Annotated in this window: 45 protein-coding genes, 7 tRNA genes and 1 other RNA gene; 36 read left to right on the top strand and 17 right to left on the bottom strand. The window is 36.1% G+C overall.

From position 1 onward, the window contains the following. Positions 1–120: 120 nt before the first annotated feature. The 10 genes from HHL23_RS00825 to HHL23_RS00780 all read left to right on the top strand — a co-directional run bounded on the left by HHL23_RS00825 (position 121) and on the right by HHL23_RS00780 (position 20,247). On the top strand, positions 121–1,890 hold the full coding sequence (locus HHL23_RS00825; RefSeq protein WP_169232944.1) for a ComEC/Rec2 family competence protein: 1,770 nt from the start codon (positions 121–123) through the stop codon (positions 1,888–1,890). A gap of 143 nt (positions 1,891–2,033) precedes the next feature. Beyond that, a complete protein-coding gene (locus HHL23_RS00820; RefSeq protein WP_034701962.1) occupies positions 2,034–2,696 on the top strand; it encodes a succinate dehydrogenase cytochrome b subunit in 663 nt (220 codons plus the stop codon). 15 nt (positions 2,697–2,711) lie between these two features. After that, entirely contained in the window at positions 2,712–4,724 is a 2,013-nt protein-coding gene (locus tag HHL23_RS00815) for a fumarate reductase/succinate dehydrogenase flavoprotein subunit (RefSeq protein ID WP_169232943.1), read from the top strand. A 24-nt stretch (positions 4,725–4,748) separates the two neighbouring features. Then, positions 4,749–5,516, top strand: a complete 768-nt coding sequence (locus HHL23_RS00810) for a succinate dehydrogenase/fumarate reductase iron-sulfur subunit (RefSeq protein ID WP_034746785.1) — start codon at positions 4,749–4,751, stop codon at positions 5,514–5,516. A gap of 316 nt (positions 5,517–5,832) precedes the next feature. Then, the gene (locus HHL23_RS00805) at positions 5,833–7,356 is read left to right on the top strand and encodes a TlpA family protein disulfide reductase (protein ID WP_169232942.1); all 1,524 of its coding nucleotides are present in this window, start codon (positions 5,833–5,835) and stop codon (positions 7,354–7,356) included. 169 nt (positions 7,357–7,525) lie between these two features. Then, positions 7,526–8,932, top strand: coding sequence for a 23S rRNA (uracil(1939)-C(5))-methyltransferase RlmD (rlmD, locus tag HHL23_RS00800; protein WP_169232941.1), 1,407 nt, complete (start codon positions 7,526–7,528; stop codon positions 8,930–8,932). A 78-nt stretch (positions 8,933–9,010) separates the two neighbouring features. After that, entirely contained in the window at positions 9,011–9,487 is a 477-nt protein-coding gene (locus HHL23_RS00795; RefSeq protein WP_169232940.1) for a DUF6452 family protein, read from the top strand. Continuing rightward, positions 9,453–10,121 carry a DUF6048 family protein gene (locus HHL23_RS00790; RefSeq protein ID WP_169232939.1) on the top strand — a complete coding sequence of 223 codons (669 nt, stop codon included), beginning with the start codon at positions 9,453–9,455 and terminating at the stop codon, positions 10,119–10,121. The genes HHL23_RS00795 and HHL23_RS00790 overlap by 35 nt, the downstream gene beginning before the upstream one ends. 571 nt (positions 10,122–10,692) lie before the next feature. Continuing rightward, positions 10,693–15,015, top strand: coding sequence for a GEVED domain-containing protein (locus HHL23_RS00785; protein WP_169232938.1), 4,323 nt, complete (start codon positions 10,693–10,695; stop codon positions 15,013–15,015). A 255-nt stretch (positions 15,016–15,270) separates the two neighbouring features. Then, positions 15,271–20,247, top strand: coding sequence for a GEVED domain-containing protein (locus tag HHL23_RS00780; protein WP_169232937.1), 4,977 nt, complete (start codon positions 15,271–15,273; stop codon positions 20,245–20,247). A gap of 271 nt (positions 20,248–20,518) precedes the next feature. Here the strand turns inward: HHL23_RS00780 and HHL23_RS00775 are convergent, their stop codons facing one another. From HHL23_RS00775 to HHL23_RS00750, 7 genes are all read right to left on the bottom strand, one after another. Further along, entirely contained in the window at positions 20,519–22,678 is a 2,160-nt protein-coding gene (locus tag HHL23_RS00775; protein WP_169232936.1) for a peptidase domain-containing ABC transporter, read from the bottom strand. Then, positions 22,678–23,760 (bottom strand): HlyD family secretion protein, encoded by a 1,083-nt coding sequence (locus HHL23_RS00770; RefSeq protein WP_169232935.1) that lies wholly within the window; start codon positions 23,758–23,760, stop codon positions 22,678–22,680. Before HHL23_RS00770 ends, HHL23_RS00775 begins: the two co-directional genes overlap by 1 nt. Before the next feature lie 10 nt (positions 23,761–23,770). Then, the gene (locus HHL23_RS00765; RefSeq protein WP_169232934.1) at positions 23,771–24,568 is read right to left on the bottom strand and encodes a CPBP family intramembrane glutamic endopeptidase; all 798 of its coding nucleotides are present in this window, start codon (positions 24,566–24,568) and stop codon (positions 23,771–23,773) included. Positions 24,569–24,621: 53 nt separating this feature from the next. Further along, a complete protein-coding gene (locus HHL23_RS00760; protein WP_169232933.1) occupies positions 24,622–24,789 on the bottom strand; it encodes a bacteriocin in 168 nt (55 codons plus the stop codon). Between the two features lie 21 nt (positions 24,790–24,810). Then, positions 24,811–24,990 (bottom strand): hypothetical protein, encoded by a 180-nt coding sequence (locus HHL23_RS00755; protein WP_169232932.1) that lies wholly within the window; start codon positions 24,988–24,990, stop codon positions 24,811–24,813. A gap of 19 nt (positions 24,991–25,009) precedes the next feature. Continuing rightward, on the bottom strand, positions 25,010–25,138 hold the full coding sequence (locus HHL23_RS22705) for a hypothetical protein (protein WP_262889198.1): 129 nt from the start codon (positions 25,136–25,138) through the stop codon (positions 25,010–25,012). Between the two features lie 241 nt (positions 25,139–25,379). Next, positions 25,380–27,167, bottom strand: coding sequence for a helix-turn-helix domain-containing protein (locus HHL23_RS00750; RefSeq protein WP_169232931.1), 1,788 nt, complete (start codon positions 27,165–27,167; stop codon positions 25,380–25,382). A gap of 162 nt (positions 27,168–27,329) precedes the next feature. Between HHL23_RS00750 and HHL23_RS00745 the strand changes: the two genes are divergently transcribed. From HHL23_RS00745 to HHL23_RS00725, 5 genes are read left to right on the top strand one after another with little or no spacing between them, the layout of a single operon-like run. Then, on the top strand, positions 27,330–27,506 hold the full coding sequence (locus HHL23_RS00745) for a hypothetical protein (RefSeq protein ID WP_169232930.1): 177 nt from the start codon (positions 27,330–27,332) through the stop codon (positions 27,504–27,506). 3 nt (positions 27,507–27,509) lie between these two features. Then, positions 27,510–29,684 (top strand): prolyl oligopeptidase family serine peptidase, encoded by a 2,175-nt coding sequence (locus tag HHL23_RS00740; RefSeq protein ID WP_169232929.1) that lies wholly within the window; start codon positions 27,510–27,512, stop codon positions 29,682–29,684. A gap of 19 nt (positions 29,685–29,703) precedes the next feature. Continuing rightward, a complete protein-coding gene (locus HHL23_RS00735; RefSeq protein ID WP_169232928.1) occupies positions 29,704–31,887 on the top strand; it encodes a prolyl oligopeptidase family serine peptidase in 2,184 nt (727 codons plus the stop codon). After that, on the top strand, positions 31,888–34,098 hold the full coding sequence (locus HHL23_RS00730) for a lantibiotic dehydratase family protein (protein WP_169232927.1): 2,211 nt from the start codon (positions 31,888–31,890) through the stop codon (positions 34,096–34,098). 3 nt (positions 34,099–34,101) lie between these two features. After that, a complete protein-coding gene (locus tag HHL23_RS00725) occupies positions 34,102–34,950 on the top strand; it encodes a thiopeptide-type bacteriocin biosynthesis protein (RefSeq protein ID WP_169232926.1) in 849 nt (282 codons plus the stop codon). A 43-nt stretch (positions 34,951–34,993) separates the two neighbouring features. Here HHL23_RS00725 and coaE read toward each other — a convergent pair whose 3' ends face one another. The 4 genes from coaE to ruvB are packed head-to-tail and all read right to left on the bottom strand — an operon-like array spanning position 34,994 to position 38,154. Then, positions 34,994–35,623 carry a dephospho-CoA kinase gene (gene coaE / locus HHL23_RS00720; protein ID WP_169232925.1) on the bottom strand — a complete coding sequence of 210 codons (630 nt, stop codon included), beginning with the start codon at positions 35,621–35,623 and terminating at the stop codon, positions 34,994–34,996. Between the two features lie 9 nt (positions 35,624–35,632). Further along, entirely contained in the window at positions 35,633–36,499 is an 867-nt protein-coding gene (locus tag HHL23_RS00715) for an MBL fold metallo-hydrolase (RefSeq protein WP_169232924.1), read from the bottom strand. A gap of 14 nt (positions 36,500–36,513) precedes the next feature. Further along, entirely contained in the window at positions 36,514–37,125 is a 612-nt protein-coding gene (locus HHL23_RS00710; RefSeq protein WP_169232923.1) for an FMN-binding negative transcriptional regulator, read from the bottom strand. A gap of 6 nt (positions 37,126–37,131) precedes the next feature. Beyond that, on the bottom strand, positions 37,132–38,154 hold the full coding sequence (gene ruvB, locus HHL23_RS00705) for a Holliday junction branch migration DNA helicase RuvB (RefSeq protein ID WP_073329578.1): 1,023 nt from the start codon (positions 38,152–38,154) through the stop codon (positions 37,132–37,134). A gap of 191 nt (positions 38,155–38,345) precedes the next feature. Here ruvB and HHL23_RS00700 point away from each other — a divergent pair, with 191 nt between their 5' ends. The 6 genes from HHL23_RS00700 (at position 38,346) to HHL23_RS00675 (ending at position 45,830) form a co-directional block, all read left to right on the top strand. Further along, on the top strand, positions 38,346–38,714 hold the full coding sequence (locus HHL23_RS00700) for a four helix bundle protein (RefSeq protein WP_169232922.1): 369 nt from the start codon (positions 38,346–38,348) through the stop codon (positions 38,712–38,714). Between the two features lie 47 nt (positions 38,715–38,761). After that, positions 38,762–39,988 (top strand): imidazolonepropionase, encoded by a 1,227-nt coding sequence (gene hutI, locus HHL23_RS00695; protein ID WP_169232921.1) that lies wholly within the window; start codon positions 38,762–38,764, stop codon positions 39,986–39,988. Between the two features lie 2 nt (positions 39,989–39,990). Next, positions 39,991–41,088 carry a DUF695 domain-containing protein gene (locus HHL23_RS00690; protein WP_169232920.1) on the top strand — a complete coding sequence of 366 codons (1,098 nt, stop codon included), beginning with the start codon at positions 39,991–39,993 and terminating at the stop codon, positions 41,086–41,088. Positions 41,089–41,321: 233 nt separating this feature from the next. Further along, entirely contained in the window at positions 41,322–43,337 is a 2,016-nt protein-coding gene (locus HHL23_RS00685; protein ID WP_169232919.1) for a BCCT family transporter, read from the top strand. A 138-nt stretch (positions 43,338–43,475) separates the two neighbouring features. After that, the gene (gene hutG / locus HHL23_RS00680; RefSeq protein WP_169232918.1) at positions 43,476–44,399 is read left to right on the top strand and encodes a formimidoylglutamase; all 924 of its coding nucleotides are present in this window, start codon (positions 43,476–43,478) and stop codon (positions 44,397–44,399) included. Positions 44,400–44,537: 138 nt separating this feature from the next. After that, positions 44,538–45,830 (top strand): aldehyde dehydrogenase family protein, encoded by a 1,293-nt coding sequence (locus tag HHL23_RS00675; RefSeq protein WP_169232917.1) that lies wholly within the window; start codon positions 44,538–44,540, stop codon positions 45,828–45,830. Between the two features lie 135 nt (positions 45,831–45,965). Here HHL23_RS00675 and pyk read toward each other — a convergent pair whose 3' ends face one another. Genes pyk through HHL23_RS00650 form a run of 5 tightly spaced genes read right to left on the bottom strand, consistent with a single transcriptional unit; the run spans position 45,966 to position 50,144 of the window. After that, positions 45,966–47,411: a pyruvate kinase gene (pyk, locus tag HHL23_RS00670; protein WP_169232916.1), complete on the bottom strand. Its 1,446-nt coding sequence runs from the start codon at positions 47,409–47,411 to the stop codon at positions 45,966–45,968. Then, positions 47,404–47,877: an IPExxxVDY family protein gene (locus tag HHL23_RS00665; protein ID WP_169232915.1), complete on the bottom strand. Its 474-nt coding sequence runs from the start codon at positions 47,875–47,877 to the stop codon at positions 47,404–47,406. Before HHL23_RS00665 ends, pyk begins: the two co-directional genes overlap by 8 nt. Further along, positions 47,855–48,616, bottom strand: coding sequence for a ribonuclease III (rnc, locus tag HHL23_RS00660; protein WP_169232914.1), 762 nt, complete (start codon positions 48,614–48,616; stop codon positions 47,855–47,857). The genes HHL23_RS00665 and rnc overlap by 23 nt, the downstream gene beginning before the upstream one ends. 9 nt (positions 48,617–48,625) lie before the next feature. Then, entirely contained in the window at positions 48,626–49,870 is a 1,245-nt protein-coding gene (gene fabF, locus HHL23_RS00655) for a beta-ketoacyl-ACP synthase II (protein WP_073329594.1), read from the bottom strand. A 34-nt stretch (positions 49,871–49,904) separates the two neighbouring features. After that, on the bottom strand, positions 49,905–50,144 hold the full coding sequence (locus tag HHL23_RS00650) for an acyl carrier protein (RefSeq protein WP_002976354.1): 240 nt from the start codon (positions 50,142–50,144) through the stop codon (positions 49,905–49,907). Between the two features lie 420 nt (positions 50,145–50,564). Between HHL23_RS00650 and HHL23_RS00645 the strand changes: the two genes are divergently transcribed. Then, on the top strand, positions 50,565–50,924 hold the full coding sequence (locus tag HHL23_RS00645; protein WP_194306265.1) for an aldehyde dehydrogenase family protein: 360 nt from the start codon (positions 50,565–50,567) through the stop codon (positions 50,922–50,924). A 96-nt stretch (positions 50,925–51,020) separates the two neighbouring features. Here HHL23_RS00645 and ssrA read toward each other — a convergent pair. Continuing rightward, positions 51,021–51,419, bottom strand: a transfer-messenger RNA (tmRNA) gene (gene ssrA, locus HHL23_RS00640). Between the two features lie 299 nt (positions 51,420–51,718). On the opposite strand from ssrA, the gene rpsU reads away from it, so the two are divergent. From rpsU to HHL23_RS00570, 14 genes are all read left to right on the top strand, one after another. Beyond that, positions 51,719–51,916, top strand: coding sequence for a 30S ribosomal protein S21 (rpsU, locus tag HHL23_RS00635; RefSeq protein ID WP_034723363.1), 198 nt, complete (start codon positions 51,719–51,721; stop codon positions 51,914–51,916). Positions 51,917–51,999: 83 nt separating this feature from the next. Further along, positions 52,000–52,887 carry a tyrosine-type recombinase/integrase gene (locus HHL23_RS00630; protein WP_169232913.1) on the top strand — a complete coding sequence of 296 codons (888 nt, stop codon included), beginning with the start codon at positions 52,000–52,002 and terminating at the stop codon, positions 52,885–52,887. Next, positions 52,884–53,174 carry an HPF/RaiA family ribosome-associated protein gene (locus tag HHL23_RS00625; protein WP_073329672.1) on the top strand — a complete coding sequence of 97 codons (291 nt, stop codon included), beginning with the start codon at positions 52,884–52,886 and terminating at the stop codon, positions 53,172–53,174. Before HHL23_RS00630 ends, HHL23_RS00625 begins: the two co-directional genes overlap by 4 nt. Positions 53,175–53,281: 107 nt before the next feature. Further along, positions 53,282–53,355, top strand: a tRNA-Thr gene (locus HHL23_RS00620). Between the two features lie 18 nt (positions 53,356–53,373). Next, positions 53,374–53,454: transfer RNA gene (locus HHL23_RS00615), tRNA-Tyr, on the top strand. A gap of 91 nt (positions 53,455–53,545) precedes the next feature. Next, a tRNA-Gly gene (locus HHL23_RS00610) sits at positions 53,546–53,618 on the top strand. 94 nt (positions 53,619–53,712) lie between these two features. Further along, a tRNA-Thr gene (locus HHL23_RS00605) sits at positions 53,713–53,786 on the top strand. A 20-nt stretch (positions 53,787–53,806) separates the two neighbouring features. Then, a tRNA-Tyr gene (locus tag HHL23_RS00600) sits at positions 53,807–53,887 on the top strand. 87 nt (positions 53,888–53,974) lie between these two features. Next, positions 53,975–54,047, top strand: a tRNA-Gly gene (locus HHL23_RS00595). A 42-nt stretch (positions 54,048–54,089) separates the two neighbouring features. Continuing rightward, positions 54,090–54,161, top strand: a tRNA-Thr gene (locus tag HHL23_RS00590). Positions 54,162–54,391: 230 nt separating this feature from the next. Continuing rightward, positions 54,392–54,598 (top strand): bacteriocin-like protein, encoded by a 207-nt coding sequence (locus tag HHL23_RS00585; RefSeq protein WP_169232912.1) that lies wholly within the window; start codon positions 54,392–54,394, stop codon positions 54,596–54,598. A 43-nt stretch (positions 54,599–54,641) separates the two neighbouring features. Further along, on the top strand, positions 54,642–55,454 hold the full coding sequence (locus HHL23_RS00580; RefSeq protein WP_169232911.1) for a GLPGLI family protein: 813 nt from the start codon (positions 54,642–54,644) through the stop codon (positions 55,452–55,454). A gap of 109 nt (positions 55,455–55,563) precedes the next feature. Continuing rightward, positions 55,564–56,244, top strand: coding sequence for a response regulator transcription factor (locus tag HHL23_RS00575; protein WP_169232910.1), 681 nt, complete (start codon positions 55,564–55,566; stop codon positions 56,242–56,244). Continuing rightward, on the top strand, positions 56,245–57,615 hold the full coding sequence (locus tag HHL23_RS00570) for an ATP-binding protein (protein WP_169232909.1): 1,371 nt from the start codon (positions 56,245–56,247) through the stop codon (positions 57,613–57,615). The last annotated feature ends 56 nt before the right edge of the window (positions 57,616–57,671 follow it).

Raw genomic sequence — 57,671 nt, 5'->3', positions numbered from 1 at the left:
GTAAATAATCACGCCTCATATTATTCATCAATAGGGGAGATAGATTTGAAATCCTGCAAAATCCGTGTTATTTAATAATCAAATAAATAAGTACTTTTTGATTGTAAATAATAGCATTCATTGGACAAGCAACCTATTCTTATTCTGGCCATCTGTTTTATCCTCGGGATTTTTTTTCAGGATCAGTTGAAGGTGGATAAAAACTCCGTTTATTTTGTATCCGGATGCTGTTTGCTGCTTTTCGTCTTCACATTCTTCCATTCTTATCTCCTGCATAAAATAAAAGCAGGAATGTTGGGGTTACTGTTTTTTGGAGCAGGGATAATCCTTCATTTTTTCCATACTTTTTCGTCACATACTCTTTCGGTTTCTGAAAAAGTAGCTGTAACCTTTAAGATCTCAAAGAAATTAAATTCTACAGAGAAAAATAAAAAATACGAAGTCTATGCCCGTGCCGGAGAAGAAAATTTCAATGCCCTACTTTATATGCCCAAAACGCATCAGGAGTTGGATTTTAAACATTATTACAAAGCAGAGGCATATCTGTCAAAACCAAAACCCCCAAAGCATAATTTTCAGTTTGATTACGCGGCCTATTTGCAGCGGAAAGAGATTGAATATCAATGTTATATATCAAGCGATATTTCTTCAGTGATTAGAACTGATTTAAGCCTGAGCGAGCGAATTCAACAGCAGAGATTTGAAGTCTTGAAAAAGATTGATACGGCTGCATTATCTGCAAAGACCCGGGAGTTTTTGAAGGGAATTATTCTGGCAGACAGAACAGAAATGGACGCTGATACGGTACAGGATTTTAACAGGTCCGGAATGGTTCATCTCCTGGCTATTTCCGGGACCCATATCGTGGTTATTTTTGGGATGTTTTACTTCCTGCTGACCCGTTTCAGTCCCTTGCGTTTCAGGAAATATGCGGTTATTTCAAGTATAGCTTTTATCTGGCTGTTTGCCGGATTTATAGGCTTTGGAAACTCTGTAATACGCTCCTGTATCATGCTTACAGTGTATTTCGTCTATGTAATTCTTCAGCGAAAACCGGATTTACTCCACTCACTGTCACTGTCGGCTATGATGATCCTGGTTGTTGATACACAGCAGCTTTTTGATGTAGGTTTTCAGTTGAGCTTTCTCGCTGTTTTAGGAATCTTTTGGCTGAATCAGCCTCTTTTAAAATATTTCCCCCGGCAGGATGGTTATTTTAAAAAATTAATAATCAGTACCGTTACTATCTCTCTGTCCGCGCAACTGGCGACGCTTCCGCTGGTTCTTTATTATTTTCACCAGTTTTCTTTGGTTTCTATTCCTGCCAATATTCTGATTGTCCCCTTTTCAGAACTGCTCATTGTATTTTCTTTTTTGATGACAATTTTTATAGCACTGCAGGTCGATTTTACATGGATCAATTTTGCATATGACATATCAATCCAAGTTTTATTAAAACTTATTCACTGGTTTTCAGAGTCGGATTTACTGTTTTTTTCTGAAATCCCTATGAATATAGCGGAAGTCTTGTTTTTATCGGTTATTGTCTATAAGTTGAAACCATTGCTTTTAAATGTCGATTTGAAAAATTCACTCAGGCTGCTGACCATGATTTTGGTATTTTTTATGATCAGAACAGGATCCGATATTTTTGAAAATAAAAAAGAAGAAATGCTGCTTCATGACTTTAATAAAACCAAAGTGTTATCTGTAAAGAAAGGTGATAGAGCCTGTTTTTGGATGGATGAAAACGCGGATAAAAAGAAAATGGTCAGATTGATAGCCAGTCCATATTGTGCTTCAAGGCGTATTCGGAGTGTGGAAATAAAGACTTTTCCTCACACGGCACAAAAAGTAATGTACAACGGTAAGATGTATGATTTGAAATAATAACTGGCATTTTTCATTTTTTCCTTATATAATGCGGTAGATTGTTATTTAGAAAGATTACAAACTGGCTAATTGTGAGATTTCTCACTTCCCGATATTGTTAACATTTCTTAATTTTGTGGGAAATTCAAATTTAAACTTATATGGCAGGTTTAACGAGTTCTACGATAGGTAGAAAATATGCGATGGCATTATCAGCTCTATTTTTGCTGATCTTTCTTATACTGCATTTGACGACCAATTTGTTATCAGTCCTGAATCGTGATGCATTCAATACAGCATCAGATTTTATGGGCTATAATCCTTTTGTGCAGTTCTTAATGCAGCCTGTTCTTGGTTTTGCAGTTCTTTTCCATTTCATTATGGGATTTGTACTGGAAATTAAGAACAATAAAGCGCGTCCGATAAAGTACGCTTCAAACAACCCTTCCGTGAACTCTTCATGGATGTCCAGAAATATGATTATTTCCGGAGCAGTTGTTTTGGCTTTCCTAGCGCTTCACTTATATGATTTCTGGCTACATGAAATCAATTACAAGTACGTAGAAGGATTAGCTCCTGATGCAGAACGTTTCTGGCCGGAGTTACATGAGAAGTTTGCAGACCTTTGGAGAGTCGCTTTATATGTGATCTCTTTTGTTTTGCTTGGACTACATTTGGCTCACGGTTTCCAATCTTCGTTCCAGTCGATTGGTGCCAGACATCCGAAATATACTCCGGTAATTAAAGCTTTTGGAAAATGGTATTCAATCCTTATTCCTGCAGGCTTTATTTTTATTGCAATTTTTCACTTCGTAACTCAATAATATCAATATACCAATATGAGTAAATTAGATTCAAAAATTCCAGCTGGTCCTCTAAAGGATAAATGGAAAAATCATAAAGACCATATGAACCTTGTTGCACCAAACAACAGAGATAAGATTGATATTATTGTTGTAGGTACAGGTTTGGCAGGAGGTTCTGCTGCAGCTACATTAGCTGAACAGGGATATAACGTAAAAGCATTCTGCTACCAGGATTCTCCAAGAAGAGCACACTCAATCGCTGCACAAGGGGGAATCAATGCTGCTAAAAACTATCAGGGTGATGGTGACTCTACCTACAGATTATTCTATGATACCATCAAAGGTGGTGACTACAGAGCAAGAGAGGCAAACGTTTACAGATTGGCTGAAGTTTCTGCTAATATCATCGACCAGTGTGTTTCACAAGGTGTTCCTTTTGGAAGAGATTACGGCGGACAGTTAGATAACCGTTCATTTGGTGGGGTTCAGGTTAAAAGAACTTTCTATGCTAAAGGACAAACAGGTCAGCAGTTATTATTAGGTGCTTATTCTTCTTTAAGCCGTCAAATCGGTAAGGGTAGAGTAAAAATGTATAACCGTCACGAAATGCTAGATTTAGTGATTGTAGACGGAAAAGCAAGAGGGATCATCGCAAGAAACCTTGTAACAGGTGAGGTTGAAAGACATTCTGCTCATGCTGTAGTTATTGCATCAGGAGGATACGGAAACGTATACTTCCTTTCTACCAATGCAATGGGTTCAAACGTTTCTGCAGCATGGAAAATTCATAAAAAAGGAGCCTATTTTGCAAACCCTTGTTATGTGCAGATCCACCCGACTTGTATTCCTGTTCACGGAACGCAGCAGTCTAAGCTGACTTTGATGTCTGAATCATTAAGAAACTCAGGAAGAATCTGGGTTCCTAAAAAGATTGAAGATTCAGTAGCCATCAGAGAAGGTAAATTAAGACCTGAAAATATTAAAGAAGAAGATAGAGATTACTATTTAGAAAGAAGATATCCTGCATTCGGAAACTTAGTTCCTCGTGACGTTGCGTCTAGAGCGGGTAAAGAAAGATGTGATGCCGGTTTCGGAATCGAAAATAATGACACTAAAGAAGGAGTTTACTTAGATTTCTCTACAGAAATCATCAAAAAAGGTAAAGAATCTGCTATTGAAAAGCATATTCATAATCCTAGTGACCAGCAAATTTACGACCTCGGAAAAGCTTGGATTGAAGAAAAATACGGTAACCTATTCGTAATGTATGAAAAGATTACTGCTGATGATCCTTACAAAACTCCAATGAAGATTTATCCTGCCGTTCACTATACCATGGGTGGTGTTTGGGTTGATTATAACCTTCAGTCTACCATCCCTGGATGTTTTGTAATTGGGGAAGCTAACTTCTCAGACCACGGAGCCAACAGATTGGGAGCTTCTGCATTGATGCAGGGACTTGCTGACGGATATTTCGTACTTCCTTATACGATTGCAGATTATCTTTCTTCAGATATCAGAACAGGAACTATTCCTACAGATTCAGCTGATTTCGTTGAAGCTGAAAAAGGAATTAAAGATAAAATAGATTTCTTCTTAAATAATAAAGGAACTCATTCTGTAGACCACTTCCATAAGCAATTAGGAAACATTATGTGGAATAAAGTAGGAATGGGAAGAACTCCTGAAGGATTAAGAGAAGCAATTAAAGAAATTGAAGAAGTGAAAAACGATTTCTGGAAAAACGTAAAAGTTCCGGGAGACGTTGAAGGTATGAACACTGAGCTTGAAAAAGCATTCAGAGTAGCAGATTTTATTGAACTTGGACAATTAATGGCTATCGATGCATTACACAGAAACGAATCTTGTGGTGGGCATTTCAGAGAAGATCATGCTACTCCGGAAGGGGAAGCAGAAAGAGATGACGTCAACTTTAAATATGTAGGAGCTTGGGAATATCAGGGTGATGATATCAAACAGGAAGTTCTGCACAAAGAAGATCTTATCTATGACAACATCGAAGTTAAAGCGAGAAGTTACAAATAATCTCCAACCTATAAATATAACATTATGAGTGCAAAAAAAGGCCTTCATCTTACACTGAAAATTTGGAGACAGAAAAATAGCAAAACTAAAGGTCAGTTTGAGACCTATAAAATATCAGATGTTTCTACAGATTCTTCATTCTTAGAAATGTTAGACATCCTTAATGAGAATATTATTAACGAGGGAAAAGAACCTATCGCTTTCGACCACGATTGTCGTGAAGGAATTTGCGGAATGTGTTCTCTATACATCAATGGTAGAGCTCACGGTCCGGATACGGGTATCACGACTTGTCAGTTGCACATGAGAATGTTCAAAGATGGTGAAACCATCGTTATCGAGCCATGGAGAAGTGCTGCTTTCCCGGTTATTAAAGACTTAATGGTAGACAGAAGTGCATTCGACAGAGTAATGGCTGCAGGAGGTTTCATTTCAGTGAATACGTCAGGTAATACTTTGGATGCTAATGCTATTCCGGTTCCTAAAGAAGATGCAGACAAAGCCATGGATGCTGCTGCTTGTATCGGATGTGGAGCTTGTGTGGCTACTTGTAAAAACGGATCTGCAATGTTATTCGTTGGAGCTAAAGTTTCTCAGTTTGCTTTATTACCACAAGGTAGAGTAGAAGCTAAGAGAAGAGTTCTGAACATGGTGAAAGCGATGGACGAAGAAGGATTCGGAAACTGTTCAAATACCGGTGCTTGTGAAATTGAATGTCCGAAAGGAATTTCTCTTGAAAACATTGCCAGAATGAACAGAGAATACATGGCTGCTATGGTAGATAACGGATAGAACCTATTCAAATACATAAAAAATCGTCTTCACTATGGAGACGATTTTTTTATGCTATGCCTTTAGCTGTTAAAATTTGTTAAGTTGTTGAGAGGATAAGATATTCTTTATTTAATAAGTCTATATTTGGTGAGCACTTTTTATGAAAAGAAGAAGAATTATCATTCACGGAGTTCTTTTTATCTATTAAAATTTATGCTGAGAAAAAGCTCTCAACGTCCCTTTTCATAGGTTTTCATAAAATTTTCAAAAAAAATAAATAGTCTTAATCAACAAGCCGTAAAAAACGGTATTTTTGTGTAATATTAAAATTGAAATGAAAAAATATCTTTTATTGTTTATCATCACAGCTTTTGTGATGTCTTGTTCAAAAAAAGTTGAAGTAAAAGGAAAAATTGCTGGAAGTTCACCGCTCGAAAGAATTGAATTTGTTGAAGCTTCCGGTGTAGCAACACTTCCACTTGTTAATATAGGTTTAGATAAAAATGGAAACTTTACAGGAAGCTTCGATGCTCCTAAAGATGGAATGTACGTGATCAACTATGCAGGAAGACAAAATCTTATTTATCTTGAAGGCGGGCAGAAACTGAATATTTCAGGAAACGCAATGACCTTCCCAAATGAATTCGTAGTAACAGGAGATGCCAAGAAAAATAACGATTTCCTTCAGGCCAGCCAAAAATTTTTAGGGGAGTACGGAAGTAAAATCAATATTCAGCAGTTAATGGCAGGAGACGAGAAAACGTTCTTAAAAGGAGCGCAGAAAATCGAAGCTGATATTAACAAAAATGTAGATGATCTTGCTCAAAAAAATAACCCGGGTAAAGGAATCCTTGAGTGGAAAAAGAATGATGTGAAAGTAACCATTCTGAACCTTCTTGCCAATTATGAAATGGCACAACGTCAGATGTCAGGAAATCCTTCATTTAAAGTTTCCAAGCCTTTCCAGGATTATGAAACCAAACTGGAAGAGAACAAAGAGGTAATGGTAAAAACAATTCCATTATACAGACAATATTTACTTGTGAAAATGAGCCCTGACTTTCAAAAGTTTGCAGAAGCTAAAACTAAAGGAAAAACAGATGTTACTACTTCTGAAGTGTTCGCACAGTTCCTGAAAGACAGAAAAGGAATTTCACAGACCGCTAAAGAATATCTTTTAGCATTTGTTGTGGCTCAGGATATTCATCCGGGCGCTCCTGCAAAGAATACAGAGAAAATCAAAAAAATTATTGATACAGATATTAAAGATGCTTCTATCAAAGCTGACCTTGTAAAAATGCAGGTAGCGATCAATGGACTTAAAGTAGGAGAAGCTGCTCCGGAAGCTTCATTGGTAAAAGCAGACGGTAAATCTTACCAGCTTTCTGAAAATAAAGGGAAACCTTATATGTTGTTCTTCTATGCATCTTGGAACCCTTACATCAGTGAAGCTACAGTTCCGGTATTAAAAGAAGTTGTGAATTTCTACAAATCAAAAATGAATTTTGTTTTTGTAAACGTTGATGATACAAAAGATCAGTTTGTAAAAACCAGCAGCGCCTTATTAAAAGGAATTCCTGGAACAAATGTTTACGGAGAAAAAGGTCTGGAATCTGATATCGCTAAAAAATATGGCGTTTACGGATTCAAACTGCCTTGCTTTGTAGTAGTAGATAAAGACGGGAAAATTGCCAGCAGATCTTTTGTAAACTTAGGTGAGCAGGAGGTTGTCACAATTCTTGATAAACTTACAGGTCTTTCTGCGCCAAGAGCAGAACCTAATATACAAATGCAGCCGGGAATGCAAATGGCTCCTGCAGCACAGCCTGCAAATCCACAGCCTGCCCCTACAAAATAATAAACTTTAATATAGATGGAAACCTTATCTTCGGATAAGGTTTTTTTTATTGTATTTTTGCGGAATCAAACCGGAAGTTTTTTCGGATGTATTAGAAAAAATAGAAATAGAGATTTAGGAATGAAGCCGGAGGGTTTCTTCCGACCATTAAAAGAAATTGAGTTTACGGATGAGAAAGAAGAAAGATATAATTCTTGAAAATATTAAGTTGTTCGGTGCAGGGGCAAAAGGTGTTGCGATAGGAAGAACAGAAGAAGGAAAAACAGTACTGATCTCAGGCGCAGTCCCGGGAGATGTTGTTAATGCAAGAGTGAAAAAATCCAAGTCCAAATACTATGAGGCAGAAACCGTAGAAGTTGTAGAGCCTTCACCATTCAGAGTAGAGCCTAAATGTATTCATTTCGGGACATGCGGCGGATGTAAGTGGCAGAATATGAGCTACGAAAAACAACTGGATTTCAAACAGGAAGAGGTATACAATAATATCAAAAGAATCGGCGGAATTGAAGACTTTGAAACCGTTCCGATCTTAGGCGCTGAAGAACAGTATTTTTACAGAAATAAAATGGAGTTTTCTTTCTCAAACGCGAGATGGCTTACTCAATATGAAATAAGTTCAGAAGAAAACTTCGGAAGCAAAGATGCCCTTGGGTTCCATATTCCGGGAATGTGGAGTAAGATTTTAGATCTTAAAGAATGTTTCCTTCAGGAAGATCCATCCAATGCGATACGTCTGGCTGTGAAAAAGTTTGGAGTAGACAACGGACTGGATTTCTTTGATGTGAAAAATCAGGAAGGCTTTTTGAGAACCTTAATGATGAGACAAAACTCTAAAGGAGAGTGGATGGTTTTATTCCAGCTTTACAGAGAAGAGAAGAACAACAGAGAGCAGCTTTTCCAATACTTATTAGAGAAATTCCCGCAGATCAAAACGTTGGTGTATGCCATTAATCCAAAACAAAATGATTCTATCTACGATTTAAATGTTAATATTTATTACGGAGAAGGATTCTTAATGGAAGAAATGGATGGACTGAAGTTTAAAATCGGTCCGAAATCATTCTTTCAGACCAATTACAAACAGGCATTGGAGCTTTACAGAAAAACATTGGAATTTGCTGATCTGAAAGGTGATGAAGTAGTTTATGATTTGTATACAGGAACAGGAACTATCGCACAATATGTTGCCAGAAATGCAAAACATGTTATCGGTATAGAATCTGTTCAGGAAGCTATAGACGCTGCCATTGAACATGCAGAATTAAATGGCCTTACCAATACAACATTCTATTGTGGAGATATGAAAAATGTCTTTAACGATGAATTTATGGAAAATCATCCAAAAGCTGATGTTTTAATTACCGATCCGCCAAGAGATGGAATGCACCAGAAAGTGGTTGAGCAAATCCTGAAACTGGCTCCTGAAAAAGTAGTCTATGTAAGCTGTAATTCTGCAACGCAGGCAAGAGATTTAGCTTTAATGAAAGAACATTATACCTTGGTGAAAATATTACCTGTTGATATGTTCCCGCAAACGCACCATGTTGAAAACATAGCGTTGCTGATTAAAAAATAATTTTATTTAAATTTGAATTTCAAATCTTAATATGAAACGTCAGTTCCATCTGGCTCAATAAAAAATAAAAATATACAGATGAAATACTTTAAATTTCTCGTTATGATCTGCTTCATAGGAATGCTTTTCTCCTGTGGCGGAGAAGACGATATCTGTGAGAGCGGTGAAGGTACACCCAGAATGAAAGTTTCTTTTAAAAATCTGGCGAACGATAAAGTGAGAACCTTAGATTCATTATATGTAGCAGTAGACTACGGTTCTGGCAAAGTACAACTAGGGAAACTAACGAAAATTGATTCAAGGCTGATCCCGTTAAGGGTAGACGATTCACCTTATACGGATGTTTATTTCAGGCTTGCAGATAAAGGGACTGAATCTCACGTTCGGGTTACTTATACAACGAAAACCAAATATGTATCTCCGGGATGCGGGATTAAAAAAAGCTACGAGAATTTAAGTTCAGAATTAATACAATCAAATCCTGTCCTGAAAGTGGAAGCAGGACAAAACCAAATAGAGAATGAAGACAAGACTAATCTTTTCCTTCTTTTTTAGCATAATAGGAATACTGGGGCTGGCCCAGGAAAAAAAAGAGACCAAAGAAGCCAAAAAAGTTCAGGAGAAATACAAACCGAATTTTATGGTGGGTTTTGATGTTCTTAATACCGGAGCTTCTTTTTTTTCAGATAGAAAGCTTTACCAGGGTTTTATCTCCTCAAAAGTGAGAGGAAATGTTCATGCCATTGCAGAAGCCGGTTTTGAGAAAAATGTTTATCAGAAGAACGGTTATGATGCTAAAGCAAGCGGTCCTTTTGTAAAACTGGGTGCATTTTATATGCTCGCAAAAGATCTTGAAAATGAATTCAACGGTTTCTATGCCGGAGGTAAAATTGGCGGTGCATTCTACAACCAGGAATATATGGCAGTCCCTGTGCGTGGTTTTGGAGGAAGTGGTTCCTCTGTAGCATTCCCATCTTCTTCCCAAACTTCCGCCTGGGTAGAAGGTACGCTGGGTGGAAGAGTGCAGCTATTCGAGTCCAATTTTTATATAGATGTCAATCTTCAGCCAAGATATTTAGTGTATACTTCCAAACAGGATGATATTACACCCATGATAGTGCCGGGATTCGGTAAAAGTTCAGCTAAATTCAATATGGGGTTTGCATGGAATATTGCCTATAAATTTTAAAATAAAATGAGACTGATTCTTACTATTAATTAGACAATCCGTCTTTATTAAAAGTAACAAAGTATATCATCATGAATCCTCAGATTTTTATCTGGGGATTTTTTGATGAATATGAAAGCAATAAGTGGAGTAAAAATCAATGTCTCATACTGATACATCATTACAGTCGATGAAAAGGAAGGGATTGGCTAAGGCCCGGGTTTATTGAAAAGTTAGAGTAATTCAAAATAATATAAAATCCTCAGGCTCTCCGGAGGATTTTATGTTTTAATGTATTAAATGTATTATTATTGTGAAATTTTTACAAAAAAATATTTGAATGGATATATTAATAATGAAAAAATTATTAGATTTGTGTAATTATTAAAATATTAGCGTATGAATTAAAAAACTATTCTTTTCAATACAGATTATATGTAAAATGGATGTTTCAAATTAACATTTGAACACCAAAATAGGAAACACTACAATTACTTTATACTATTGTTATCATTAAATTTTAAAAAATATGAGTGGATTTTTACTCTGTAAAATGAGCAGGCCCTTTAGGGTGCTCATAACATTGCTTTGTATGGTCTTCGGACTGTTCACACAAGCACAAACGGTTACAATTGGTGCAGGAACTACTACTCAAAGATATCCTTTGGGTGTGTATTTCGGATATCAAAGAGATGCATCACTTTATACTGCAACGGAAATAAATCTGCCCGCGGGCGGAAATGTACAGTCCGTAGCATGGAATGCAACAGTAGCGACAACTATTGCTACTCCGGTAAAGATTTATTTAAAATCTGTTCCGACTGCAACCAACACGATTACAGCTCAAAACTGGGCTACTGCAACCACGGGTGCTACTTTGGTGTATACCGGTACAATAAATAGTATCCCTACAGGATGGAATACGGTCACGCTGCAAAGTCCTTTTTATTATAATGGGACAGAAAACCTGATGGTATTGGTAGAAGCAGATTATGGTGGAAGCGGAACCGGAACTCTAGCCGGAAATGGCTTTACCTACTCCAGTGCTACATCAAGACATATGTATATTGAAGGTGATAATTCAGCGCCTACAGGTACAGGTACAGTTAATGCCAACAGACCCAACGTTCAGTTGACTTTTGGTGCACCTCCTACATGTTTGCCTCCTTCAGGAGTAACTTTGGGAGCCGTAACACCTACGAGCGCAGGAATCAGCTGGACAGCTCCTTCATCTGTACCAGCAGGAGGATATGATGTGTATTATAGTACATCACCTACAGCTCCAACGGCTGGAACTCCTCCTTCACAAACTGTGACAACAGGAACAAGTGCCACACTTTCTCCATTAACAGCCAATACCAATTATTATGTATGGGTGAGATCAAGATGTAGCGGAACAGATCAGAGTACATGGATAGGACCAGTTACTTTCTTTACAGGGTATTGTGTACCTTCAGGAGGTAGCAGCTCAACTTCGTATTATCTGAAAACGATTACAACAACCGGAGGACTTACGAATTTAAATTATACAGCGAATTCCTACACTGCGTACGTTAATAACTCCGCAACAGTCTTTTCAGGGTTACCTACCAATACGATAACCATGAACTTGAACAGTGGAACCAGCACTTACTATTATTATGTTTGGGTTGACTGGAATAATAATATGAGCTTTAATGACCCGGGCGAAACCATTCTGGCAACGACGACATATACTACAAATGGAACAGCATCAATTGTTATACCTGGAACACAGGCTCCGGGAAATTATAGAGTAAGAACTTCTACATCATTTATTGGTGCCAATACTTCATGTGGGCCTGCAGCATGGGGTAATTTTGTAGACTTTACATTAAATGTTATTGCTCTGCAACCTTGTAGTACTGCGCCACCAGCTAATATTGCAGTTTCAAATATTACACCAACTTCAGCACTTGTAAGCTGGATGCCTTCAATAGGAGCAACTTATGTATTGAGATACAGAGTTTCACCTTCAGGAGCATGGACTACAGTAAATATTACTGCGCCACTATCAAGCAGCTATCCGATACCTGGCCTTACAGAACAGACACAGTATGAAGTTCAGATTGCTACAATCTGTGGAGGTACAACGGGAGCATTCTCTCCAAGTACTAATTTTACAACACCTGCGATTTCGTATTGTACTTCTGGTTCTACAAGTACCACTATTGATGGTTTCATCAGTAAAGTTACTGTTGTTCCGAATGCTGCAATACCAATGATCAGTACTTCAGATTTCAGCAATTATACAGATTATAGTGCAGATCCTGCAAGACAGATTACCTTAGTAAGAGGTCTGCCAAGCAATACTGTTACTATCGAGAAAAGTTGGCCAGGAACCCAATGGTCGTTCGGAACAGGAGTATGGATTGACTTTAACAGAAATGGGATTTTTGAAGCTTCTGAACAGGTTCTGAATTCACCAAGTAATACAACGTCACCTGTTACTGCTATTTTCCCTGTACCTAGTGCTGCCGGGGGAGTATATATGGGAAATCTTACGACACGTATGCGTGTTGCATTAAGAGAAAGTGCTGCTGCTGCTGCTTGTGGAACCTTTACCTGGGGTGAAGTAGAAGATTACGCTGTGAAACTTATCGATCAGCCTGCTTGTACTACAGCGCCACCTACAAACATTACAGTAACAAACCTTACAGCAACTACGGCTACGGTATACTGGCTGGCTGCTGCCAACGCAACCTATACCATCAGATGGAGATTATCTCCTAGTGGAGCTTGGACTACCCAGGTTTTAGCTGCTGGAGTTAACAACTATACAATTCCGGGACTTACTGAACAGACTAAGTATGATGTACAGGTATCTACAACATGTGGAACTTCTACAGGTGCATTTTCCGCAACAGTACAGTTTACAACACCGCCGCTTTCTTATTGCCCAATGACAGGTACAGGAACTAACGAACACATCTCAAATGTAACTGTTACTTCTTCTAACCCTGGTGTACCGGTAATGAGTAATACAACGGTACAGACGAACTATACAAGTTATTCAACGCCTCAAACACTAATTACTCTTGATGCAGGTTCTGCAAATAATAAACTGTCTGTATCAAAAGGATGGACAGGGGCTACGAGTAATGTTGCTGTTTCAGCTTGGATTGACTATAACAGAAACGGAGTTTTTGAACCTTTAGAACAAATCTTAACTTCAGCAGCAAGTTCTGCAACTCCTGTTACTAATAATAGTTTCAGTGTTCCGGCAACTGCTTATACAGGTCCGTTGACAACAACAATGAGAGTTGTGGTGAAACGTACCAGTGCACCGGTATTATGCCAGAATGTAGTAAACGGAGAGGTTGAAGATTACGCTGTAAAAATTAGACCATGTAGTAATGGTACACCAAACCAACCTGGAATCGTTGCAACCCATAATTCTGCGACACTTACTTTCTCAGGAGTTGCCAATACCGTTACTTATCTTGTAAGATACAGACTTCAGGGACCTCCTCCAGGACCATGGGTACAAGTATATGCTTCAGCATTGTTAAATAATATTCCACTTGTATTGACTGGTTTAACGCCGGCTACTACTTATGAAGTTCAGGTTGCTGCTGTGTGTGGAGATGTTCCAGGTGCATTTACAGCAATCAAACCATTTGTAACAAGATGCGACCCTACACCTCCAAATGTTACGGTAAGTAATATTACCACAAACTCTGCATTGATTACATGGGCACCGCTTGCAGCAAGCTCTACGTATACACTAGAATGGAGAAAAGTGGGAACTACGGTTTGGACTCCGGTGAGCAACATCGCGCCTCCTACCAATACTTATTTGTTAACCGGTTTAGATCCGTATACAAAATATGAAGTAAGAGTAGCAAACAAATGCGTTGGAGAAACGACTCTTAACCCGTATTCAAATCCGAAAGTGTTTACTACGGAAAGAACTTGTGAACTTCCTCCTCCAGGATTGACTATTCTTCAACTTTCCCCTACGTGGGCTGAAGTGACTTGGGAAGGATTCCCTGGGGCAACGTATATCCTGAGATATAGAAAAGTAGGTATTCCGAGCTGGACTAACGTTCCTTTAACAACGAATACTTATACTATAACAGGATTATTGGAAGAAACGAAATATGAAATGCAGGTAGTGAACGTTTGTAACGGTACACCGGGTACATACACTCCTCCATACTATTTCACGACACCTACAGTGGTTTATTGCCAGATGGCTTCTCAAAACGCTGTGAACGAACATATCGCTAAAGTGACAGTGGTACCAAACGGAAGACCTAAAATGGAGAATATTTCTGGACCGTCTAGCTATACAAATTATACAGGAGTACCTGATACATTCATAGAAATGGTTCAGGGATCTACTGGAAATAGCATTACGATTGAGAAAAAATGGAACGGAACTAATCATGACGAAGGTATTGCAGTATGGATAGATTTCAACAGAAATGGAAATTTCGATATCGATGAAAGAGTATTTACTTCACCTCCGAATACCACAAGTCCTGTTACAGGAACATTCAGTGTACCGGTGGATGCTTATGTAAGTATGACAAACTACAAGTATGTAGTAATGAGAGTAGCATTGATGAGAGATGGAGTTCCTGTGAACTGTACTAATTTTGCCAACGGTGAAGTAGAAGATTACTCAGTAAGAATCGCTAAACCGGGAGTACCAAACCCTGTTAACCAGACTGACATTCTGATTTACCCTAACCCGGTAAGCACAGTATTGTATGTGAAAAATATCAGCAAAAGAGCGAAATATAAGATCTACAATTCTACAGGACAGGTTATCGGTGACGGTATTCTATTGAACAACCAGATCAATGTAAGCAAACTGATCAACGGAGTTTACGTAATAGATATCGAAGACGAAGGTAAAACAGTTCAAAAGAAATTTATTAAAGAATAATATATAAATTTCAAATATAGAAAGCCCTCAGAAATGAGGGCTTTTTTTTATTATATAAACATATTTTATATTGTTGTGGTATTTTTAATTAATAATTCAATAAACGTTGAATTTTTTTATATAAAATATAAAATATTATTTGTTTTTTTAGTTTCATGGTGTTTTGTTGCTTTATTTTTAATAATTTGTGCGAATAGGTTTTTTTTTAATAAAAAATATATTAGATTTGTGAAATCATTACAAAATATTTAAATTATGAAGAAAATCTCTCTTTCTTTCTTCTTCCTGTGTTTATTTGCGATGATCCATGCCCAATGGATACCCGCAGTGCATCATGGAAAAGAAGCTACTGAAGATTCAAAATCTGACAAGTATTACTCTTTGGACATTTCACAGCTCAAATTGCAGCTAGCCAAAGCAGAAGAATCAGGTAAAAATGCAAAACCTGTGATTATATCCCTTCCTACGACGGATGGAAAAATCGAAAAATTTGCAGTCTACAGCTTTCCTGTTGTAGTAAAAGAGCTCGCAGATCAATATCAGTTGGGCTCTTATGCTGGAGTAGGGATAGATAATCCCTCTAAATATTTAAGATTCAGCTTATCTCCTAATGATTTCCAGTCAATGATCATTCAGGATGGAGGCTATGAATTTATAGAACCGGCCAATGCTGCTAAGACAATCTATAAAGTTCATCCGAAAACAGGAAAAGATAAAAAAGGTTTTGTATGTTCTACTGAGGAAAGTGAAAGTGCAAAATATGATATCGAGACGCTTCAAAAAAAAGGAAAAGCCTTCTTCAATCAGGCTACTGACTTTTCAAAAAATTCAGATAAGAAATTCAGAACATTAAGACTGGCACTCTCAGTCTGCGGAGAATATACCCAATATCATGGAGGTACTGTAGCTGGAGCATTAGCTGCGATGAATGCCACCTTAACAAGAATCAATGGGGTTTATGAAAAAGATTTTGCACTCCATTTAAACCTGCAGAATTATCCGAACTTAATTTATACCAATGCTACTACCGATCCTTATTCCGCAACAGAAAACGGAACAGCTAACGGTATTGTTGGCTGGAATTCTCAGGTGCAGAATGTCATTACCGCAGCAGTAGGTAACGCCAACTATGATATAGGACATTTATTTTCTCCTCCGGGAGCTGGAGGAAATGCAGGGTGTGTGGGTTGTATATGCCGCGATAATATAGTGCCTACATCCAATGATAAAGGATCGGGATGGACATCTCCAGGCGGTAATCCTCCTGTCGGAGATAATTTTGACATTGACTATGTAGCCCATGAAATAGGTCACCAGCTGGGTGGAGTCCACAGCTTTTCATATTCTGCCCCTCAGTTAGGCTCTTCTACAAGTGTGGAGCCGGGTTCAGGATCAAGTATAATGGGATATGCCGGTATTACCGGGCCCACTACCGATGTACAGGCCCATTCAGATCCCTATTTTAATGTAACCAATATCACCCAGATTCAGGCTAATCTGATCAGCAAAACGTGTGATGTTGAAACGGTTATTACCAATACACCTCCGGCAATTACACCACTCACGACCTATAATATTCCAAAAGGAACAGCTTTTGTCCTGACAGCATCTGCTACAGACGCTGAGAGTGATCCCATGACTTTTAACTGGGAGGAGGTAGATATTGCCAATGAGGTGATTAATAATGCTAACTTAGGAAATACAACGACAGGTCCGTCTTTCAGATCTGTGGCTCCGACAGTGAGCCCTACCCGTTATTTTCCCAGACTGTCTTCTGTACTTGCAGGCGTTTTAAACAATGCCAACAACCTGTGGGAAGCCGTATCTACGGTAGCAAGAACCACCAAATTTACTGTTACAGCAAGAGATAACAATCCTGTTGCCAATCAGCAGCAGACCCAATCAGCAACACAGACTATTATTGTAGACAACAACGGTCCTTTTATTGTAAATCCAACAACCATCTACAATAATGGTCCTACCAACGTCACCTGGAATGTGGTTAATACAAACGCAGCACCTTACAATGCGGCTAATGTCAAAATAGATTTTACAACAGATAACGGAACTACATGGAATGTTGTAGCAGCATCGACACCGAATGATGGAAGCCAGGCTGTAGATTTCACTACCTTTCCATTAACAGTAGGAGGGACTGCTAAAATCAGAGTTAGCGCGATCAATAATGTATTCTACGCGATCGGTACTGCTTCAATAGCTACACTTCCAATCTGTACCACCACTGCACCGGGAGGAATCATAGTTTCAGCGATTACCCAGGCGCAGGCAACGGTGACCTGGAATGCGTCATTCAATGCAACCTACATTTTCCAATACCGTGTTGCAGGAACTACAGCATGGACAACAGTGACACCGGCACCCATAACGAATACCGTTACACTTAGCGGTCTGGCAGCAGGGACTCATTATGAATTTCAAATTGCTAATGTATGCGCAGGAACAGCAGGCGCTTTTTCACCGGTTTCAACTTTTGTAACCCTATATTGTGCTGCAACTTCTACGAGTACAGATAATGGATATATTTCCAATGTAACCGTAGCGGCCACAAACTCATATACGATGAGTAACAATTCAGCTGCTGCCAACTATACAGATTATTCTGCTGATATCACAAAATTGATAACACTGGTTCGAGGATCAGCAAATAATAATATTTCTATTTCTAAATCCTGGCCAGCTGCTGCATCAAGCAAAGCGGTAAGTGTCTGGATAGATTTTAACAAAAATGGTACTTTTGAGACTATTGAACGCGTTTTAAATGCTGCCAATAATACAACGACTCCGGTAAATGCGATATTTACGGTCCCTGCTACCGCTTATTCAGGTCCGCTTACAACCCGTATGCGTGTTGTTCTCCGGGATTCTGCTAATCCTGCCGTATGTGGTAGCTTTACCAATGGTGAAGTAGAAGATTATGCAGTAAAGCTAACAGATCAGCCGGCATGTACAAATGCGCCGCCTGCCAATATTACTGTGACGAATCTTACCCCTGCTACTGCCGATGTTTCCTGGATAGCAGCAACGGGATCCACCTATGTATTAAGATACAGAAAAGTAGGAACTACAGCCTGGACTACAGTAGATCCTGTACCTGCTCCCGGAAATAGCTACACCATTCCGAACTTAACAGAACAGACCCAATATGAAGTACAGGTAGCCACAAAATGTAACGGCAGCCAGAGTGCATTCTCACCTTCCATACAATTTACGACTCCTCCGGTTACATACTGCCCGATGACAGGTACCGGAACTAATGATCACATTTCAAATGTAACCATTACGTCTGTAAACCCTGCACTTCCGGTAATGAGTAACACCTCTGTACAGAATAACTATACCAGTTATAATACCCCAGCTACGCTTATTACATTGGAAATAGGGTCTGCAGGTAATCAAATCTCTGTAGCAAAAGGATGGACAGGTGTAACCAGCAGCGATGCGGTTACTGCCTGGATAGACTTCAATAGAAATGGAGTGTTTGAAACAACAGAACAGATCCTTACTTCAGCATCCAATACAACCACTCCTGTTACGGCTAATTTTGCAGTTCCTACAGGAATATATAACGGTCCGTTGACAACAACAATGAGAGTGGTACTGAAACGTTCCAGCGCTCCTGTCATATGTCAAAATGCAGTAAACGGAGAAGTTGAAGACTATACCGTAAGACTAAAACCTTGCAGCACGGTTACGCCAACAAATCCTACCGTTACAGCAATAACGTACAATTCAGCTGTTGTTAACTGGACAGCTGCCACGAATAACCTTACTTACCTGCTTCAATATAGAATACAGGGAACAGCAACATGGACTTCCATATATGTTACTGCGGTACCTCATACATTGAACAATCTGGTTCCTTTTACTACCTATGAAGTACAGATTGCAGCCAACTGCGGAACTTCTACAGGCGCCTTTACACCAATCAAGGCATTTACTACAAAATGTGATCCTACACCTCCGGGTGTTTCGGTGACGAATATCACGACAAACTCTGCACTGGTAACATGGACTCCATTAGTAACAGGCTCTACCTACGTCATGAGATGGAGAAAAGTAGGCACAACAACATGGAATCTTGTTAATCTGCCAGCTCCACCTGCAAGCACCTATTCATTATCCGGTTTAGATCCGTATACAAAATATGAAGTACAGGTTGCCAATCAGTGTACAGGAGAAACTTTACCTAATCCATATTCAAACCCTGTCGTATTTACGACCCTGAGAACATGTGAATTGCCTCCTCCGGGATTAACGATTACCCAGCTTACTCCTACATCAGCTGAAGTGATATGGGAAGGTTTCCCTGGGGCAACGTATATCCTGAGATACAGAAAAGTAGGTATTCCGAGCTGGACCAATGTTCCGGTAGCGAATAATGCTTATACCATAACAGGATTATTAGAAGATACGAAATATGAAATGCAGGTCGTGAATATCTGTAACGGAACACCGGGAACTTATACGCCTCCGTATTATTTCACGACCCCTACAGTGATCTACTGTCAAATGTCTTCAGGGAGCTCTGTGAACGAGCATATTGCCAAAGTTACAGTGACGCCAAACGGAAGACCTAAGATGGAAAATGCTTCCGGACCCTCTACCTATACAGATTATACAGGAGTACCTGATACTTTCATAGAGATGGTTCAGGGATCTACAGGAAATCAGATCACGATTGAGAAGAAATGGAACGGGACCAATCACGATGAAGGGATCGCAGTATGGATAGACTTCAACAGAAACGGATATTTCGATATTGATGAAAGAGTATTTACTTCACCTCCGAATACCACGAGTCCGGTGACAGGAACCTTCAGTGTACCAGCCGATGCTTTTGTAAGTATGACAAGCTATAAGTATGTGGTCATGAGAATTGCATTGATGAGAGATGGAGTTCCGGTGAACTGTACAAGATTTGCCAATGGTGAAGTGGAAGATTACTCAGTAAGAATTTCCAAGCCAGCCATAGCGAATCCAGTTAATCAGACGGATATCATGATTTATCCTAACCCGGTAAGCTCAGTATTGTATGTGAAGAATATCAGCAAAAGAGCGAAATATAAGATCTACAATTCAGCAGCACAGATCATTGGTCAGGGTATTTTACTGAACAACCAGATCAATGTAAGCAAACTGATCAACGGAGTTTATGTCTTAGATATCGAAGACAATGGTAAATCGGTACAGAAGAAATTTATTAAAGAATAATAGATAAATTTTAAATATAGAAAGCCCTCAGGAAATGAGGGCTTTTTTTGTTATTGAAGACTGTGTTGAAGCAGGTAAATTTACCCACATACAAATAGTGCTACTTCTTCATGTAAAGGGACTTTTTGTAAACATGGAGGTTTAAAATATCATTTTTATAAATCTTTAATATATTCTATTCAAAGGATGATCATGACATATTAGCTAAAAATTCCATTATTAATAAAAAGACAGTTAGTATAAAATCAATCATTTTTTTATTTAGTTAAAGTTAATTTAGTTTTGTGCCCTGTTTTTCCCACATAAATTTATAAACAGAGTCTTTGGAGATAAGCTCAAGGTGGCTTCCCTGTTCTATAATCTGTCCTTCTTTCATTACCAGAATAGTATCCGCATTAGCAATAGTGCTCAAGCGATGGGCGATAACGATCATTGTTTTTCCTTGATTCCTAAACTCCTGTAATGTATTTTGAATGACTAGCTCTGATTCTGTATCAAGTGAAGAGGTAGCTTCATCCAGTATTAAAATTTCAGGATTTTTATACAAAGCTCTTGCGATGGCAATTCTTTGTTTCTGTCCACCAGATAATAAAGCCCCGTTTTCACCTAAATATGTTTGAAAACCATTTGGTAATTTTTCAACAAAATTCAGGATTCCGAGTCTTTTAGTAATATCCAAAATGCGCTGGACATCTGGAAAATCTTCTCCCAAAGCTATATTTTCAATGACATTTCCTGAAAACAGATCGATCTGCTGAGGGACTACTGAGACTAAATTTCTTAATGAATAATTAGAAATATAATTAATGTCATAATCTCCAATCATGATTTTGCCTGTCTTTAACGGATACAGATTTTGAATTAAAGAGGCTAATGTAGTTTTTCCACTGCCACTTTCTCCAACAATAGCTGTTGTTTTCCCTTTTTCTATAAGACAGTTGAAATTGGTAAAAACTTCAACCCTGCTTCCGTATGAAAAAGTGACATCTTTAAATTGAATATGATCTATATTTTTTGCTGTTAAATCTATCTTATCAGTTGTTTCCTCTCTTTCCAAATCCATAATCTCAAAAAGACGATCAGCTGCAATTAGGGCATTTTGGATGGTTTTATTCATTCCGATTAATTGTGAAACAGGACTGGTAAAATATCCAATCAAAGCATAAAAAGAAAGAAGTTCCCCAGGTGTTATCTGCCTATCAATAACATATCCTGAACCAACCCATAATAATATAATGGTGAAGATTCGTGATAAGAACTCTGATGAATTTGCTGAAAACAAAGAATTCATTACAGAGGCATAAATCGTTTTCAATAGTTTTGAAAATGCATTGTCTGTTTTATTATTGGCAAAGGTTTCTACTCCAAATTGTTTAATCGTTCTTACAGAAGTGATGGATTCTACCAAATGAGATTCCAGCTCTGCACTATCTTCCATTAACTTTCTTTCTACTTTTTTATTGAGCTTATTAGTGATCCAATACACTAAAAAATAAAATGGAATAACCAAGGCTGTAATTAATGCCAATTTCCAATAATATGTAAACATTAAAGCAAAAGAAAGAATAATAATAAAAATATTTACAAAAATTTGGATTGATACATCATTGATGAATGTTCTTATTTTTACAGCATCATTAACTCTTGATATGATTTCTCCCACCTTCATAGTGTCAAAAAAACGTTGCGGAAGCTTCAATAGGTGTTTGTAATAACCTAAAATAAGATGCTTATCTATTTGCTGTCCTGTTTGCAAAACAAGAATACTTTTCATCGCACCAATAAAGATTTGGAAAAGTAGGATGATAATCATCCCTACTGAAAGTAAGTTAAGGAGACGTTTGTTCCCGTCTATCAAAACGTAATCTGTTATTTTTTCAATGTAAATGGATGTGGAAAGACCTAAAATGGTATAGACTAATGCCCCTAATAATGCTTGGATCAGAATGCTTTTATGAGGCTGAATCAGATTCCAAAATCTCTTATAAAGACTTGTTTTTTCATCTTTTTGTTCAAAGTATTCATTTGGCTCTAAAAGAACTAATACGCCTGTCCATAATTTAGAAAACTCTTCTATAGAATATTCCTCCATTTTACCAATGGCAGGATCCATTGCAGAAATCTTATTTTTCTGCACTTTATATATAACAATATAGTGATGGTATTGTTCTTTTGAAATAATATGCGCTATTGCAGGAAGTGGAATTTCAGGAAGAGCGTCTACTCCTCCTTTTACACCTTTTGCATTGAATCCCATTTTTTCTAGTCCTTGAACCATTCCCAATACATTAGTTCCTCTGGTATCGGTATGGGAGAATTGGCGGATTTTAGCAATAGGTAGCTTCAAACCATAATGTGCTGAAACAGAAGCCAGACATGCAGCACCGCAATCTTTTAGATCATGCTGCTTTATTAATGTATCTTTTTTCATTATTTTAGTTTTGGATTAAACCAATCATCAACCCTATCAAATAATAGCTGCCACAAAGTCCGGTCTATTAAATGAAAACGAGCTGTAAAACTCATTCCTTTTCCTATGTCTCCTTTGTACCCATTTTTCAGTTGTAGGTAATTATTGTCCATCTTACAAAGTACTCTAAAGAAGGCTTCTCCTGTTTGTTGGTTTACTTTAATATTTTTATCTATTTCCTGTACTTTCCCTTTCAACAATCCCCATTGATTATAATTATAAGTGTCAATCTGAAATTTAACATCTTGGCCTGTATGGATAAAGCCTATGTCTTTTGGAGAAACAAGACATTCTGCAACCAAAGATTGGTCAGGAGATATTTCTCCGATGTTTTGACCTTGCACAAGAAAATTACCTTTCTGTATTCCTGAAAAATTAACAAGTCTTCCCGAAACCGGTGCAGTGATGATATAGTTTTTTTGTTCCTGACTGATACGCTGTACTTCAGAACCTAAAGAACGAAGCTGTCTTTCTGTTTCCCTTTTTTGAGCTTGCCATTGAGCTATCTGTTGTTCTCTGACACCGGAAATTTGTTTTTTTAAGCCTTGGTAGTCATAATAATATTTATCGTATTCCGCTTTAGGAATTACCCCTTGATTATACAGGCTGGCAGCTCTGTCATAATCTTTTTGTGCTAAAGAGAGCTGAGTTTGAACTTGTGCCATTTTTTCCTGCATGGCGGACACTTCTTTTTGGTATTGTCCGGTCTGTAAACCAATAAAATTCCCAAGGGAGATTTTTTGTAAATCCGAAAGCTGTGCATTGTAATCTTGACTTTGATTGTTTTGTAAATTCTTTTGTGTGTCCAGTTGTTCAGCTGTTACAACAAGTAAGGTGTCGCCTTGTTTTATCTCCTGATTATTCTTTCCTAACCTGCTTTGTATTATTTTTCCTGAGACAACTGCAGAAATTTGTGTATTCTCCTGTATAGATCGTATTGTTCCTCTAGAAGAGGAGGAGATAGGAACAGAAATAATCGGTAAAGTGCATAGAGAGGTAATTATAAGAATTAAAATTCCTATATAGATTATGTTTTTTAACATTATTTTTAAGTTATTTTGAAAAAACAGTAGATCTAATTAAAACAAAACAGAAAATTGAAAATATTATAGTAGTTAATATAGAACCTTCAAAACCAAAATCAACACCTGTTAAAAATTTATTATTTGATATAAAATTATAATTAGCTATACTATATATTTTCAATCCACTTATGTTACTGCCATAGATACAACCAATTAAAAAATTCCACAAAAAATGGACAATAGTAGATATTATAATAGAATTAGTTTTGACATATACTAAGCTTAAAAATATACCTGCAATAAAAATATTTATCAACCCAATAATATTAAAGTTTGGATTAAATAAATGAAAGGAGCTGAATATTAATGATGTTAAAATAATATTTTTAAATGAAAGTTCATCCTTTAATATACTATATGGAATAAATCTAAAAAATATTTCTTCCATAAATGCGGATAATAATAGGAGTAAAAAAAATATAACAATATTCAAGTAATCGATATTCTCAATTAAGCTTATATTAATTAAATTAAAATAATTTAATATAAAACTAATAGCTGTTGGAATAAATACTCCTAATGAGATAATTTTCAAGTTTTTAAAATTCCAAAATTTTAAAAATAAGTTGGTTCTAAAATCTTTTATCAAATCTAATTTATAAAGAAAATATATCCCACAAATTAATTCTGGGAAAAATGAGGAGATCCATAAATTAACAGTTAATTCTTTTTTAGAAAAGTCTTTAAAAGCTATAAAGAAAAATGGTATAGAAATAATAAATTGCAAAAAAAATATTTTTACAAATAATGGGATTATTTTATTCATAAGGAAAATTAATTAAAGCATGAGTATAGTTAAATACTCATGCTTATTATTATTTATTGCATCATCGCATGCCCTCCTGGTACACCATGCTGATTTAAATAATGTTCGTGTTCTCCAGCTACTACTAAAGCTCCAACTACACATCCAATAAGATACCCTATAAATGTACCTCCTTCTACTTGTGTTAACTCTTCTTGAGTTAATTCTTTTAATTTTTCCATTTTAATAAAAATTTTATATAATTATTTTGATCCGTGATATGAACCATGAACTGCATTATAACCTGCTTGCATGTCTTTTGGGTCGTGTGTAGCTTCCCAAGCTATTTCCGCAATAGCTAATAATAATCCTAACCATCCACCTTCTGTAGATTGTTGTTCGATAGAAGTCAATTCTTCTACTTTTAAATTTTTTAAATTCATTTTTTTTTGTTTTTAATAATTAAGGATTTTGATTTCCAACCCCATTTGTATAAATTACATTTCCGAGAATTACAATTGCTTTAGGCTCTTCTCCAAAACCTCCTTCAATCTTTCTAAGATCTTCTGTATCTAAAGTTTTTAAATTCATTTTAGATTTTTTAAATTAATAATTATGCTTTTTGTCATACAATCCCTGACATGGGGGGCTGATCAGCGGGTATTTTTATTTTTTATACTGTACACATACAAAAAATAAAATCTTTGTGTTTTTACCTGAAGCAAACATACAGAAGATGGTGACATGAAAAAAGTAAATGAAGTCTAGATTTATAAATCTATGGCTATAAATTTATAAAAATATAGTACTTATAGTGTTGATAGTGTATTGCTTATGGATTAATTGAAGATTGATGTGTTTTTTCAATTTCTTTAATGTAAATAGAAAGAGTAGTACCCGTTTTTTTCTTAAATGCCAGAGAAAATGCCTGATCATTATTGTATCCTAATTCTTCTGAAATCACAGATAATTTGTAGGAACGGAACTTTTTATCTTTTATCAGCCTGTTTAGTGCATAATCTATACGAAGATCATTGAGATAAGCTGCAAAGTTTTTCCCTTTCTGGGTATTGATGACCTCTGATAGATACGTAGTATTGGTTTTTATACTTTTTGCTAAGCTGGAAGATGTAATACCTTTCTTTAAAAAAAGCTCTTTAGCTTCAAAAACTTCCAGTTCTTTTAAAATGAGTTGCGTGATATCCTCTGAAGTTATTTTGGATGTTTTATCTTCTGTTGCCTTATCCTCCTCTGTTTCTATTTGTACAATAGCAGGAGATGGACTTGTAATTAATTGAGCTACCGGAGGCGTTTCAAGATTTTTCATCTCAATGGAATTGATGAGGTCCTGCGCAATTTTTCTATGCTGCTTCTCTGTTTTCTTAGATCTGTAATATAAGAATGAGAGTAGCAGAAGTATTATCAATAGAAAACCAACAGATACATTTAGAATTGTTTTTCTGTTCTTTAACTCATTGATAATGCTTTCTTTTTCCTGCAAAAGATTGGGCGTATCATATTTCTTAGGAAGCTCTGTGGATAAATATTGGAACTGTTCATCGAGCTTTTTATCTACTTTTAAAAACCGATCAATATAATAAAGTTGTTTTTTTGTGTTATTTTTTTCTTTGTAATAGTCTATGAGATAGGTATATGCCTCACGAAGTTCAGGAAATGTAATGTCGTATTTTTGCACATTGGAGTCTAACTGAATATAGGTTTCTACAACCTTTTCTTTATTCTTTTCTCCTTCATAAGCTTTACCTAAGTTATAAAGGGCATAATTAGCACTAGTGTTTTCCTTGGAATTAGTAAAATAAATATAAGCATCTGACAGCTTTCTAATAGCCGTTTTATATTCTTTTAATTTGAGATTATAAGTTCCAGACAAATAAGAATATAAGTTAGGATTGTATTTGTTTTTACCGATGAGAGCAGATTCTTGACCTTCTTTAATTAAAAAATCGGCAGAATCTAATTTGTTAATCTCAAGATAACAGCTTATAAGGGCTATGCGTATTTGGTTATGCTGATAATCATCTGTTATGTTATTTCCACGATAGAGATAATATCTAAAGATTTTTGCGGCCTCTAAATTTTTGCCTATATAGCTATTGATGTAAGCAATATTCATATTAGCATAAGCAGTCAGTTTTTGATTTTTCTGTTTCTTAGCATACTGCAAACCTAAAATATAATTGTCTAATGCGGCTTTTAAATTGTCATATTTATAATATAAATTCCCTTTCATTAAATAAGTTTGAGAGGGATATATGGTTCCTTTTAAATTTTTTGTAACTAAAGCTACACTATCTAAATATTTGAAAGCATTAGAATAGTTTTCGTTAAAATGGATAAGGATGTAGCCATCTGCAATTTGAAGATTGTTTTTTTCGTTTTTTGCTTTTTGTAGATAAAAGTGAGCTATACTTTTAGATTGTTCAATTTTATTATTATCATAATAATTGTAAAAATTATTTTTCAACTCTTCATATTTGAGTTTTTTTAAATTACCAGATACTTGACTCTGTGCACATAATAAATTGGTAAGAAATAAAAAGAGGGATATAAATTTCATCATTTTGTAAATACAATACAAATTTACATTTTTCTTAATCAAAAAATGATAAAATAAAAATATAGCGTAGATGCTTACAAGATATTGGAAAACAGTAATTTGAAAATATAATTAGATACCATAGATTTATAAATCTATAGTGTGTTTTCATTGTTAATTTGAAAAATATCCTTTTATTTGCATGAAATATTAAAATAATTTATGATGAAAAAAACAATCAAACAAGAAAAAAAATTATCGTTGAAAAAAGTGCAAATCATGAAAATTAGCGAAATGAAAGCAATTAATGGTGGGAATGATCAATTAATGAATATCAATGGAGGTGATGAACCTCCAACATTAATACCTCAGAATAATAATACCACATCAGTGAGACGTTAAAAAATGGAGAAATCAATATTTATCATTGTTTGTGTTTTATATATATTCACTGTAAATGCTCAAAAAAGCAATCCAGCACCATCTGTTCCTGTAACAGATAAATATTTTGGGACTACAATAGTAGATGAGTATAGAAACCTAGAGAATTTAGAGAGTCCTTCAACAAAGAAATGGATGGAGACTCAAACAGATTATACAAATTCAATTCTTAATCAAATTCCTAAAAGAAAATTTTATTTAGAGAAAAGGCTGGAGTTTGATAAAAGGCAGGGGTATTCTGTATCAAATATAAATATAACTAATAATGATAAATATTTTTATTTAAAAAAAAGCGGTAATGAACAAGCTGCGAAGCTTTATTATCGTGAAGGATTTTTAGGAAAAGAAGAATTGCTTTATGACCCTGTCAATTATAAAAGTAACGAACAGAATCATGAATTTGTAATTAATTACATTAGCCCAGACTTAGTTGGGGATAAAGTTGCCATTGCGATGGCTGAAAAAGGGAAAGAACTGGCAGAGGTAATTATTATGGATGTGCAGAACAAATATGTTCATCCTGAAGTGATTACCAATACAATGCCGGCGAATATAGGAGGTATAAAGTGGGTGGATGATAATTCAGGATTTTTCTATACTTATTTTCCAATCAATGATCCCAAATCTCAAAATTTCTATAAAAACACACAGGCTATTTTATACAAAATAGGGACACCTCCGAATGAATTAACAGATGTTTTTTCTGCTAAAAATAATCCTGAACTAAAAATAGATGAAAAAAAATCTCCTATTATCTTAGATTCTAATGATAAATATTACGTAGGAATGTTGCTTGATAATAGCTATTACAGGCAAACATTTATAATTCCTAAACAAGATTTATTAGAGGGTAAAAAAACATGGAAGTCTCTCTATACTAAAGAAGATAAAGTAAGATCCTTACAACTTATAGATAATGATCTGTATTTTTTATCTCAATATAATACTCAAAATTATACGCTTTGCAAAACCAGTATAACAGTTCCAGATTTTATAAACCCTGAAATTCTTATCCCAGAAAGAAATGATGAGGTTATAGGACAATATAGATTCACTAAAGATGGTATTTATTACACTACCACAAAAAACGGAGTGGAAGCAAAATTATACTTATATAAAGACGGGAAAAATATTCCAATTAAGCTTCCCTATCCATCAGGGAATATAAATTTACAGGCAAAAGGAAAAGATTTTTCAGATATATGGGTAAGCTGCTCGGGATGGGCAAATGAGGAACAGCATTTTAAGTATGACCTAAAAACAAATTCTTTTTTTGCTCAAAATATTACTCCTATTACCGAATATCCTGAGTTTACAGATATTGTAGTTGAGGAAATTACTGTAAAAGCAAGAGATGGTGAAGAGATACCATTATCCCTTATATATAATAAAAATATTAAAAGGGATAGTAAAAATCCGGTATTAATAGATGCTTATGGAGCATATGGAATATCTCGGAACCCATTTTTTGCGAGAATTTATTTATTATGGGTAAAAGAAGGCGGCGTTTTTGCCACTGCCCACGTGAGAGGAGGTGGAGAAAAAGGAGAAAAATGGCGTTTGGGAGGATATAAAGAAACTAAACCCAATACTTGGAGAGATTTAATAGACTGTACAGAGTATTTAATTAATGAAAAGTATACCTCAAAGGATAAAGTAGCAATTTGGGGAACTAGTGCAGGAGGGATTACAGTAGGAAGAGCATTAACAGAAAGACCAGATTTGTTCAAAGCTGCAATTTTAGAAGTACCAACAACTAATACATTAAGAGATGTGCTTGCTATTGGTAGTAATGCAGATGAATATGGAGCATTGAAAGATCCTGAAGAGTTTAAAGCTTTACTGGAAATGGATGCTTACCACCATATCAAAAAAGGAGTAAAATACCCAGCAACATTTATAACAGGAGGAATAAACGACCCAAGAGTTATTGCTTGGGAACCTGTAAAATTTGCGGCTAAACTACAATCGAATAATACATCAAAAAATCCAGTATTACTTCAAATAGATTATGAGGGAGGGCATGGGAACAATACTACTGATTTTCATGGGCATTCAAATCTTTCAGACATTTTCGCCTTTGCATTTTGGCAATTAGGTCATCCTGATTACCAGCCCAAAGAGGAAATTAAAAAATAGTTTTCCCATTTTATAACCTATGAAAAAAACACATTTTATTCTTCTGATTAATTTTGTTTTCTGCAACTTTATCAATGCTCAAAAAACAAATTTAGCACTTTCAAAACCTACTACTGATGAATATTTTGGAACTAAAATATTGGATGAGTACAGAAATCTGGAAGATTTAGAAAATCCTCAGACGATCAATTGGATGAAGTCGCAGACTGCTTATACAAATTCTGTTCTTAATCTAATTTCTAAAAGAAACTATTATGTAGAAAAAAGATTAGAGTTTGATAAAAGGAGAGGCTATTCTATATCTGAATTGAAAATAACTAATAATGATAAATATTTTTATCTAAAAAGGAATGCTGATGAAAAAATAGCAAAACTATATTATAGAGAAAGAGATTCAGGGAAAGAAGAATTACTTTATGATCCTATCAATTACAAAAATTCAGAACCTAATCATGAATTTGTAATCAATTATATTAGCCCTAGTTGGGATGGTGGTAAAATTGCTGTTTCAATGGCAGAGAAGGGAGCAGAGCTTTCAGATTTGATTATCATCGATGTGAAAAAAAAACAAGTTTATCCTGAATTTATTGCAAATACAGCGCCCGCTACTTTGGATGGGATAAAATGGCTAGATGATAATAGTGGTTTTATTTATGTCGCTTTTTCAACAATTGATCCAAAATCTATAGATTTTTATAAAAATACCCAGACTGTTTTATATAAGTTAGGAACAGATCCCAAAAAATTAATTGACGTTTTTTCTGCCAAAAATAATCCAGATTTAAAAATTACTGCAGACCAGTTTCCTATGATTTTGGAGTATAATATTGAGGATCAGTATTATAAAGGAATGCTGGTGGACTTTCAACCTTACAGAAAGACATTTATAATAAGTAAAAAAGATCTGTTAGCCGGTAAGAAAAATTGGAAACCGTTTTCCGAATCAAATGATAAAGCTAAAAATTTAGATTTTTGGAATGATAAGGTTATTTTTCAATCATCCTATAATTCATCTCTTAATAAATTATGTAAAACCAGCATTGATAATCCAGATTTTAAAAATGCTGAGGTTTTAATTCCTGAAAAAAAAGATGAAATTATAAAAGGTTATAAAATTACGAAAGACGGCATCTATTATACTACCACTAAAAACGGCGTAGAGGCTAAATTATATTTATATAAAAATGGGGAAGATATTCCTATCGGACTTCCATATCCATCAGGAAATATTGACTTACAATCTAAAGGACAAGATTTCCCGGATATCTGGATGACATGTTCAGGATGGGCAAATGATGAACAGCGTTTTAGATATGATGCTAAAACCAATACTTTCAAGCCGGAAAATCTTGTACCAATTATAGAATACCCTGAATTCAAAGATATAGTAGCAAAAGAGATAACTGTAAAAGCCAGAGATGGCGAAGAAATCCCATTATCTTTGATTTATAATAAAAACTTAGTTAAAAATGGTAAATCTCCAATGTTAATAGAAGCTTATGGCTCTTATGGAGTAGTTGACAGTCCTGCTTTTGCTAAAAGTTATTTATTATGGGTAAGTCAAGGAGGTATAATGGCAATTGCTCATGTCAGAGGAGGGGGAGAAAAAGGAGAACGGTGGCGTTTGGGAGGATATAAAGAGACAAAGTCTAACACTTGGAGAGATTTAATAGATTGTACAGAATACCTTGTAAAAGAAAAATATACTTCAAAAGAGAAAATAGCGATTTGGGGAGGTAGTGCAGGAGGAATTACAGTGGGTAGAGCAATGACCGAAAGACCGGATCTTTTTAAAGCTGTTATTGCAGAAGTGGGATCTCTAAATATGCTTAGGGAAGAAGTAACTTCTAATGGGCAACCGCAAGAATTTGGAAGTGTAAAAGATCCAAAAGAATTTAAAGCCTTATTAGAAATGGATGCTTATCATCACATTAAAAAAGGAGTGAAGTATCCTGCAACTTTGATCACAGCAGGAATAAATGATCAGAGAGTTTCCCCATGGATGCCTGCAAAATTTGCAGCAAAATTAATGGCTGATGATGCCTCCGACAACGCAATATTACTAAAAATAGATTTTGAGGGAGGGCATGGAGCTAATATTCCTGTGGCCCAGCAATATGCCGGTATAGGAGATATCTTTGCATTTGCCTTCTGGCAATTGGGGCATCCTGATTACCAACCAAAAGAAAATACAAAAAAATAGATGTCTCGTTTTCCTTACCAATTTTTTAATGAGTATGTTGTGCGTACTCCCATATTTTCTTGCAAAAATTTTGTAGAAAGATTTAATAAAAAAGAAATTTCGGATAGCGAATTAAAAGAAATTACGGGGAGTTCTATTTTTAAGGAAGCCATTTACTTAGCTTCGCCATACTTATATGAAGAATTGGCTAAATGGGTAAATTCCGAAAAAAAGTTTTTACCAAAAGACGATCAAAAACTAAAAAATACCATATTAAAATACTATAGCCGAATGAGTACCCGTTGTACACCATTCGGCTTATTTTCTTGTGTTAGTTTAGGGGAATTTGGTGAAGGGGTAATAAATAGGGAATCTGCGAGTCATCCGGATCAGACAAAAGATGGACAGTTAGTTAGAGATACCAAATTGGATATGTATTTTCTTGTTTCCCTGGCTCAGCATTTTATACAATTACCTGAAATAAGAAATAGGTTGTTGCTATTTCCAAACAATAGTATTTACAGGATAGGAAACAAAATCCGTTATGTGGAATATCAATATACTGGTGGGAAAAGAGATTATGTTATTTCATCGGTACCTCTGTCTGCAGAATTAGAGCAAGTGCTTGAACTGTCAAAAGAAGGTAAAACACTGCAACAGCTAGCAGAAACCCTTATTAATCATGAAATAACCCAAGAAGAATCTTTGGAATTTATTAATGAGCTGATAGATAATCAGGTTCTTGTAAGTGAATTAGAGCCGAATGTATCCGGAAAAGATTTTTTAGACATCCTTATTTTTATTCTGGAAAAAATAGAGGAATATAAAGAGTTGAATATTCTAATTTCTGTAAAGAATAAATTAACTGAATTGGATCAAAACATTGGAAATCCAGTTTTAAAATATACTCAAACAGAAGAATTAATTAAATCTTTTGGTGCTGAGTATGAAAAAAAATATCTTTTTCAGACCGATTTGTATTCGGAAAGACAATTTGTTTTACCCAATCATTGGAAAAAAGAGGTAAAAAAAGGAGTTGTCTTTTTAAATAAACTAAACCGGAACAAAAAAAATAATTACTTAGAAAAATTCAAAAAAGCATTTAACGAAAGATTTGAAACACAAGAAGTGCCTTTAGTGTATGTTCTTGATGCAGAAGTTGGAATTGGCTATAAGCAAGATAATGCAGCAAAAGGACTTCATCCCTATTTGGAAGATTTGCAGCTATCAACTTCCAAAAAAGATGAGAATTTGCATATTAAACTTACTCCGGTTCATGCAATTCTTAATGAAAAATTACAAAATGCTTTACTGGAAGACGCGTATAAAATAGAATTGTTGGACGACGATTTCAAATATTTTGAAGAAAATTGGGATGATTTACCTGACACTATTTCTTTTTTAACAGAGATTATTTCGGATAATAATCGCGAAAAGCTATTCTTAAATACCAGTACAGGAAGCAGCGCAGCGAATCTGCTGGGAAGATTTTGTTCGGAAAGGTCAGAGCTGCAAACCCTTTCAAAAGCAATTGCAAAAAAAGAGCAGGAATTAAATTCTGATTATATTTTGGCAGAAATCGTTCATTTACCCGAAGCAAGAATCGGAAATTTGATCAGAAGGCCAACCTTAAGACAATATGAAATCCCTTATTTGTCCCAATCTGTACTACCAAAAGAAAAACAAATACCGGTAGATGATTTATATATTTCTTTGAAAAATGAAAGAATTGTTTTACGTTCCAAAAAGCTGAATAAAGAAATAAGACCTTATTTAACAAATGCCCATAATTATTCCGGTAACACTTTACCTATGTATCACTTCCTCTCTGATCTTTATTCTCAGGATATACGAAAAGGATTATATTTTACATGGGGAGGATTAGAACATATTTATAAATTTTTACCAAGAGTAGAGTATGGGAATATTATACTGTCAAAAGCCCAATGGAAGATAGCGGAAAAAGATATTATTTCTTTTGATTTACTGGATAGAGAACATTTTCTGATCCAGCTTGAAAATTGGAGAATTAAGAGGAAAATTCCATCATGGATTCAATGGGTAAATTTTGATAATACTTTAACAATGAATCTGGAAAATTATGATATGGCAAAACTTTTTATCGAAACCATAAAGCTAAAAAAATCTATTATCATTGAAGAATTTTTATGCAACGAAAATGATGATTATAAGCATGAGTTTATCTTTCCAATGTATAAAAACAGGAAATAGGTTATGGTAAAAAGAAAATTTAGTCCGGGAACCGAATGGCTTTACCTGAAAATTTATACGGGAATAAAAACGGCAGATGGAATTTTGGAAGAAGCGATACAGTCTTTAGTGGAAGATTTTCAAAAGAACAATTATATCTCACAATGGTTTTTTCTTCGTTATACTGATCCTAAACCTCACATCCGCATACGATTCAGATTAAATATTATTGAGTATTATGGAACAGTACTTGACAGAATAAACCAGGCTTTGCTGGAATACCTTAATAGCGGTGAAATTTCGAATATTTTAATCGATACATATAGCAGGGAAATTGAAAGATATGGAGAAAATACGATCGAAGATGCTGAACAGTTATTCTGTAAAAACAGTGAATTTACACTTCTATGTTTAGATTATGATGATGAGGAAAAAATTATTATCAGTCTCTTTTATATTGATGAAATATTAAAGCAACTTAAAATAACGGTTCATGAAAAACTGGATTGGATAAAAAATTTTAATCATGCTTTTAAAACCGAATTCAAGGCGGATAAAAAATTGAATAGTCAATTGGATAAAAAATATAGAGAATTTAAGCCAAAATTTACAGAATTTGTCCGGTCTGAAGAATTTTCAGAAGAAAGAAATGCTGTTATTTCCAATATTGAAGAAAGCAGTGCTGTTTTTCAAAACATACTAATTCATAATAAAAATGGATCTTTGGGAATCCCTTTACAACATTTTTTCCAGAGTATTTTTCATATGAATATCAACAGACTCTTTGTTTCCAATCAAAGATTATTTGAAATGGTAATCTATGATTATCTATTGAGACACTACAAAACCTCTGTTTACCAAAACAATCAATAATATAAATAAAAACCTCGTTAGAGTATTTCTAACGAGGTTCTTTTTATTCAATACTGAAGATGATCCGTTCGGTTTGTTCCTTAAGATCCTCCAGGTTGGTGTTGTTGTAAATAATACAGTCTGCCAGTTTGATCTTATCCTTTTCAGGCATTTGCTTTTCCATAACGGATTCTACTTCACGGTAGGTTTTTCCGTCTCTGTCCATTACCCTTTTGGTTCTGATATTATCTTCCGCAGTCACCAGAAGAGATTTGTAGCACTGTCTGTTCAGTTTTAATTCAAACAATAACGCTGTTTCTTTGAAGACTAAATATTTGGTCTGTTTTTTCAGCCATTCTTCAAAATCAATCTTTACAGCGGGATGAATGATTTCGTTCAATTCATGAAGCAGATCTTTATTGTTAAACACCTTTTCTGCTACATACTTTCTATTGTAAAAGCCGTTTGAATCATAAGCTTCTTCGCCCAGCAATTCTTTGATCTTTATTTTGAGGTCTTCACTGTCATTTACAATGGTTTTCGCCCTGTCATCAGAATAATAAACCGGGAAACCAAACTCCTCAATAAAATGGGCTACAGTAGTCTTTCCTGAGCCTATACCGCCGGTAAGCCCAATGATCTTGGGTGATGGTTCCGGTTCTGCTTTCTGTGTTTCTGAATGTAATTCTTCCATAATCAAAAGTTAATATCCAAAAACGTCATTAAAACTGTGAATTTCATCCAATCTTACTCCTTTTTCAGTCATTTTAAGGCTCGCTAATTCATTGTGAGCGTCATGTTCAAAGAACAGTAAATATTCATTATCTACGCACTGTTTCAGGAACTTTCCTTTTTCTTCCATAGTGAGAAGAGGTCTGGTATCATATCCCATCACATACACCTGGTTGATATGTCCCGCAGTAGGAATAAGATCCGCTGCGAAAACAATTGTTTTTTCCTGGTATTGGATCACCGGAAGCATTTGCTTTTCCGTATGTCCGTCTACAAAGATCACATCCATTTTCAAATCAGGTGCAAAACCGTAATTTCCTGTAGTTGGAAGAGGTAAAAAGTTAAGTTGTCCACTTTCCTGTATCGGAAGGATATTCTCCTTCAGGAAACTTGCTTTTTCTCTTGGATTAGGCTCTGTAGCCCATTTCCAGTGGTTTTCATTGGTCCAGAACTGGGCATTTTTAAAAGCAGGTCTATATCCTGTTCTGTCGTCATTCCATTCGATGGCACCTCCGCAATGGTCAAAGTGAAGGTGAGTAAGGAAAACATCGGTGATATCCTCTTTTACAAAACCGAATTTCTTTAAATTTTTATCAAGACTGTCATCTCCCCAAAGAGAATAATGACCGAAGAATTTATCATCTTGTTTATTGCCAAGACCGCAGTCCACAAGAATCAGTTTCTTGCCGTCTTCTATAAGCAGGGATCTTGTTCCCAGTTCGATTAGGTTTTTTTCGTCTGCAGGATTGGTTTTTTCCCACAAACTCTTTGGGACGACTCCAAACATGGCACCGCCATCCAGTTTAAATTTTCCACATTGTATTGGATATAATTTCATATATATTTTGATTATTATTTCTTTATTAATTTCATTTTTTCAGCAATCTTTCTTCCATTCTCATCAGAATTTTCAAGCTCCGAAATGATATTTTGAAAATCATGCTCCTTTCTGTTCTGAGAAAGTTTTTGCTTGATGAATATTTCTGTCGGAATTATTTTCAGCCCGAAAGCGCCTTTCATTTCCTTTTCTACAAATTCCCTTCCCATATCTTTCACCATCACCGGACACTTCTGGAAATTTTCATATTTGGACGTTAATTTGTCCAGATGCTGATACAATTCGTCATGATTCATCAGTTGTACCTTTCCGTGGATCTGTACCGCCTCATAATTCCAGGTTGATACGTTCATATGGTCGTACCAGCTGCTTGAGATATAAGTATGGGCTCCAAGGAAATCACAAAGTACTTCGTCTCCGTCCTTTAATGTTTTTGCCTGAGGATTGGCTCTTGAAATATGAGTTTCCACATAGATATTCTCCGGGTCATCTTCATTAAGCATCATCATAGAATGAGTAGCCCTTATTTTTTCAACGGAAGAAATAAGTAAAGCAAAAGCATTTTCCCTGATGATTTCTTTCATCAGGTTGTAATCTTCACTTCTGTATAGTTTTGGAATAAACATAGATGGTTAAAATAATTCTCCAGGACTTCTCGGGATGGCTATATTTAAATGCTTATAGGCTTTATCGGTCACCTCTCTTCCTCTTGGTGTTCTGATAATGAATCCTTCCTGAATCAAAAAAGGTTCGTAAACCTCTTCCAATGTTTCAGGATTTTCAGCAATAGAAGTAGCAAGCGCAGAAATTCCTACAGGTTTTCCTTTAAAATTTTCTATCATGACACGCATGATCTTATTATCCATTTCATCCAATCCGAACTCATCGACATTAAGAGAATTCAATGCATATTTGGTAATGTTGATCTCAATTTCACCATTTCCTTTGATCTCAGCAAAATCACGTACCCTTCTTAACAAAGCATTCGCAATTCTCGGAGTTCCACGGCTTCTTCTCGCGATTTCTATCGCTGCATCTTCATAAATCTTACTTCCTAAAACCCTTGAACTCCTCTGAATGATCATCGATAAAAGCTCAACCGAATAATACTCAAGTCTGCTCTGGATCCCGAATCTTGCCAACATCGGCTTCGTCAGCATTCCGCTTCTTGTAGTTGCTCCCACCAATGTAAAAGGATTCAGACCAATCTGAACACTTCTTGCATTAGGGCCGGTTTCCAGCATAATGTCTATCTTATAATCCTCCATAGCAGAATACAGATATTCTTCTACAATAGGAGAAAGACGGTGGATCTCATCAATAAAAAGAACGTCATTTTCTTCCAGATTCGTAAGCAAGCCTGCTAAACTTCCCGGTTTGTCCAAAACAGGACCGGAAGTAATTTTACAGCCTACACCAAGTTCATTAGCGATAATATTGGCTAAAGTTGTTTTACCCAGACCCGGCGGACCGTGCAGAAGTACATGATCAAGAGCTCCACCGCGTCGTTTGGCAGCACTCACGAAAACTTCAAGGTTTTCCAAAGTTTTTCTCTGCCCGGCAAAGTCTTTAAAACTCTGGGGACGGATCTGCTCCTCCTGCATAAGCTCTTCATGCGAGTAGTTTTCCTTATCTGGATGTAAAAAATCTGGCATTAATTCATTTCATTTACCTCAAAGATAGCAAATTTAGACTAAGGTTGAGGTTTAGATTAAGAAAATTCAAGGATAGGAAAAAGGCGAATAGTGAGGCTGAGATAGAGGCTAAGGTAAAGGCAGAGGCTAATTTAGATTGAGGATATTAATATATTTTAAGTATTTTTGAGAGGAAAAATAGAGATAATAAATTGATAAAAGATTTTACCGAAATGCCTGTTTGGCAAAAAGCAATGGATATTGCTGAACGGTGTTTCCTTATATCTGCTGACTTACCTAAAGAGGAAGACTATGCACTTACTTCGCAACTAAGAAGGTCTGCGCAAAGTATGGCTGCAAATATTGCCGAAGGTTTTGGAAGAAGGACTGCTAAAGATAAAAGCAGGTTCTATGATATTTCCAGAGGCTCAGCATTTGAAACTAAAAATCATTTGATGTATGGAAACAGAGTAAAATATTTTTCAGAAAATGATTGTTTAGAAATACAGATATTGATTGATGAAGTGATATTCGATTTAAATAAAATTACGAATTACCTAAAAAATAACAGTCAAACTTAATCTATACCTAAACAACCTTAGCCTTAATCTTAATCTAAACCTAACTAATGAAATTAATAGGACCTTTCAAACAGATCGTAACATTGGCCAATCTTCCTTTAAGAGGAAAACTTTCCGATGAGCAGATCGATATTGTCGTAGACGGAGGAATTGTAGTGAATGACGGTACCATCCAGGAAATTGGAAATTTCGAAACACTGAAATATGAAAATCAAAATATAAACATAGAAACCATTGAAGGGCAGCAGATTGTTCTTCCCGGATTGGTAGACTCACATACCCATATCTGTTTTGGAGGAAACCGGGCCAATGATTTTGCCATGCGTAATGCAGGAAAAACATATCTGGAAATCGCTGAAAGCGGTGGGGGAATCTGGAGTTCTGTACAGCATACAAGAAGTGCTTCGGAAGAAGAATTACTAAAAACTTTGCTGGAAAGAATCAACTTCCTGATAGCATTGGGAATTACAACCATTGAAGTAAAAAGCGGTTACGGATTGGATGTAGAGAATGAACTGAAAATGCTTAGGATAATTAAAAAAGCACAAGGACAGACCGAAGCTAAACTGGTTCCTACATGTCTTTCTGCACACCTTAAGCCTAGAGATTTTGAAGGAAGCAATCAGGAATATTTAGAGTATATCCTTACCGAAATTTTACCTAAAGTAAAAGAAGAAGAACTTGCAACACGTGTAGATATATTTATTGAGAAATCTGCTTTCCAGCCTGAAGAAAGTAAAGATTTTTTACTTAAAACTAAGGATTTAGGTTTTGATATTACTGTTCATGCAGACCAGTTTACACCGGGAAGTTCTAGAATAGCAGTAGAAGTAGGGGCTAAATCTGCAGACCATCTGGAAGCGACTATTGATGAAGATATTGATTTTTTAGCTAAATCAGATACTGTAGCAACAGCACTTCCGGGAGCAAGTTTAGGATTGGGAGAAAAATTCACACCGGCCAGAAAATTATTGGATGCAGGTGCCATCGTAGCGATTGCCAGTGACTGGAATCCGGGATCTGCACCCATGGGAAATTTAATTATCCAAGCTTCCATTTTAGCAACATTTGAAAAATTAACAACAGCTGAAGTGTTGGCAGGAATGACCTTCCGTGCTGCATATGCCTTAGGTCTTGAAGACATAGGAAAACTGGAAGCCGGTAAAAAGGCAGATTTTGTGACTTTTAAAACGGATAACTTCCAGAATGTGCTCTACAATCAAGGAAGCCTGAAAGCAGAGAACGTGTATATCAATGGAAATCAAGTTCATTAGATATGGGATTATTTGATAAACTTTTGGGCAAAAAACAGCCGGAAAAAGAGACCAGAACCTATAACGAGTTTTGGGATTGGTTTTTGACAAAAGAAAAGACTTTTTTTGAAGTGGTAAAAGGTAGAGAACATATTGAAGAGCAATTCTTTGATGTCATGTCTCCAGAACTTCGCAAGATCAACGATGGTTATTATTTCCTTGCAGGAATGTGTGATGAAAATACAGCAGAACTTATTATTACGGTAGAAGGAGATGTGAAAAAAATAATTTTTGCTGAAGAACTTATTGCTGCTGCTCCAAAGATTGATCATTGGAAATTTACCGCTCTCAAACCTGAAACAAATATTGAAAATGTTGGGGTGAGAATGAATGACTGTGAGTTTACAAAAAACAATATATACTTTTACTCTAACGACATAGATGGTTATCCGGATGAGATAGACCTGGCCTTTGTTTATGAAAATTTAACCGAAGAAAACAGAGAATCAGCTACGACGGGAATCTGTATTTTTCTGGATAACTTCCTCGGCGAACTGAATTTTGCCACTCAAATAGATACCTTTAGCATTATCGGTAAAAACGAAGCGGAGCAGGAACTGATCCCTATAGAAAAGCTAAGGGAATTTCTTCTCTGGAGAGAAAGAGAATTTACAGAAAAGTATAAAGATTCGCAGATTTTAGAAAATGAAGACCAGTTTTCTCTTCTTGAAGCCACTTTAGAAAATGGGATGCCTCTTATGGCTACGGTGAATGCTTCTTTATTAAAATATGATGCAAAAGCTTCCTATCCGTGGATCTCAGTTCTGAAATTTTCTTATGACGGAAGCAGAAATGATGGTTTCCCGGAAGAAAAAGATTACAATACCATGAACATCATCGAAGATTATGCAGTGGAAGTTCTCACTCCTAAAGATGGGCATCTGTACATCGGGAGAGAAACGGCAGACAGTTGTAAAAGTATTTATTTTGCCAGCAAAGATTTCAGACAACCCTCAAAAGTCTTTGATCAGATCATAAAAGAAAACCCTCAATATAAAATTTCACTCGAAATTTATAAAGATAAATACTGGCAGAGTTTTGAACACTATAATGTAAATTAAATCAGATTTTTTGAAAAGGTAGATGAGGCGGAATAACAGCCTTCGATTTTTATTTTTTATATAAGTTTTCTTATATTGTGCCCCCATTACTGTTGATTCATTGTATAAAACAGTAATTTTCTATAGTTCTTAAGTACATCCTTGATAAGGAAAATAACGCAGTCATATTATTTCTTTGAGTACTTCTACCGGGGCTATGCCAGGTGTCTGTCAATATTAATACGAAAATAAATATGATGAAATTTAAAAATGTAAAATCTACTTTCAATAAAGGGGTAACCATCCCAAGTCTGATTTTTATTATTGGAACATGTTTTCTTTCGGCCCTATATCCTAAGCCGACAGAAAATATCCTGAATGAGATTAAACAGTTCATATTTGTTAATCTGAACTGGGTGTATGTCTGGGCGGTCACTCTGTTTGTGATCTTTTTAGTGTATCTGCTGTTTAGTAAATATGCGAACATTAAGCTGGGGTCTAACGATAGCAAACCTGAATATTCATTCTTTTCCTGGATTTCAATGCTGTTTGCAGCAGGGATGGGAATCGGACTGATTTATTTTAGTGTGGCAGAACCCATGCAACACTATTCTTCCGAAGTTTTTGCAGATAATCATTACGTTAGCAGGGCAAAACAGGCACAGCTATATACTTTTTTTCACTGGGGAATTCATGCCTGGGCTATTTACGGAGTGGTAGGACTTTCCTTATCGTATTTTGCTTACCGATACAGATTGCCGCTTTCATTACGAAGCTGCTTTTATCCATTGCTGAAAGATAAGATTAATGGTAAATGGGGAAATGCAATTGATGTGTTTGCATTATGCTGTACTTTCTTTGGATTGACCACGACGTTAGGATTTGGAGTGGTACAGATTAGTTCAGGATTAAATATACTCCATATCACTGCGGAAAACAGTTTTACCAATCAGGTGATTATTGTGATCAGCCTTATTTCTCTTTCTGTATTTTCAGCGATTAGCGGAGTAGATAAAGGCGTAAAGATTTTAAGCAATATCAATGTAATGGGCGTCATTGTCCTCTTACTTTTTGTACTGATATTAGGACCAACGGTTTATTTGATAGGAAGCTTTACGGATGGATTGGGAAACTATATCAATAATTTTTTCAACCTTACCTTCAATACCCATGTTTACGAAAAAAATGCGTTGCCTTGGTTCTATGACTGGACTATTTTATACTGGGCGTGGTGGATTTCATGGTCGCCTTATGTAGGGTTATTTATCGCACGAATTTCCAAAGGAAGAACCATCAGGGAATTTATTCTGGCAGTTTTGGTACTTCCTACCTTATTCAATTTTATCTGGATGTCCGTGTTTGGAAACAGTGCTATTTGGTTCGATCTGAATGTGGCCAACGGAAAATTAAGTCAGATGGCATCCGATCCTGATGCATTGATGTTCCGGTTTTTAGAGTATATGCCCTTATCGAGCCTGACCGGTTTTTTTGTTATTGCCATCATTATTATTTTCTTCGTGACATCCGCCGATTCAGGAATATTTGTAATGAACAGTATCGCTACTAAAAATGCCAAAAAGTCTCCCAAATGGCAAATTGTATTCTGGGGTATTTTACTCGCTGTTCTTTCCCTTCTATTATTAAATGCAGGTGGTTTAAAAGCCCTTCAAAGTATGACTTTAATTACGGCATTGCCCTTTTCAATCATTGTCCTTTTGTTTATAGTAAGTTTGATGAAGGGACTTATTATCGATCAGAAATATTATGATACCAACTTTTCTGCATCCACTGTTCCCTGGTCAGGCGAATTTTGGAAAGAGCGTTTAAAAAACATTGTTTCCTTTAAAGATAATTCTTCAGTAGATCATTTTATTCAGGTGAAAACAAAAGAAGCCTTTACAGATCTGCAGCAGGAATTTGCAGCCAATGGGATCGATGCAAAAATTAATCATTATGAAAATCCTGTCAGAACAGAAATAGAAATTCATCAGGGCGTTGTCAATAATTTTATTTATGGCGTTGAAAACAAGGTGAAAACCGTTTCTGAATACATGATGAATGAAGAGAATCTACCCGATCTGGATAATAAGAAAACCCACTATCCAAGATCCTATTTTGGAGATGGAAGGGAAGGATATGATGTGCAGTACTTTACCAAAAATGAATTGATTTCTGATGTCCTCAAGCATTATGAGCGATTTCTGGAAATTGTTTCGGAAGAACGCAACGAAATGTTTATCAGCAGTAATGCCAATCAGGGAAAAGAATAACCTTAAAAGGACATTTTTATTGAATGACGGATGTCATGGAACGCTGTTGAAATTGAATGCAGGAGCGTTTTAATATCTAAACAATATTATTTAGATTTACCGGATAAAACGATGTAACTAAAATTTAATTTAAAACCTATGTTTCAGGACACTTGGCAAGGCAGATTAGACGGGGAAGAACTTCTTTTCCACAGAATATTCCAAAGAGTTAAAGAAGAACATAATTACGACCATATTGCAGCAGATGATTTTGTACTGCACGGTTTTGCCGTAGATGAAGGAGTGAGACGGAATAAAGGACGGCAGGGTGCTAAAGATGCTCCGGATGTGATCCGAAGGAATATGTCTAACTTTCCTGTCATCCGCCCGGATTTTTCCCTTTTGGATTTTGGAAATGTAACTTGTGAAGACGGTGACCTGGAAAGTAGTCAGAATAGTCTTGCTAAAAACGTATCAAAAGTACTGCTGAAAGGGGGTAAATCACTCGTTTTGGGCGGAGGCCATGAGGTGACTTATGCCCACTATTTAGGCGTGAAAACAGCCTTTCCGGAACAAAAGATCGGGATTATCAATATCGATGCTCATTTTGACAACAGACAGCCTGAAAATGGGGTAGGAGCAAGCTCTGGAACAGGATTCTGGCAGATTGCACAGGAAGGGCAAATCAACTCACTGCACATCGGGATCCAGAGAAATTCGAATACCCTGAAACTGTTTGATACAGCGCATCAGTACGGAATGAAATATATCCTTGCCGATGAACTCTTTTTTGAAAATCTTCCTTCGATCTATCAGCGCATTGATGAACTGATGGAAAGTGTAGATTTTATTTACCTTACCATCTGTATGGATGTTTTCAACGCATCAATCGCTCCGGGAGTTTCTGCTTCCGCATATAATGGTATCTTTGCAGATACGCCTTTTATGCATTTGTACAGGCATATTTTGAAGAGTAAAAAACTGATAGCGCTGGATGCAGCAGAAGTCAATCCTTCCCTGGATATTCAGGAAAGAACGACGAGGCTTGCAGCGTGTCTTGTGAATGAATGGTTTATGATCTGAGGATAAAATTATATTATTTCAATAGAGAAAATCATTCCTTTATTTACCCTTTAAGGAACAAAATTTGTTACTTTCACGATGCTTTTAGAATAAAGGCATTAATAAATTCATTTTTGAATTTAAAACAGAAATTAGATTATGGAACAGTTAATTGAAAATAAGCTTATTCAAGCAGATAAGACATTTTCAGAATGGAGAAAAGTGCCGTTTGAAGAAAAGCAAAAGCTAATCACTAAAGTGGCAGAAATTTTAAAGAATAATTCGGAAAAATTCGGCAGAATCATCACGACTGAAATGAATAAACCTATTTCAGAAGCGATTGCTGAGGTAGAAAAATGTGCTTTGATGATGAATTATTATGCAGATGCTGAAAATATTTTAAAACCCGAAAAAGTTGAATCTGAATTTTCTTATTCTGAAGTTCATTATGTTCCGAAAGGTGTGATTTTAGGAGTAATGCCCTGGAATTTTCCTTTCTGGCAGGTATTGAGATTTGCTGTTCCTGCGATTTTGGCTGGAAATACAGTAGTTCTGAAACACGCTTCAATTTGTTTCGGAAGTGGAAATGCCATTGTAGAGGTTCTTTTAGAGGCAGGTTTTCCGGAAGGTGTTTTCCAGAATCTGGAAGTGGGACATAAAGCTGTAAAAGAAATTCTTGAGCATGATGCTGTAAAAGGAGTGAGTCTTACAGGTAGCGGAAAAGCTGGTGGAGAAGTCGCTTCAATCGCTGGTTTAAATATCAAAAAATCTTTGTTGGAATTGGGAGGAAGTGATGCTTTCATTATTTTCGACGATGCAGATTTGGATGCTGCTGCAAAAGCAGGAGCGAAATCCAGACTTCAAAATTGCGGACAAACTTGTACTGCCGCTAAAAGATTTATTATTGATGAAAAAATTGAAGGTGAGTTTTTGCCGAAATTCATTGAAGAATATAAAACGTATGAAGTTGGAGATCCTTTAAATAAGGAAACTAAATTAGCGGGAATGGCTAGACCTGACCTTGCCGATGAGTTGGAAGCTCAATTCAACCGGGCATTGGAAAATGGTGCGGAAATTATTATTCCTTTGGAAAGAATTTCTGAAAATGAATTTAAACCCGGTTTAATTCGTGTTCAGGCAGGAAATCCTATTTTAAAAGAAGAACTTTTTGGACCTCTTGGAATGATAATGATCGCTAAAAGTGATGAAGAAGCTTTACAAATGGCCAATGATATTCCTTTTGGACTTTCAAATTCCGTGTGGACGAAGAAAGCAGACCGTCAGTTATTTTTTATCGAAAATCTGGAATCAGGAACGGTAAATATCAATAGAATGACGAGCTCTGATCCGCGTTTTCCATTCGGCGGAAGCAAGGGTTCAGGATATGGAACGGAATTGTCTTTATTGGCTTTAAAAGAGTTTGTAACGGCGAGAACGATCGTGGGAAATTGATGTATAATGTATGATGTAAAAAGTATAATGTATTAATGTAAAATTATACTCACTAATATAAAAATTCCCGGAAATATCAAATTCCGGGAATTTTTATATGGTAGCCAAAAAGTAATTTTACTTATTGCTTATTGCTTATACTGTCGTCAGTCTCAACGTATTTGTTTTACCGCCTTCATAAGATGGAGTAGCGTTGATATTGATTACAAAGTCTCCGCTTTCGATATAACCGTGGTTATGAGTCAGCATATTCACCTGAATGATTGTCTCATCCGTGGACTTTTTCATGTCATAGTAATACGCATGAACTCCCCAAAGAAGGTTCAACATTGTGATTACTCTTCTGTTTCCACTGTATACAATGATCTGTGAATTCGGTCGGTGAGCGGCAAGCTGGAATGCGGTATATCCTGAGTGTGTTAAGGTAACGATAGCAGAAACATTCGTTGTTTTAGCAATTCTAACCGCTGCAAGACATACTCTGTTGGTAATGAATCTTTCATCGATGCAGTTGTAATCTTTTTCCATAGGCTCATTTTTATGTTGGTAAAAATGAGTGGTTTCGATATTCTTTACAATTTTCGTCATGTTTTCAACGACCTGAATCGGATATCTTCCTACAGACGTTTCTCCTGAAAGCATTACTGCATCCGCACCGTCCAATACAGAGTTGGCAACGTCATTTACTTCCGCTCTGGTAGGCGTAAGACTGTTGATCATTGTTTCCATCATCTGCGTAGCAATAATAACCGGCTTCGAATAGAATCTTGCCTTCTCTACCAGAGTTTTCTGGATAGCGGGAACTTCTTCCATCGGAACTTCCACACCAAGGTCACCACGGGCAACCATCAATCCGTCACATTCCAATAAAATTTCGTCAATATTTTTAACGCCTTCCGGCTTTTCAATCTTAGCAATGATTGGTGTTTTGAATTTACCGTTCGGATGTGCATTGATCAACTTTTTTAAATCGATAATATCCTGGGCATGACGAACGAATGACAATGCAATCCAGTCAACCTCCATGTCAAGCATGAAATTAGCATCCTGAATATCCTTCTCTGTTAAAGCTGGAAGAGAAACGTTCGTATTAGGTAAATTAACTCCTTTTTTAGAGCTTAATGGTCCACCCTGGATGGTTTTTGCTTTTACTGTATCTATTTCGTTGGTTTCAATAACCTCCAACATCAGTTTTCCGTCATCAATAAGGATTTTTTCCCCTACTTTTACGTCCTGAGGAAACTGCTGGTAAGTCATATACACCTTCGTGGAATCACCTTCTATTTTCTCATTGGTAAAGGTCAGGATGTCTCCCGGGTTCAGGTAAGAACCTTCTTTTACAACGCCTACTCTAAGTTTTGGGCCCTGCAGGTCTCCTAAGATTCCTATAGAATAGCCATATTCCTTATTAAGCTCTCTGATAATTTCAATATTATTTCGAACTAAGTCGTAGTCTGCATGTGAAAAATTTATTCTGAAAATATCAACACCTGCTTTCATCAGTCCTAACATTACCTCCTTCGATGACGAAGCTGGCCCTAGTGTTGCAATAATTTTTGTCTTCTTTAAATACTTATTCATAATACTGGATAATTTGATAAAGTTCCTCTTCAGAACCTAATGTGTAATCTTGTATCGGAAACACAAGATTTTCCGGGAGCAAAATTACGGAAAAATCAGGAATTTGTTCCGAAGTATGCAGAATATATTCTACATCTACCTGATTATTTAATAAAAATTTAATGTTTTCTTCTTCTGTAAAGAGCTCAGTCTGCAGTTTTTTTTGCTTACTTTCCGAAGACTGGTTTGAAATGAATGTAAAACACGTCTTTGTAAACTTGTGATAAGCTTCAAATCTCGGAAAATAATAATCATAATACGCCCCGTGAATAATCACATCTTTCTTTCTGGAAAAGGTAAGGCCGTTGATTTGATTTATTTTGTAGAAAAACTCATGAGCAGGTACATCTTTTGCTAATCTTACCAATCCTATGGCAATATCTTCAAATTCTATATCGTCTAGATCATAAAGTTTTTGGATTTCCAAGTATGTTTTCTTTTTTATTTAAAATATAAAATGCTCTCTGCGCTGCTTTTTCTTCTGCCTTCTTTTTGGAAGTTTCCGTCGCGTTGGCAATTTTTTCTTCTCCCAACCAGACGTGGCATCTGAATACAATGGATTTATTGGCCTGAATTTCTTCGCAGGTTTCGTACTTTATATTTACTTTTTTCTTCTGGCTCCATTCGAGCAGAAGGCCTTTGTAGCTTACAATTTTATTTTCAAGCTTATTAATTTCGTTAGGTGTCAGCAATCTTTCCAGAATGATCCTTTTACAGGCTTCATAATGGAAGTCGAGATAGACTGCACCGATGAGTGCTTCAAATAAATTTCCGGAAATATTTTCGCCCAACGCTGCGGATCCCTGCTTCTGCAAAAGATCGATAAGCTTCAGGTCTTCACCTAATTTATTAAGATTCTTCCTATTAACAATTTTAGATTTCATCTGGGTCAGATATCCTTCGTTGGCCTGAGGATAGGTCTGGAACAGATGACAGGAAATAATTGTACCCAAAACAGAATCCCCCAAAAATTCAAGTCGTTCGTAATTGCTGTCTTGATTTTTAGAAGAACTTTTTAAAGAAAAAGCTTCCCGGTAAAGAGCAACATTCTGAACCTCTGAACCCAGCATTTTTTTTAGCTCGGTACTAAGGAAGTAGTCTCTCTCCGTTAATTTTCTTTTTCTTTGTCTGAGAAGGAATTTAGAAAAGTATTTCTGTAACTCCATTCATTGAATTTAGATTTTCTTAAATAGAACGCAAGCATTGTGCCCGCCAAATCCAAAAGTATTGCTCATGGCTACTTTTACATCTTTCTTAACAGCTGTATTGAATGTGAAATTCAATCTTTTGTCAATATTTTCATCATCAGTAAAATGGTTGATGGTAGGCGGAACGATACCATGAATAATAGTTCCTAATGCAGCAATAGCCTCAATAACACCAGCAGCACCCAAAAGGTGGCCAGTCATTGATTTTGTAGAATTAATCTGAATATCAAAAGCGTGCTCGCCCAATAATCTCGAAATTGCGTTGGATTCTGCAATATCTCCTAATGGAGTAGAGGTACCATGCATGTTGATATGGTCTACTTCATCAGCAGTTAAGCCTGCGTCTTCCAGACAGTTTTTCATTACCAGATAAGCGCCTAAGCCTTCAGGATGAGGGGCTGTCATATGATGTGCATCTGCACTCATACCGCCACCTAATAATTCTGCATAAATGGTAGCGCCACGTTTTACCGCGTGCTCATATTCTTCAAGGATAATAGATCCTGCACCTTCGCCCAATACAAAACCGTCTCTGTCTTTGTCAAACGGTCTTGAAGCTGTGGTAGGATCATCATTTCTTGTAGAAAGTGCCATCATCGCATTAAATCCACCGACACCACTTGCTGTAACGGCTGCTTCAGAGCCACCGCATACAATCACGTCAGCTTTTCCTAACTGGATAATCATCTTGGAGTCAATCAGTGCATTGGCAGATGATGCACAGGCAGATACCGTAGTATAATTCGGCCCGTGAAAACCATACTCAATGGAAATGTGTCCAGGAGTGATATCCGCAATCATTTTAGGAATAAAGAATGGGTTGAATCTTGGAATTTCCGTATTCGCCCATCCTAAAACCTCTGTTTCGAAAGTTTCTAAACCTCCGATTCCGGATCCCCAAATTACCCCGACTCTGTTTTTATCAACATTGTCTTCCATAATTCTGGAGTGTGCTACCGCTTCTCTTGCGGCTACAAGCCCAAGTTGAGTATTCCGGTCCATTTTCTTTGCTTCTTTCTTATCGAAATGTTGCAATGGATCGAAATCTTTTACTTCGCAAGCGAATTTAGTTTTAAAGTTTTTGGCATCAAAAAGAGTAATCGGAGCAGCACCGCTCTCACCTTTAAGAAGATTTTCCCAGTATTCTTTTGCATTATTTCCAATTGGTGTTATTGCGCCAAAACCGGTTACAACTACTCTTTTTAATTCCATAAACTTTTAAAATTTTCTTTTTTGTTGAAGAATATTATTTATTTACTACTTCTTCGATGTAAGCGATAGCGTGCCCTACAGTAGTAATTTTTTCAGCCTGATCATCAGGGATTTGAATATTGAATTCTTTTTCAAATTCCATGATTAACTCAACGGTGTCCAATGAATCAGCTCCTAAATCGTTAGTGAAGCTAGCTTCAGGAGTTACTTCTGTTTCTTCAACGTCAAGCTTATCAGCGATGATAGCTTTTACTCTTGATGCAATGTCTGACATAGTAAATTATTTTTTTAATTGTTAGATGGTGCAAATATATAAAATTCTTCACGATAAAACATTTTTTTAGTCTTTTTTGTGGGTAGACTATACTTATTTTATAGTAAGAAGTTTTAGTGTTTTAGTTTTCAGCTATTTATGTTTACTATGCAGATCATAAGTAAAATGAATGGGTATTTCGGTTATAGATGATGCAAAAATCGTTTACAGTAAAAGGTAAATCAAGACTATTTCAAGTCAGGAATTGAATCAAATAGTCACATCTTGTAACCGGTTTATTTCTGTTGAATTTAATAATGATCGGTCTTTTTTACTTTTTATCAACTCAATTATAGATGAACTTACAGGTAGATTGTGATCTTTTTAGCAAAGTTGAATTGCGCCATGTAGTAGAGTGTATCCTTGGAAATTGTAAGAACTTTGTCCCGTTCAATTAAAATAAGGAATATAAGACGTATAGACAAATCTTACATCAATGGCGAATTTGCAACAATACAGGGAACTGAAATATTCGATTTGATCAATCCAACGAACCGTGAAAACATTGGAGAAGTGATTTTGGAAGATGAAAATGATACCAGGAATGCAATTGCAGCAGCAAAAGAAGCTTTTAAAACATTCTCGAAAACAAGTGTGGAAGAACGTATTGAAATTCTTAAAAATCTAAAGAAAACTGTTGAAAGGCGGGAAAAAGAACTTATTGAAACGATGATCCTGGAATTTGGAGGAACGCGACAGTTCTGTACTGCAGGGTTTCAAAATATGGTGGGTGATATCTAAGATGACGGCAACGATAATTAGTGCGTTGAAATAGAGTATTAATTCAATAACGATTAATAATAAAAAAGAGAGTCTGTCTTTTACAGGCTCTCTTTTTTGTGGAGTTGGAGGGATTCGAACCCTCGTCCAAACAAGCAACACATAAGATTTCTACATGCTTATTCTACCATTGATTTTCGACTGAAGGCAGAGGGCAGACACCCAACATCCAGCTTATCTTCTGAGGTTTTCGAGTTTCAGCCAAAGCATCTGAAACCTTATTTCTACATTCCTATATCTCAGGATCAAACGCCGTAGAACGGAGCATTTGTGAGATATCTTGCTTCCTTACTATCTTCGGGAAAGCGCTTGAATCTTACTTTATTCGGATTAAGCTGCAAGAGCGAACTCTTCGTTGCCAGTTAAAGTTGTGTAGCAAGGGATTTAAGAGATCGCGCTACGGTTCTCTGCATGCTTACTTACCCATTGATCTTGCTGTCGAAACCAGTCAACCCCATGAATAAAGTGAATGCAAAGATAAAGTTTTTTGTTTATATACCGTTCATAATGTAGGCTACTTTTTGTAATTATGCTGACATAGGCATGTTTGCCAATGTTTTCTCAAAGGAAATAATACCTAAGGGATTGATTTTTAGATATAAAATAAGGTTTAGATTATATGGCAATGCATACTTATCCACATTCGGATGTGTTTTTGTGGATAAGTTATTTGCTTTTTTTTAATTAAATCAGAGTTAAATTTTGCGGTTTAATAAAAAATGTCTAGTTTTGCAACCCAAAATGAGATGTAAAATATGTTAATAATTCCAGTAAAAGATGGGGAATCCATCGACAGAGCATTAAAAAAATATAAAAGAAAATTTGATAAAACGGGTACAGTTCGTCAATTGAGATCTAGACAAGCGTTTATTAAGCCTTCTGTAACTTTAAGACAATCTAGACTGAAAGCCGCTTACAAACAAAGAGGGCTTAGCAAGGAAGAGCAGGCTTAAGATTTTTCTTAACCACATACTAAATTCACTTCTTAAATATTCGTATATTTGAGAAGTGAATTTTTGTTTTTATACCTTATGTGATGTTGAATAAATATTTAGAATATTTACAGTTTGAAAAGAGGTATTCGCCTCATACCGTTACAAGCTACAAAAAAGATCTTGAGGATTTTTCTCATTTCTATCTCAAAACAGAAGCTTCTGAAGATATTTCCAGGGCAGATAAAAAAGTAATCAGAAATTTTATCGTTGAATTAAGTGAAAATAATATTTCAAAAAGAAGCATCAATAGAAAATTGTCTTCACTCCGAAGTTTTTATTTATTTCTTTTAAAAATAGGGGAGATCAAAGTCTCCCCCACCGAAAGTATCCCTTCTCTCAAGTTTTATGCTGAAAAACAGATTCCTATCTCTCAGGAAGAAATGCAGACGCTGAGCGATGATGTCCTGTCAGAGAAACATGATATCCTGGAAAAATGCATTATTGAAGTATTATATCAGACAGGGATCCGTAAAGCTGAGCTTTGTGGCCTGATGTTTGAGTATGTTAATTTAGACGGAAACGAGCTAAAGGTAATAGGAAAAGGAAATAAAGAACGCTTTATTCCGGTCTCCCAGGACTTGTCGGATCTGCTTAGAAGTTATCTTGAAATAAGGCAACCTGAGAACGAACATCAATTATATTTTTTTGTCAATAAAAAGGGTAAAAAACTCTCGGAAAAATTTGTTTATGTGGTAGTTAATAAGTACCTTAGTCTTGTAACAACAAAAGAAAAAAGAAGTCCTCACATCCTTCGGCATAGCTTTGCTACGCATGTTTTGGATAATGGGGCGGAAATCTCCAAAGTAAAAAAAATATTAGGGCATTCCAGTCTTGCCAGTACTCAAGTCTATACGAATGCCAATATTGAACAATTGAAAAAAGTGTTTAATCAGGCTCACCCTAGAGCATCTAAAAAAGAAGAATTATGAAGATCACAGTTCAATCAATTGGTTTAACACCACACGAACCATTAGAATCACACATTGACAAAAAAGTAAGCAAGTTGGAAACCTTCTATGATAAAATTCATGAGTGTAAGGTCTTCCTAAAAGTTGAAAATACCTCGGACAGAAGTAACAAAACTGCTGAACTTATTTTAGCCGTTCCGGGAGACGATATCGTAGTAAAAAAGACATCTGAAACTTTTGAAGAAAGTTTAGACCTTTGCGTTGATACTGCTAAAAAGCTACTAATCAAGAAAAAAGAGATGGCGTAGAAAAAAAAGATAAAAAAAGTCATAAAAAAGTTTGAGAATTCAAAAAAACCGTTCTATCTTTGCAATCGCAAAAAGGGAACAGCGTTCTTTTGAATTCTTTTTATTATGCCTCCATAGCTCAGTTGGCTAGAGCAGCTGATTTGTAATCAGCAGGTCGTGGGTTCGAGTCCCTCTGGAGGCTCATTTAATATAAACATTAGGGAAGATTCCAGAGTGGCTAAATGGGACTGACTGTAACTCAGTTGCTTCGGCTTCGCAGGTTCGAATCCTGCTCTTCCCACAGTTTATATTTAGAAAAAAAAGTCTTGCAGGTTTAAAGAAAGTTTCTTAGATTTGCAAACCGTTAAACCAATAGTTTTGGAAACAAAATTGCGAAAGTAGCTCAGTTGGTAGAGCGTCAGCCTTCCAAGCTGAATGTCGCGAGTTCGACCCTCGTCTTTCGCTCAATTTCACACCAGTTTAGGCGTGATTTTTTTTAAACAACTGAAAAGCTCAGAGTAGAATTTTCTCAAAAGCTTTCAGTCGTAACATTAAAATTGCCTCCATAGCTCAGTTGGCTAGAGCAGCTGATTTGTAATCAGCAGGTCGTGGGTTCGAGTCCCTCTGGAGGCTCAATTTTAATATAATATTTTGGGAAGATTCCAGAGTGGCTAAATGGGACTGACTGTAACTCAGTTGCTTCGGCTTCGCAGGTTCGAATCCTGCTCTTCCCACAATTTATATTAAAAAAAAATCTTGCAGATTTAAAAGGATTTTCCTAGATTTGCAAAGCGTTTACCAATAGTTTTGGAAACAAAATTGCGGAAGTAGCTCAGTTGGTAGAGCGTCAGCCTTCCAAGCTGAATGTCGCGAGTTCGACCCTCGTCTTCCGCTCAAAGAAAATCACGCTGATTAGTGTGATTTTTTTTAGTTAGTGCCGACTTAGCTCAGCGGTAGAGTGCTTCCTTGGTAAGGAAGAGGTCACGGGTTCAAGTCCCGTAGTTGGCTCTCAAATTTCCCGAATTTCCTTCGGGATTTTTTTTGCCCAAAATTCCCAGACTCAAATTAATATAAGCAATATAACTGATTCTTTCTTCATAGTCTCCGCCAATTTTAATATCCGACTGATCACCATTATGAGCAGTATAATTAATAATACTGAAAACTGATTTCCCTCATGTGTGATATTTAAAATGAAACATATATTTGTTATCTAAACTTTAAACCAAAGTATAACAATGAAAAACTTAAAGAAGATTTCAAGAACAGATTTGAAAGAAATTATTGGTAACGGAGGCGGTATGACATGCCGCGGTGGAGAATGTATGGGAGGTGAAGACGGAACAAGATTTATCAGATGCTGCAAAGAGTTCGTAAATCCTCCTCAATGTGGAGAGTCTTGCGGAACAACATGTGGTAAGGGTTTTTATGCTCAATACTGTTAATTAAAAAATCAGGCTCCCGGTCAGGGAGCTTATTTTATATATTATGAAAAACTTTCTTCCGAAACTGATTTCTTTTGTGGCTGTTTTTTTTCTGAGTATTCTGGCTCATTCTCAAAACCTAATGTTTGTATATGACTACACCTACAAGCCGGACAGTTTATCTGAGAATTCAGAAAAAGAGCCTATGTTTTTGTGGATAAACAATAAGCAGTCTACATTTGCCAGCTATGAAAGATTGAAAACAGATTCACTCTATCTGCAGGACAAGAAGACCGATTTTACCAATGGGAAAATTTTCTGGAAGATCAATAAAAACCTTGGTTCCGGGGAACTTACCGAAACTCAGTATTCCTATCCCGTTATGTATACATTTCCGGATGATGTCAAATTAAACTGGGAATTAATTAACGAAACAAAAGTCTCTTTCGGGTATACACTTTATAAGGCAAAAACCCGTTTTAGGGGAAGAATCTGGGAAGCCTGGTACTGTTCCAAAATACCAATCAATGACGGCCCCTATAAGTTTAGCGGTCTGCCTGGGATGATATTTGAAATTTCTGATACCCGGAATCATCACAGGTTCTCATTAATAAAGCTATACAAAACAGATTTTAATGTATCAGGTTTAAAAAGTTCTCTCTTTATAGAAAAGCAACAAGGAATTTCAAAGAAGGAATATTTAAAATTAAAAAAAATTGAAATGGACGATCCTGCGAGAGGTTTTAAAGCCGATGTATACAGCGGAAAGATTGTTCTTAAGGATAGAGATCCGAACGAGATCATCAGGGGAATCGAAAAGAAAGCTTTGGAAGACAGGAAAAAGAAGAATAACCCCATTGAACTGAATCAGCGTTAAATCTTATCTTTTAATTTAATACTTCCGGAAGAAAACGATTGGATATAGCAACACCAATTAACGTGAATACTCATAATTTTTCGTTAAATTCGTATCAAATAAATTTTTGATGAATATTCTTTTATTGGAAGATGACCTTATTCTGTCAGCAGAACTTTGCCGGTTTTTGGAATCAAACAGCTTTACGTGCGATAAAATCTATGATGGTGAAACCTTTCTCCGTCAGATTAAGAACAATACGTATGACCTGTATCTGCTGGATATCAATGTTCCCAAGATCAATGGACTTGATGTCTGTCAGACCATCCGTTCTTTCGATAAAAACACCCCCATTATCATCATTTCAGCCTACGGAGATATTTCCGATAAAAAAGACGCATTCACGAGACTTGCTGATGACTATCTGGTAAAACCTTTTCAGTTTGAAGAACTTCTACTGAGAATGAATTCACTGTTGAGAAGAAAATCGCCTTCCGATGCCTCTGATCAGGATATCATCAGAGTAGATGACCTGATCATCAATAAAACAGAACAGAAAGTCTATAGAGCCGGCAATGAAATAGCCCTTACTCTGAAAGAATTCCAGTTGTTGGTTTATCTTGCCGAGGCACAGGGAAGAACGGTTTCCAAACAGCAGATCACTGAGCACGTATGGGAACATAACTTCAATACGAATACCAATACTGTAGAAGTCTACATCAATTTTTTGAGAAAGAAGATTGATAAAGATTTTAAACTAAAACTTATTCATACCCGTTCCGGTTTCGGATACTACCTAAGTACATTGTAGATGTCTTTAAAAAGAAAGATAGCTTTAACGATCAGCATCGCTTTCTCCCTGCTTTTTGCAATGGTGATGGCCATTATCTATATGTCTTTTAATGATTTTAGGAGAGATGAATTTAAAGAAAGATTCAGGCAGCGTCTCGAATTTACTTCCCACTTCATTTCAAAGTCTAAAGATTTTGAAGTAGAAGCTCCTATCTTTTTTAACGAAAACTCAGACAACATCCTTCTCAATGAAACGATCTTAATTTTCAATAGTGATAAAGAGTTGATTTATAGTACAATCAAGGACAGGAATGTAACCTGGGACAGCGCTCTTCTCAAAGAACTGGATGAAAAGAAGATCATATACACAGAGAAAACAGTTCCTGAGATCTACGCGGCGCTTCGGAATATCGATGGCGAAAATTATTATATCCTTACCAGTGCTTTTGATACCAACGGAAAATCAAAACTTGAATACCTTAAATACCTTCTGATCACAGCTTATGTGATGAGTACCCTTTTGATCGGTTTTTTCAGCTACTATTTTATGGGACAGTTTCTGCGTCCCCTGGAAGATCTTAATACCGAAATTTCTGAAGTCACCGCCCATAAACTTACAAAACAGATTCCTGTTCAGGAGTCTAATGATGAGATCAATGTTTTGGCAAAATCCTTTAATACGATGATTGCAAGGCTGGATGATGTTTTTCAGTCGCAGAAAGATTTTACAGCGAGCGCCTCTCATGAGATCAGGACTCCGATTACAAGGATGGCATTTCAGCTTGAAAATCTGATCAAATTTGAAGAGCATTCTCCCGAAACCCTTTCCTCTTTAAAACAGATCCAGCGGGATGTTTATCAGCTGTCTGATCTTACCAATTCTCTTTTGCTGCTTACAAAATTCGACAAAGAAAATATCCAGAGTATTTATGAAGAAGTAAGGATTGATGAAGTGATATTTGAAGCTTTCGAAGCGGTAGAAAAAAGTTACACTTCTCTGAAACTGGATTTTCTGATCTCTGAAGACACCTCGGAAAATGGACTGCTGACCACACGTGGCATCCATTCTTTATTGGTGATTGTATTTATCAATCTCTTTAAAAATGCAGCTGTATATTCGGATGATGCAGAAGTAGATGTTTTAATCACCGAAACCAATGATCAGCTCAATGTTGATGTGATTTCCCATGGAAATACCATTCCTGAAGAAGAACAGACAAAACTATTTGAAGCCTTTATGAGAGGGAATAATTCTCAGAATATTTCCGGTTCGGGTCTTGGTCTTCGGATTGTCAAAAGGATTCTGGAATACCACGGTGCAGAAATCAAATATACTTCTCCGGCCGAAAACACCAATAAATTTGCCGTTACATTTAATAAACAGCTTTAATTTTATCGTTGCATCAGAATTTTACTTTGTCTTACAACCGTAAGCCAAACGGATTG

This window comes from Chryseobacterium antibioticum (assembly GCF_012927325.1).
Taxonomy (GTDB): domain Bacteria; phylum Bacteroidota; class Bacteroidia; order Flavobacteriales; family Weeksellaceae; genus Chryseobacterium; species Chryseobacterium antibioticum.
Note: the sequence above shows the minus strand (reverse complement) of the source record. Positions and strands in the feature narration are given on the sequence as shown.

What these genes read in the sequence shown, in the direction of transcription:
- HHL23_RS00820 (WP_034701962.1), top strand. Translation starts at nt 2,034, where the DNA reads ATGGCAGGTTTAACGAGTTCTACGATAGGTAGAAAATATGCGATGGCA.
- HHL23_RS00815 (WP_169232943.1), top strand. Translation starts at nt 2,712, where the DNA reads ATGAGTAAATTAGATTCAAAAATTCCAGCTGGTCCTCTAAAGGATAAA.
- HHL23_RS00810 (WP_034746785.1), top strand. Translation starts at nt 4,749, where the DNA reads ATGAGTGCAAAAAAAGGCCTTCATCTTACACTGAAAATTTGGAGACAG.
- HHL23_RS00805 (WP_169232942.1), top strand. Translation starts at nt 5,833, where the DNA reads ATGAAAAAATATCTTTTATTGTTTATCATCACAGCTTTTGTGATGTCT.
- rlmD (WP_169232941.1), top strand. Translation starts at nt 7,526, where the DNA reads ATGAGAAAGAAGAAAGATATAATTCTTGAAAATATTAAGTTGTTCGGT.
- HHL23_RS00795 (WP_169232940.1), top strand. Translation starts at nt 9,011, where the DNA reads ATGAAATACTTTAAATTTCTCGTTATGATCTGCTTCATAGGAATGCTT.
- HHL23_RS00790 (WP_169232939.1), top strand. Translation starts at nt 9,453, where the DNA reads ATGAAGACAAGACTAATCTTTTCCTTCTTTTTTAGCATAATAGGAATA.
- HHL23_RS00785 (WP_169232938.1), top strand. Translation starts at nt 10,693, where the DNA reads ATGGTCTTCGGACTGTTCACACAAGCACAAACGGTTACAATTGGTGCA.
- HHL23_RS00780 (WP_169232937.1), top strand. Translation starts at nt 15,271, where the DNA reads ATGAAGAAAATCTCTCTTTCTTTCTTCTTCCTGTGTTTATTTGCGATG.
- HHL23_RS00775 (WP_169232936.1), bottom strand. Translation starts at nt 22,678, where the DNA reads ATGAAAAAAGATACATTAATAAAGCAGCATGATCTAAAAGATTGCGGT.
- HHL23_RS00770 (WP_169232935.1), bottom strand. Translation starts at nt 23,760, where the DNA reads ATGTTAAAAAACATAATCTATATAGGAATTTTAATTCTTATAATTACC.
- HHL23_RS00765 (WP_169232934.1), bottom strand. Translation starts at nt 24,568, where the DNA reads ATGAATAAAATAATCCCATTATTTGTAAAAATATTTTTTTTGCAATTT.
- HHL23_RS00760 (WP_169232933.1), bottom strand. Translation starts at nt 24,789, where the DNA reads ATGGAAAAATTAAAAGAATTAACTCAAGAAGAGTTAACACAAGTAGAA.
- HHL23_RS00755 (WP_169232932.1), bottom strand. Translation starts at nt 24,990, where the DNA reads ATGAATTTAAAAAATTTAAAAGTAGAAGAATTGACTTCTATCGAACAA.
- HHL23_RS22705 (WP_262889198.1), bottom strand. Translation starts at nt 25,138, where the DNA reads ATGAATTTAAAAACTTTAGATACAGAAGATCTTAGAAAGATTGAAGGA.
- HHL23_RS00745 (WP_169232930.1), top strand. Translation starts at nt 27,330, where the DNA reads ATGAAAAAAACAATCAAACAAGAAAAAAAATTATCGTTGAAAAAAGTG.
- HHL23_RS00740 (WP_169232929.1), top strand. Translation starts at nt 27,510, where the DNA reads ATGGAGAAATCAATATTTATCATTGTTTGTGTTTTATATATATTCACT.
- HHL23_RS00735 (WP_169232928.1), top strand. Translation starts at nt 29,704, where the DNA reads ATGAAAAAAACACATTTTATTCTTCTGATTAATTTTGTTTTCTGCAAC.
- HHL23_RS00730 (WP_169232927.1), top strand. Translation starts at nt 31,888, where the DNA reads ATGTCTCGTTTTCCTTACCAATTTTTTAATGAGTATGTTGTGCGTACT.
- HHL23_RS00725 (WP_169232926.1), top strand. Translation starts at nt 34,102, where the DNA reads ATGGTAAAAAGAAAATTTAGTCCGGGAACCGAATGGCTTTACCTGAAA.
- coaE (WP_169232925.1), bottom strand. Translation starts at nt 35,623, where the DNA reads ATGGAAGAATTACATTCAGAAACACAGAAAGCAGAACCGGAACCATCA.
- HHL23_RS00715 (WP_169232924.1), bottom strand. Translation starts at nt 36,499, where the DNA reads ATGAAATTATATCCAATACAATGTGGAAAATTTAAACTGGATGGCGGT.
- HHL23_RS00710 (WP_169232923.1), bottom strand. Translation starts at nt 37,125, where the DNA reads ATGTTTATTCCAAAACTATACAGAAGTGAAGATTACAACCTGATGAAA.
- ruvB (WP_073329578.1), bottom strand. Translation starts at nt 38,154, where the DNA reads ATGCCAGATTTTTTACATCCAGATAAGGAAAACTACTCGCATGAAGAG.
- hutI (WP_169232921.1), top strand. Translation starts at nt 38,762, where the DNA reads ATGAAATTAATAGGACCTTTCAAACAGATCGTAACATTGGCCAATCTT.
- HHL23_RS00690 (WP_169232920.1), top strand. Translation starts at nt 39,991, where the DNA reads ATGGGATTATTTGATAAACTTTTGGGCAAAAAACAGCCGGAAAAAGAG.
- HHL23_RS00685 (WP_169232919.1), top strand. Translation starts at nt 41,322, where the DNA reads ATGATGAAATTTAAAAATGTAAAATCTACTTTCAATAAAGGGGTAACC.
- hutG (WP_169232918.1), top strand. Translation starts at nt 43,476, where the DNA reads ATGTTTCAGGACACTTGGCAAGGCAGATTAGACGGGGAAGAACTTCTT.
- HHL23_RS00675 (WP_169232917.1), top strand. Translation starts at nt 44,538, where the DNA reads ATGGAACAGTTAATTGAAAATAAGCTTATTCAAGCAGATAAGACATTT.
- pyk (WP_169232916.1), bottom strand. Translation starts at nt 47,411, where the DNA reads ATGAATAAGTATTTAAAGAAGACAAAAATTATTGCAACACTAGGGCCA.
- rnc (WP_169232914.1), bottom strand. Translation starts at nt 48,616, where the DNA reads ATGGAGTTACAGAAATACTTTTCTAAATTCCTTCTCAGACAAAGAAAA.
- fabF (WP_073329594.1), bottom strand. Translation starts at nt 49,870, where the DNA reads ATGGAATTAAAAAGAGTAGTTGTAACCGGTTTTGGCGCAATAACACCA.
- HHL23_RS00650 (WP_002976354.1), bottom strand. Translation starts at nt 50,144, where the DNA reads ATGTCAGACATTGCATCAAGAGTAAAAGCTATCATCGCTGATAAGCTT.
- rpsU (WP_034723363.1), top strand. Translation starts at nt 51,719, where the DNA reads ATGTTAATAATTCCAGTAAAAGATGGGGAATCCATCGACAGAGCATTA.
- HHL23_RS00630 (WP_169232913.1), top strand. Translation starts at nt 52,000, where the DNA reads ATGTTGAATAAATATTTAGAATATTTACAGTTTGAAAAGAGGTATTCG.
- HHL23_RS00625 (WP_073329672.1), top strand. Translation starts at nt 52,884, where the DNA reads ATGAAGATCACAGTTCAATCAATTGGTTTAACACCACACGAACCATTA.
- HHL23_RS00585 (WP_169232912.1), top strand. Translation starts at nt 54,392, where the DNA reads ATGAAAAACTTAAAGAAGATTTCAAGAACAGATTTGAAAGAAATTATT.
- HHL23_RS00580 (WP_169232911.1), top strand. Translation starts at nt 54,642, where the DNA reads ATGAAAAACTTTCTTCCGAAACTGATTTCTTTTGTGGCTGTTTTTTTT.
- HHL23_RS00575 (WP_169232910.1), top strand. Translation starts at nt 55,564, where the DNA reads ATGAATATTCTTTTATTGGAAGATGACCTTATTCTGTCAGCAGAACTT.
- HHL23_RS00570 (WP_169232909.1), top strand. Translation starts at nt 56,245, where the DNA reads ATGTCTTTAAAAAGAAAGATAGCTTTAACGATCAGCATCGCTTTCTCC.